Source organism: Brevibacillus sp. NPDC058079 (assembly GCF_042885155.1).
Taxonomy (GTDB): Bacteria; Bacillota; Bacilli; order Brevibacillales; family Brevibacillaceae; genus Brevibacillus.
Genome location: NZ_JBHVSO010000003.1, coordinates 519,043 through 576,713 on the forward strand (window position 1 = coordinate 519,043; position 57,671 = coordinate 576,713).

The following is a 57,671-nucleotide window of genomic DNA, read 5'->3' on the forward strand; positions in this document are numbered from 1 at the left end:
GCCTCTGCCTTGCCCCAACGAATGTTTTCCATCACCGTGCCTGTAAACAGCATCGTTTTTTGCGGTACGATCGCCATTTTTTCACGTAATCGCTTGGGTTCGATGTCTCGTACATCCATGCCATCGACCCGAATCGTGCCTTCCGTTACATCATAAAACCGTGGAATCAAGCCAACCAAACTGCTTTTCCCAGCGCCTGTCGACCCGATAATCCCGACGGTCTCCCCAGGCAGACAAGTAAACGAAATCTGCTTGAGTACTGGCTGACCGCCACCTCCGTCATACGAGAAGCTGACCTGTTCGAAGTCGATGCGTCCCTTTTTGCCTGGAAGCTCGTGAGGTTGTTCCTCTTTCCAGCTCATTTGGTTTTCTTCAGCAAATACTTCTCCGATGCGTCCTGCCGATGCTTTGGCTCGCACAAACATGTTAAATACCAAGGAAATCATCATGAGTGAAAACAAAATTTGCGTCATGTAGTTCGTAAACGCGATAATATGACCGACTTCGATGCTACCTTGTTCTACGCCAAGCCCCCCAAGCCAGAGGACCGCGACAATTCCGAGGTTCATCGTCAGCATGATCGCGGGACTGAAGATAGACATTACCCGCGTAGCCGATACCGATTTGGATTGCAGCTCTTCGTTTGCCCGTGTAAATTTGCCACGTTCAAAATCAAAACGATTGAACGCCTTAACGACTCGTACGCCAGATAAATACTCACGCATCGCACCGTTCACTCTGTCGAGCGCCTGCTGTACTTTCAGAAAGAACGGGAAACCGATTTTCATGTTCATGAGAATAAATAGGCCCACAATGGGCACAACGATTGCGAGAATCACAGCTAAATTCACGTTCAATTGGGTTGCCATAAACAACCCGCCGATGCACATCAACGGCGCTTTGACGAATATTCGCATCATGCCGTTTACAAACATCTGTACTTGATTGACGTCATTGGTCAGACGTGTCACGAGCGAGGCTCTGTCGAACTTGTTCAAGTTTTCAAAGGATAAGGACTGCACTTTTGAAAACAAATCTGCGCGCAACTGCGCACCAAAGTTTTGCGAGACATATGTTGCCAGCACATTGCGGATCGATGCCGCTACTGCCCCCACCGCCGTAACGAGCAGCATCAGCCCGCCTGTCTTTAGCACGTAATCCATATCCCGGTTTGCTACACCCGTATCGATAATGTGAGACAGGATTGTGGGCTGCAAAAGATCACATACCGCCTCCAAAGCTAAGAAAAGCATGGAAATCCCCGCGACTACGCCGTATTTTTTTATGTATGTTGTATAGAAGCGCATCCGTTCACCCCATCTTTGTTTCTACGTACAAGATAACGCTTAGCTAGCGAAATGTCACGAGTGATTGTCAAAATGAAAGTGTGGAGGCTTACAGGTTTTTCCTAGCATCGTCGTCGAAATCATAGGCGATCAATTTTTGCTCGAATGGGAGATGAAAGGATGGCTCAATCACTGTTAAAAGGCATGGAAGGGGTTTTTATACCTGTGACGGACCCGGGTGCGTCTGCAAGATGGTATGAAGAAAAGCTTGGGTGCAGACCTTTGTTTATGGAAGAGGAGGCCGTCACGATGCGGATTTCCGATGAATCAAGCACCGTGATCTGTCTCGTTCGCGTTGAGAACCATCAGCCGATGACATTTCCGGAAAATCGTTTTGGTGTCGGTAAATACTATAATTTTCTACCCGCGGACATTGAGGCAGCACATCAACTGTTAACAGAGCGTGGAGTAAGGGTAACCCCGATTGATGAATTTGGGTCTACGAAGGTGCTGACGTTTTTGGACCCAGACGGGAATCCGCTGGGGATGTGTCAGTATTGATAAAAAGGGCAAAAAGCTGGAATCACCATTTCGATCCCATGCTTTTTGCCCTCAGTTCGTATACTCCGTCTTTTATTCCTGTGGAACAGCGCCTTGATCCATATGCAAGAACTCCCACAGATGTCCGTCCAAATCTTGAAAGCTCCAGCTGTACATGAAGCCGTGGTCAACCGGGTCTTTCGATGGTGTTGCGCCCGCAGCCAATGCTTTGCTTACGATCTCATCGACTTGCGCTCTGCTGTCCGCAGACAACGCGACAATGACCTCGGTGCTTCTCGTTGCATCCGTCAGCTCTTTTTTCGTAAACGTTTGGAAAAACTCTTCGACGAGCAGCATGGCAAAAATGTTTTCGCCGATCACTAGGCATGCTGCATTTTGATCCGTAAATTGCGGGTTAAATTCATAGCCGATTGCTGTAAAAAAGTCTATGGATTTGTTGAGGTCCTTCACCGGTAAATTGACGAAAATTTGTTTGGATTGCAAAGCCATGTGTACTTCCTCCTCGGGTTTGTTTTTCCTTGATGTCTCTATCCTAGCATTTCTGATTGCCCGAGGCTTCTTCTGGATTGCTATTTTGCCACGAAGGTATGTGGCTTCCCTATTGAGTTTCTATGCCGATGGACACTCAGAATGAGACCGAGGACAGCGAAATGAGCTAAAGCAGTTCCTATTCTGCTATAGCTGAGAAAAGGAATTTCAAGTTGTGCGATTGGCACCATGCCTGTTGACATCAGCAGAGGCCATAAGAAGTACACCGAGAATAAAGGAACGATGCTGATTATGAGATGCTTGCCATATGGCTCGTCCACTTCCTTGACGACCCGAACCAGTCTCATCATAAACAGGGTAACGGCTAACAAGATCAAGAGTCCAGCAATCCAGCCATAGCTATAGATTAAATACGTGAACTTGAAATCGGAGTCTATTTGAGGGAATTGTAAAGACGCACCGAAGCCCTTTCCCCAAAAACCTGCCGAGCGAATCGTATCTATCGCTAAGAGATAAAAATAACCGCCTCCTTCAGGATCTTTCATCGGTTGCATCCAGTCCAACAACTTATCAAAAGTGTGGTAATCCAATAACAAGGCAGCTAGATAAGCACCAACAGACGTGATGTAAAGGGGGAGCTTTTCTTTCTTAACTGTCTTCGTGTACATCAAGAGTACAACAAAACCAAATAAGTAAAGCTTAAGATTCAAATACTGTTGCGTCATCAGCAAAAATATAGTTGGCAGAAAAACAAACACAATCAGCTTAGAAGCAGTGCTCCGGAAGCGCCACGCCCTCGTAAGGAGCATACCTGCGACGCTGACGAGAAACAAATACATAGAAATCGTTCCAAAATCAGAAATCCCGAAACGATTGAAATGCACAATCACCCTTCCATAAACTGAATATTCATACCAAATAACAAAAAGAAAAACGCCTACAGTCAGCACGTATACATGCAATGAATATGCCAATAGCTTGCGATAGTCTGTAAAAGCCACCACAAGCATCACCCCGATACCCAGTAGGGCTGAAAGCCAATACCTGTCCAGCTTTTCCTCAAAGAAATTGACCGGAGTTCCATACATCGTAAACAGACCAACAGCCAGAAAAGCCATCACATACACTAGAATTCTCCACTCCACTCTGGGCTTATAAATCTGATGCAGCTGCTTCCCAACCGCAGCAGAATCCCCCATTTGCAAAATGGCTTGCCTTACCGCTTCTTCCTCTCGTGTCCCCTCTTCCATCTGCTCATCCATCAAATCTAACAGGTGACTTTCCAGCTCATCCCGAATTCTGCGATGCATTTCCGTTACCCGCACATGGCGACATACTTGATCGAGATAGTCTGCAATCAATGGATGTGTATTCGTCTGCTTCATGCTCTTCCCTCTCCCAGCACCCGATCAATCCCATCGCGGAACGTATGCCACTCGAGCTTTTTCTCCTTCAATTGCCCGCGACCTTCTGCCGTAATCCGATAGTATTTGCGTTTTCTTCCATCCTTTTCATCCCAATACGCTTCCACGTAACGCTCTGCTTCTAGCGCATGCAGGATCGGATACAGCGTCCCTTCTTTTAATGTAAACAGACCATTTGACTCCTTCTCGATGGCTTTCGCGATCTCATACCCGTACATTTCCTTTCGATCCAGCATCGTCAAGATCAGGATCACGGTACTGCCTTTTAAAAGCTCCTTATTGATTTTCATAGAACCTCCCGATTTAACCGCATATACCTAGATAAACAATACATCATAAATCTATGTATACAATTCTATCATCCAAATCTTGTAAGATCAACACATGTGTAACATTCAGCTTTCGAGAAACGTCTACCTTCTACAGATAAAAAATGGAAAGAGAAAGTGATTCTACCTATGAAAAAGACCAAATACGTCAACATTCTGTTAGCCCTAAGCCTTACTCTATCAATCGTTCCTTCTGTCGCACATTCCGAAAATGCCATCCGTTCAGACAGACCGGAAACGACAGTACTCAAGTACGTTCCGACAGAAAAAGAGATTCAGGTACCACCTGGACTAACGGAACCATTTTTCGTACCATTTGCAGGATCGAGTCCGAATGATCCCTATTACAAAGAGTTCAAGCAGAAATGGTTCCCTCATTTTGCCCTTGTTTCTCCGACCGGGAAAGTAATCGATCAGCAGGAAGCGTTATTATATCCAGGCTACATCAGTCCATTGCAAGACGGGTATGGCTTTTTTCATATCATTACCCACTTTGGTAACAGCTCGTTTATTATTTTCGATAAACAAGGCAACACACAGGAAATAACCACCTATAACGATTACTTCACGCAAATAGACGGAGAGTGGTTTTTTTATTCTCCCACAAGCTATACCTCTTATCTGTACAATGCTCGTACGAAAACATCCAAACAGATCACGGATGGGGCAATATTCACGATGACAAGTGAGCAAACAGGAGTAACAACTTACGACATTCATCATTACCCTTTTGTCCAATACAACAAAAAGGATGGTATGATTCTCTCCTCCAAATTAGGATTGAAAGACATGAATGGAAAAATACACGCGAAGCCATTTTTTGATGAGTACATGGGTTACAGCGAAGGATTGCATCGAGTGAAAATTAATGGCATGACCCACTTTATTACACACGAAGGAAAAGTCGTGTTGAAACCATCCCGAAATTACAAGGTGGAATCCAACTTCCATTCCGGTGTTTTTATCGTGTCAGGCAAAAAGGACAAGGAAGAATTTTACTTATTGATGAATAAAAAAGGAACATTCGCTTCGAAAAAGTATGCCTTTCTGAAAGAGACGAGTGACGGACAGTTTATTGCGGTGTCGAAAACAAAGGACGGGTATTTCTTCCAGAAAATCAATGCGATGGACAAACCAACCACGACTCTTCCTTACAAGCTGGATAAACCAGAGCAGCTCAAACAATTGAAACAGACTGGAAAGCTCTTTCATACAGACACACAGATCATTGCAGACGTGGCGAACAAGCAACCATTCCCGTTTCCGCTCAAGCTGCTCACGCCTCCTAGAAAGGAAACCGTTTCTATGGAATATACGGTAGGTGGCAAGAAATATATCGGTACGTTTACGCATGATGGGACAAAGATATATGCCCGAGAGCTGAAATAGCTGCAAGGTTAGTTCTGTTCCCTATTCTATAAACGAAAGGACGCTGTTTTATGGAACCAACCATTCTATCCCGCGAGGAAACACATGTAATTGGTATCACCTTTACAGCGAATGTGACAGAAGACTTGGGTAAAAAACTCTCCGCTACTACGACTGAAGCTTTGCGAGCTAGAAAAAATGAGATTCAAAATCAGGTTGGTGAGGGCGAATACCTAATCCAAATCTATCCTGACAAAGATGACTTCGATGCAGTCGTTGATCCTTTTACCACCCTAATTGGCGTCGAAGTTTCCAGCCTCGCCGATATTCCCGAAGGGATGGTCAGTCACACGATTCCTGCGGGGACATTTGCAAAAGTAACCCACAAGGGATCCGAGGAAAGCTTGGGAGAGACGTATGGTTTTCTTTACGGGTCTTGGCTCTGCGAATCGGGATATGAGTATGCCGGGTTTGATTTTGAGTATTGGGACGAGCGCTACAAGCCAGAGCAAGAAGACAATGAGATTGATATTTACGTCCCGCTCTTCAAATAAGAGACATAGCGAAAAACCAGGGAATCCGCTCCCTGGTTTTTCTGTTGTTACGATGTTATTATCTACGCACCCACTCCCCTGTCAGCGCATCCACCATATAAAGTGGGGTATCGTGATAATAAATATGATAGACGAGACGCGGCTCTATTTTCCCTGTAGCCGGATTCTCAATCAGCTTGTAAACCAATCGCAGCGGACGATGGGTGACGTATACGCTAGTCGCGTCTTCCCGTGACATTGCGTTGTTTTTGTCAGGAAGCGGTTTAGACTCCTCGGCATACGGGGGAATGATTCCGATCACCTGTTTCCTGTCCACATCAAAATGAACCGTATACCCCCCCATAATCGGGACTCCCTGATGGGACTTGAAGAATTCATATGTTTCGACGTTGCCTTTTCTTGTGGCAGAGCCGAGCAGAAGTTCTTTGGTGTCTAACGGAAGGTATTTCTGAAATTGCTTAGCTGCTTCTTGAACGTTTTCAAGCTTCGGATGAGAGAGCTTCTCCTCTTTCTCATGGATATTTCCATACCGATAGTCAAGAATATCCCCTGTTTCTGTCACCACGGTCATTTCCATTCTCTGTTTGGTTCGCGTCTCTACTTTGTACGTATGTACGCCCGAGCCTTGATGAACCACGAAGGAAAACGGAGGCTCGAATCCCCACTCCCGAAAAAGTCTATCTGCTTCTTCGATATCAGGAGCTACCAGCTTTACGCCTCCCGGTTTTACCGGAATTGGCGGCATTTCTACGAGACCGTAATCGGGATGATAGCGTTCCGTGGGATAAATTTCTCCTGTGATGGCATCGATATCACCTGAAAATGGAAACTCATATTGCAACCGCCCTTCCCCCTCTGAATACAGGAGCCGGGCGCTTTGCCCAAAAATTTGCTCAGCCTGCTTCACTGGCATTGCCTTTTTGGGATCAGGAAAGACCATGCGTGTCGTATCGTTTGTCTGTATCTCTTTTATATGATGCCTGCCCGCCTTGTCTATCGTAAATGTGTATTGGTCCTCCAGAACCGGAATGTTGTTAACCGTCTTGTTCATCACGACATGACCTGTTTCTGTATTGGACAGCGTGCCGTTTACCGCATATTGACTCGCATCTCGACCTGCCAATTCTTGCAGCAGCTTCTTCGCCTGCTCGTATACAGGATGGGCGGGAAGCTGCGGACTACTTGTTGCCGTCACCTGAGGGTCCACACGTTCGTTTTGCCCCATACCAGCCATGATGTACAGCCCAAAGCCAGAAGCGATCACGACTGCTGTCATACCCGCTTTCAACGGATTCATGAACAGCCGTCTCCTCTTGCCAACCCGAATTGTTTCTTGTTCCAGCACAGTACGTAAACTCTCCACAAACTCCTTACGAGGGGGTGTACTTTTTTGCAGAGTCGCTAACCGTTCCAGCATATCTCGTTCATTTTGCCAATCCACTGTACAACTCCCCCTTCTTCGTATGCGACAGTTTGCCATGCAGCAGCTTCAGTGCCCGGTGCATCGTCGTTTTCACGTTTGATTCTGAACACCCCAGTATTTCGGCTGTCTCTTTGACGCTGTACTCTTTAATGCCACGCAGAATGACAACCATGCGGTAATGCGGTGGCAATCCCTTGATCGCAGTGATCAATTCCTGCTCGTCCTCCCGGCTTTCCGCTTCCTGTGCCGGATTCCCTTCCGAAGCTGGCATCACGACAGACAGCCAGTCCCCTGACAACAGCTTTTGCCACTTGCGTTTTCGATAGTAATTCATCGCTGTATGCTTCGCGATCGCAAACAGCCATGTTTTCACCTCAGATCGCTCTTCAAATCGTTCAAGCGAGCGAATCACTCGCAAAAAAACCTCCTGCGTCAAATCTTCTGCATCATTCTGACTGCCGGCAAAGTACAGCAAAAATTGATACACATCATGATAATGCCGCTCATAGATGGCCATGACCTGATGTTTCATTTCTTCATACAAAAAAGCTCCTCCATTCTCTTGCTGTCGGCTGATCGACTACTTTCCTATAGCGAAAATTTTCTCGGATACCCATTAGTGTCTTGAACAGGAAAAAGGTTACAGCAGAATGTTTGAAAATGTTCAGGAATGCAACAGCGACGAATGGATCGGGTAGCCTATAATTTACATGAGTCCTGCTACTTTCCTGATAACACAAGAAGTAAGAACGGAGTGACCTGTATGTATAAACGGCTACTAGCTATCCCGATTGCCGCTTTGCTCCTCGTCCTTGCAGCCTGCGGCAATGGTGGACAAACGGGCGATTCAGCGGCATCGAAACCAACCAGATCGATCAATTACTTGGGCAATACTTATACAATTCCGGCCAGAACCAAAGATATTGTTTTCGTAGGCTTCCCTGCTTCGTATGAAGATTCTTTCTTGCTGGGAATCCCGCCCGTCGCAGCAACCATGGATAAAAACGGGAAATTTCCGGCGGAATATCAAGCCATGACCAGAAACGCCAAGCATCTCCCTTATAATATTGCAGATAACCTAGGTGAGCTGGTTGCCCTCGAACCTGACGTCATCATGACAACTGACAAGACCTCCAAGGAAGACTTGGCCAAATTGCAAACCACTGCATCCGTCATTCCCGTCTCTACGAACGGAGCTCATTGGCAAGAAAACTTGCGTCTGCTCGCTGATGTTCGTGGAAAAGATGCCAATTTGGATACTTTTGTAGGTAAAGTGAAGCAAAACGCATTGGAACTCCGCGACAAGCTCACTCCACTTCCAGAGAAGAAAGTGCTGACGCTGTGGTTCCAAGAAGGCTCCTTCTACGCCTACCCAAAGGATGAACGGTACAATTACCTGTTATATACGGACTTGGCTCTGCCTGTCCCAGATGTCGTCGCAAATGTGCAGGAGCGTACCGCACTCTCTATGGATGCTTTGGCAAAAGAAGATCCCAACTACTTGTTTGTGATGGTCAACAAAGAAGACCAGCCCGCTTTCAAGCAGTTGCAAGAGCAGCCTGCATGGACAAACCTAAGCGCAGTCAAAGCGGATCAAATGTACATGAATGCAGTTGAACCAGGATTAGCTGGTGGCACGGCCTACAGCAACCAATCGTTTTTAAATGCGATTCGAAAACAGATGCTAAAGATGAGTGAATAAAAAGATGGGCTTTGCTCATACTATATTCATCGAGCTCGGTGGTGTATTTTCAATCAGGCTGTAGTCCTTTACGGAGGCGATGTGCCATGGATGATTTACACGATCACCTAGTGAGTAAGGGAAACCGTACACTGCTTTAAGCTTCTAACTTCATACTGGAGGTAGATGCGTCGCACGTGATGATCGGTAACACCTCAAAACTAACGAGCTCGATATATGCCGTCTCCTTTATGGAGGCGGTTTTATTCTTTTAAACACCACCCTTTGTCGGGGTGTAGTGGTGAGGAGGAAACAGGAGAAAACGCTCAGCTTCTTGTCCCACCCCCAGGGAAGCGTAAGCTGCCCGGCTCCATGAAAAAAAGCGAAACCCGCGTCCAAAGTCGTCCATTCAGGATGTGTCTCAGAGGTGGACGCTAAAAGCTTGTTTCTCTTTTTTTCATGGAGCCTCGGTCGGTGTACCAAAGATCTTCGCTTTTTTCTCCTGTTTCCTCTACGAGCTTTCCGTGTTAGACGGGTATTTAAAGCCTTAAAAGATGGAAGAATGTGTTCAATTACGAAAGAGAAGAATATTTCCAGACGTAGCGACTTGTGGAGTCCTACCGAGCGGAGAAGGGATTAGCGGGCAACAGAAACGCAACCGTGCCCGCGCTACGAAGCGGCTACCACTTTTGCGTTTCCCCGCTAATCCCTTCGGAGCGGACAGTCTTAACCCCCAGCAGGACGGAGCCTGGAGCCTAGACTGGAAATATTCTTCTCTCCCCCGCAGCCACATACATAAGAACCTCAAGTTGTTGCTGTAGTGCTGAGGAGGAAACAGGAGAAAACGCTCAGCTTCTTGGGCCACCCGCTGAGGGATTCACTGCCCGGCTCCATGAAAAAAAGCGAAACCCGCGTCCAAAGTCGTCCATTCAAGAGGTGTCTCAGAGGTGGACGCTAAAAGCTTGTTTCTCTTTTTTTCATTGCGCCTCGGTTGGTGTCCCAAAGATCTTCGCTTATTTCTCCTGTTTCCTCTACGAGCTTTCCGTGTTAAACGAGTTTTAAAAGCCTTAAAAAATGGAAGAATGTGTTCAGTTACGACAGAGAAGAATATTTCCAGACGTAGCGACTTGTGGAGTCCTACCGAGCGGAGAAGGGATTTGCGGGCAACAGAAACGCAACCGTGCCCGCGCGACGAAGCGGCTACCACTTTTGCGTTTCCCCGCGAATCCCTTCGGAGCGGACAATCTTAACTCCCAGCAGGACGGAGCCTGGAGCCTAGACTGGAAATATTCTTCTCTTCACCACAGCCAATACGCAGCCACATAAAAAAACAATAAATTTGGTTAATGTGTTCAAATCTATCGCGATTTTCACGACTAAGTTGTGTAACAAAAACAGGTCAGAAGAAGCCGTTAATAGATTGATTCGAAGAAATCGGAATTTCGCCGTTGATTTCTTCATCTTGTTTAAATTCGTATTAATTGGAGTCTTGTGGTTTTTTGAAATCAAAATTATGTATATTACTGCCTTTGTGATTTATCTCCTTATCATGAACACATTTACTTACTTTTACTACCACGTATGGGAAGCTACTGCGGTTTTAAACCAGTACCTTACGCTGCACAGGGTGAGAAGAAGATTTATTAACCTTGCCTCCTCTTTAATATTTATGGTTTTCACTTACGGATTTTTGTACGCCATTTCATTTGCTGAACATTTTAAATGGGGTGATACTCAAGCAATTCCAACGATTCAAAAAGCAATTTTATTTAGTATTTCAAACTCGTTCAATGGGGGATATACAATTGTTTCTTCAAGTACAGAGTTTGGGGAGTTATTGAAAGCATCGGAGATACTAACTGTATTTATATTCGTTGTCATAATATTGGCTAAATCAATTCCGCAAAGCAACAATAAATGAATAGAGAGGGTCGCCAATGACGTATAAGAATAAAGTATATATATGTTTTGATGCTGATAAGGATATGCACTACTACAATATCATGAGAGCGTGGAAGGAGAATGAAAACATTGATTTCACGTTTGCGAATGCTCATGATCTAACTAATATTAGGCTTTTCGAAGAAGAAAATATCAAGAAGCATTTACGTGAGCGAATGAATAATACGAAGCAACTGATAGTCCTAGTTGGTGAAAGTACACGATATCTATATAAGTACGTTAGGTACGAAATTGAACTTGCCATAGAAAGAGATATTCCAATCATAGCAGTGAACTTAAACAAAAAGAATGGAATGGATGAAGAATACTGTCCTCCCCTCCTTATAGATAAAGGGTTCGTAGTTCATGTTCCATTCAACAAGGATGCTATTCTATCTGCTATGAACTATTGGATTGGCACTAACTACGTGAAGATGAAGCAATCTGGTAAGACTAATCTCTACTGGAGTAAATTCGCTAACATTAAATAGTTCATGTAAACAAAAAGCGTCCCTCGGAGGGACGCTTTTTACTCTAGATTGTCGATATTTCGTTTAAGTCCCTCTAGTGATGTATTCAATCATAAGTGTCCGTTCATAGAATTGTGTATGTGGTGATCTAGTAATTCGACAATACAATCGTACCCTTAACGGTGGCTGATGCTGTCGATGTTGCCGCCCGTCCAAGCGTAGCAAGGGCAAGGGCAAGGGCTTTAAGGAATCAATGTGCATTGGCACGGCTTACCCTTCTGGATAACCTTCAACCAACTCAAATATTTATCGGTTTCCATGGGAACGATTTACAGGCAAAATTTCCCAGTATCAGCTTTGGGTAAATTCAAGAGTTAGTCAACGAAGAATGATATTACATCGTGTGAGGTGACGTATGCCTCTGTATCGTTATGAGTTTGCGTAACTCCTCAACGCTAATCAAAGGCTTCCTATGTATCATTCTGTGGCAGTTGCTACACAACATCGCAATATCTTCAACCTTCGTCTTCTCCCCTTCTGTCATCTCAGAAACAAGTCTTTTGTGATGACCTTCAATAAAGTCTATCCCTCTTTCACCATATATGTGTTTGAAATCAGCATCACAGGCTTCACAATACAATCGTCCCTGTCTACTGATAAACAATCTCTTGGCCTCCTTGATTAACTTAGGATTCCGTTCGCGTTTCTTATGAAGCAAAAATGCAATTTTCCCTTCGGGATACTCTTTACCCTCGTAAGTTTGAACATCCCCTACAGAATCTTCATCTTGATACTCACTAACTCTGATTCCAGTCAGTGATGAGATAATTGGCAAGTATAAATTACGATCTGATGGATGCTCAACACATTCTTGCTCAATCAAATCAATAGCTTCAGATATTGAAATCCCCTTAAAAAGACCCTTAAAGGCATTTTTCAAACCAAGATGATGAAGTATTCCCATTGCTTGATAACCACGACTCCACTCGGGATCAAGTTGTAGGGTATGTTCATCAATCCATCGATGAGTGTTTCCGTTGACTATGTACTCGTATATCACTTCGTTTCTTAGCTGCTCGTTGTACGATAAGAACTCCCTATTGCGGGATACTGGGTCTGGAAGCGGGATTTCTCTATTACCGTAAGAATTGCTAGGTACGTTGATATTCCATAGTTGTAAAAGTTCGTCTGCTTGCGCATTTGAAAGCAAGTAATTTGTGTTATTGCTCATTTTGAGGATTAACAGATCAGACAATACAGGATTCTTCTTCAAAAATTCTCTACTGAGATGATTACCTTCAAGTGCCAATTCCTCTACGTCCATTGGGACTCTGGGCAGAACTTCATTGGCATCGCTTGGAGTTACCCAATACTCAGAAGTAACGTCTTTTCTGGAAACAGGCAAGCCTGTAACGGTCGCTCTAGCAATTACACCACCATAACCCGTTTTACCAGCTTCAGAACGCCAAATATAGACTGTGTCCCCGACTTGTACATCTTTTACATAATGTTCCTGCCTGATCGACCAAACAATGTCTTGATTTTCACGTAAGTAGTCATCAACTTTGAAACGATTTGGATTACCCTGAAAAATCCATGTAGTCATATTGGTTCACCTATTTCTCGATTATGTTCAAGAAAATGATTAATTCGCTGGTGCATTAATCCATTTCCTTTACATCCTTTTAGAGGAAACTTCAGAATATGCCTTGAATCAAACACCTTTTCAACGACATTAGCGTAATCCTTACCTGCAAGCACAGTAATTTCATTAAAGCTGAACAAGTCTGTCTGTTCAGCTTGTGCAATAAACTCATCAACAGATATAACTTCTTTAGACTTTTTCTTGAAGGTAACATCATATTGATGACTAACGAGGTCGGACGGGAACAAAAAGCCGTGCTTTGCGGAAAGAATCACCCAGTTCTCAAAAAACGTTTCTGCGTATCTTTGACACGCTTTATGGAAACCGCCTGTGTATACATTTCTTGCTTCAACAGCACCAATATCAGGATGATTATGCCATATTTTTTTTGAACCACAGGGGATAATGCACAATCTCTTCATTTTCGGTTGACTCCTTCGTCATTAAGAAGAGTTTCTGGAAAGACTTCGCTTGCTAAACCGATCAGCAGATACTCAAGAAAAGTCAACGAGGTCTGACCAAACTCTTTCCAAACTCCTGTCCAATTCTTTGACCATGGAGAAATCCAGAAATAGATTGGTTGTCTAAGCATGGGGCTATCTGTTTGAATGGTTTCGAACAACCTTTTAGCCCACTTTTCGTATTTCCTAGTTCTCTTTTCTTCTTGATGACCTGGACAAACAACGGCACTAAGATCTCCAATATGATATGCGTAGTTATACCCCCAACGACAAAACTTCGCGTTATCTCCCTTAATGTTCTCGGATAAGTTACCTCCCTTTTTTCCATATTTCTCAGCCTTGCCAATGTACAGAGGGATAACTTCGTTGTCTACTTTCCAGAACATCATGTATATCAGTCCATCATAGCGATCTGTACTTCTTTGATAATCATTAACTACAATGCCAGACTGTTGTTTTACCAAAGATTCCATCTCATCACTACGTTTGAGCATTAAGCGTTCACTTGCCCCATATGGAAAAACATCAACATTAACACCGTCGATTGTTTGAAAAAGTGGAACACCTTTGCTTATCACTTGATACTCCTCACAAAAGTCATTCCACATTTTAAGTTTGTTGTCCATTATGTTCATAAACCTCGCTCTCAAACTCGTCAATTCAATTTTATCCCAATTAATGCAAAAGAGCGACAGTTTAAGAACTGTCCACTTTCCTTCAGAGAATCGGTTTGTTAGGTGTGATTGCGCTTAAGATCGATCAACATATTAAGCGCATCTAGCTTTGGTTGTGGACAAAAAATACGTAACTATAGATGCCTTAAGCACTTCTAGGTATGAAACGATTTTCAGAGAGCATTCTGAACAAGTCATAAATAGCCTTTGCCAATCGCGGCAAGGGTTATTTGCATTTCAAAAAATTCAATTATCTAGGGGATGGTCGATGTGACAAAGTTTGTGGGCAATGAAAATCAACAAGAGGAAATTTGGAAAGATGTTTTGGATTATGAAGGACTGTATCAGGTAAGTAGTTACGGTAAGATCAATAGTTTAGCCAATGGTTTTACTCGTAAAGAAAAAACTATACAAACGTATCTCAATCGAGAGGGCTATATAGTTGGTTCCTCTTTAACATATTTTGATAATTTAATACTAGATCCATTGAGAAAAGCAATGTTCTTTCAATATTTAAGTTGAGGGTAATATTTCTTTTTTTGGCATAAAGCAAGAACAATTCATCTACATGTAGTTGCTGTAGTGCTTTGAGGAAACAGGAGAAAACGCTCAGCTTCTTGTCCCATCCGCTGGAGGATTGACTGCCCGACTCCATGCAAAAAGCGAAACCGCGTCCAAAGTGGTCCTTTCAGGATGCCTTTTCAGAGGTGGACGCTTAAGGGCGTGTTTCGCTTTTTGCATTCCGCCTCGGTCGGTGTCCCAAAGATCTTCGCTGTTTTCTCCTGTTTCCTCTACGAGCTTTCAGTGTTAGACGGGTTTTAAATGCCTTAAAAGCTTGAAGAATCGCATCAGTTCCGACAGAGAAGAATATTTCCAGACGTAGCGACTTGTGGAGTCCTACCCAGCGGAGAAGGGATTTGCGGGCAAAAGAAACGCAACGTGCCCACGCGACGAAGCGGCTACCACTTTTGCGTTTCCCCGCGAATCCCTTCGGAGCGGACAGTCTTAACCCCCAGCAGGACGGAGCCTGGAGCCTAGACTGGAAATATTCTTCTCTTCACCGCAGCCAATACGCAGCACATAAAAAAGACCCTTGTCCTAAAACAAAGGTCTTCTCCATTGAAAACATTATTCACCTAAATCAACGTTATGGTACACCTGCTGCACATCGTCCAAGTCTTCCAAAGCATCGATCAGCTTTTCGAATTGGGCTTGTACATCTTCTGTTAGCGTGACTTCGTTTTGTGGCAGCATCGTCAGTTCAGCTACGGTAAACTCTGTGACGCCGCCATTTTTGAGTGCTTCTTGTACAGAGTGGAACTGTTCTGCATCTGCGTAAACAATGACAGCACCGTCTTCATCCAAAATGTCGCGCACGTCTACATCCGCTTCCATCAAGAGTTCCAGCACTTCATCAGAGGATTTGCCTTCAAAGCCAAATACCGCTGTTGGGTCAAACATGTAAGCAACCGAACCGGATACGCCCATGTTACCGCCATTTTTGTTGAAAGCGGCACGCACTTCAGGAGCCGTGCGGTTTACGTTGTTGGTCAGTGCATCCACGATGATCATAGAACCGTTTGGCCCGAAGCCTTCATAGCGCAGATCGCTAAATGTTTCATCAGAGCCGCCCTTTGCTTTATCAATCGCGCGGTCGATAATCGCTTTCGGTACGCTGTACGTTTTAGCACGCTCCAGGACGACCTTCAGAGCACGGTTGGACTCTGGGTCCGGCTCGCCTTGCTTTGCCGCCACGTAAATTTCCTTCCCGAACTTCGCATAAATACGACTGGTGCTCGCGTCTTTCGATGCTTTCTTCTCTTTAATATTGTTCCACTTACGACCCATAATCCCACTCTCTTTCAATATGACAGATTCAAAATATAAAAACTCCGGATTCCTTTTACACACTAGCCTATTATACCTCAATCCTATGAAATATGTTAAGCGGTGGAAGAATTTAAAAGCACAGCCCCTTAAATAGGAGAGCTGTGCTTTGGTTTCAAAATCTTACTTCTTGGTCAATCCCTCATAGATCGTCTTGATATTCCATTCCATCATTTTGATGTACGTATCGCCATCTTCTCCCGGCTTTCCGAGAGAGTCCGTAAATACTTTCCCGACAATCGGTACACCCGTTTCATTCGATACCATCTCCATGCTGCGCGGATCGATACTCGTCTCTACGAACAGAGCCGGGATTTTTTTCGCACGGATCGTATCAACCACCTGTGTGACCTGCTCTGGCGTTCCTTGGTTCTCCGAGTTGATTTCCCAAATGTATGCCGCATCAAAATCGTACGCTTCGCTGAAATATTTGAACGCTCCCTCGCTCGTCACAAGCAAACGCTGTTCTTTCGGAATCTGGTTGTATTGCTTAACCGCTTCCTCGTGCAGAGCAGTCAGCTGTTCGATGTACTTCTTGGCGTTTTGCTCATACGTTTCCTTGTGTGCTGGGTCCACCTTGATCAAGGCATTTTTTGCATTCTCCGCATACTTGATGCCATTGCGTACATCCAGCCAAGCGTGCGGGTCTTCTTCGCTCTCTTTGCCTTTCGTCGTCAAATGCTTGGCCGCTACGCCCTCACTGAGTCGGAACACGGGTGCATCCGGACCAGATTTGCCCGCTGTGGTCATGAGATTATTAAACCAAGAGTTACCCGCCTCCAGATTCAAGCCGTTGTAGAAAACCGCGTCTGCATCCGTCGTTTTTTGCACGTCAGCAGGCAATGGATCATATTCATGTGGATTGGAGCCAATCGGAGCAAGACTATGGATCTCTACCCGATCTCCCCCAACGTTTTTCACGATGTCATACAGGATGGAATACGTGGTCACGACCTGCAGCTTGTCACCATCTGACTTCGTGGGCTCGTTCGCACTTTGCGGAGCACCACACCCTGCCATTAATACGGTTGATACTAAAAAAACGAAAAACAGATTCCACTTCTTCATGACGATATTCTCCTTTACTTTGAGAGCTCGACTCGTTTTTGTCGCGCTCGGATTGATTTCCATACCACCCCGTGTTTTCGGGAGAAGAGAAAGGCCAGGAAGAATAACACGGTTGCAACCACGACAATCGTGGCACCAGAGGCCAAATTATAGGTAAAGCTAAAATAAAGGCCAATAACCGCCGACAGCATTCCAAACCCGCCAGCCAAAAAGATCATGATCGACAAACGGTCCGTCAAAAGATAGGCAGTAGCAGCCGGTGTAATCAGCATGGCCACGACTAATACGATTCCTACGGTTTGCAAGGAAGCGACAGTTACCATCGTCAGCAAGGTCATCAGCAAGTAATGAATGAGGTTGTTACGCAAGCCGTAAGCAGCCGCAATGGTCGGATCGAACGAAGTCAGTAACAGTTCTTTGAAAAAAGCGTAGACTGTCACGATGACGATGACCCCGATGCCAACCGTCACCCACATGTCTGACGAACGCACAGCCAATACATTCCCGAACAAAATGTGATACAAATCGGTACTGCTTTTCAACATCGTAACCATGATGATCCCGATCGCAAAGGCGGACGTGAACAAAATTCCAATCGCCGTATCGTTCTTGATGCGGCTATTTTGGCTCACGTAGCCAATTCCAACAGCGGTGAGTACACCCGTTAAAACAGCGCCCACGAAGAAATTGATTCCAAAAGCATAGGAGAGGGCCACCCCAGGTAAAACAGCGTGTGAGATGGCATCCCCCATCAAGGACATTCCCCGCAAGATGATAAAGCTACCGATGACGCCGCAGATTAACCCAACCACTACAGATGTAAACAATGCTTTTTGCAAAAACTCATACTGTCCAATTGCCATCAAGAAATCCATTATGCAAGCACCTCGGTCTTTTCGAGAAATGGGAGTTGATAGGAATATGCTCTCGACATGACTTCTCGATTCAGCACTTCATCGACCGTCCCGTACTTGATCAATTCTTTGTTCATTAGAAGAAGCTGATCAAAATACGCATATGCTTTGGACAAGTCATGATGGACGACGACAATCGTTTTGTCCTCAAACTGCAGCTCTTTCAAGATGCGAATGATTGTATCCTCGCTCGCCACATCAATTCCCACAAACGGCTCGTCCAGAAGCAGCAGCTCTGGTTTTTGCGCAAGTGCCCTTGCCAGGAAGACACGCTGTTGCTGCCCGCCGGAGAGCTCCCCAATCTGCCTGTCGCGGAAATCCTCTAGCCCTACTTTTCTCAGACATTCCAGCGCCCACGCTTTTTCCTTTTTTTTCGGAAATTTGAACAGTCCGACACTTGGGTATGTCCCGATCAGCACTGTATCCATGACGGTGATCGGAAATGTCCAATCAATCATGCTCCGCTGTGGTACATAGGCAATTTTCTTCCGGAATTCATTTGTCTCTTTCCCAAAAATCCACACATTCCCCTTATCTCTCGGAATGAGGTCCAAGAGCGCTTTGATCAGGGTTGACTTCCCTGCCCCATTTGGACCGATGATTCCAACCATGCTCCCTAGTTCAACATCAAACGAAACATTCCGAACAACTTCATTCCCAAAGTAAGAGACATGCAGGTCCCTTACAGCGATAGCAGAATCCATGATTTTTTCCCTCCAAATAATAGCCCGTTATATGATCCCGCCAAAAAAACGATGGTGAAACGGGTAATTCCTTTATGCACATATGCCTTAACACAAAAATGTAGTCTTGTACCAATAATATTCGCCCGAACAAACTAATGTGCATTCGTATAAAAAAGTTTCCCTAATGCAAAATTAAATGATTTCCATTATCATGTCAATATATTCTTTTTTCTGAAATACAAAAAAAGTGCAGCTTTTGTTTTAAAAAGCCAACACTCCCAAAATGTTCCTATTTCGTTCATAATTAAAAGCTTTTTTTCTATAAAAATAAATAAACATATGTGAAACAACTATAGTTATGTTAATATGAACATTATCTGTTTGATAAAAATCTAAAAATTAAAAACTAACTAAAAATAGAGCGAGGTGGATCGTATGCAGGATCAAAAATTGGAGAGAGGTCTAAAAAATAGACACGTACAACTCATCGCGATCGGTGGAGCAATCGGAACAGGATTATTTTTGGGCGCAGGAAAATCGATTCATTTGGCCGGCCCATCCATCTTATTTGCTTACTTGATTACGGGAATCATCTGCTTTTTAATCATGCGCTCACTCGGGGAGCTCCTCTTGAGCAATTTGGACTACCATTCTTTTGTGGATTTCGTCAAAGACTATTTGGGGAATATGGCCGCATTTGTCACGGGCTGGACTTACTGGTTTTGCTGGATTTCGATCGCCATGGCTGACCTGACAGCGGTTGGTCTGTATACGCAATACTGGTTTCCGGAAATACCGCAGTGGATGCCAGGCTTAATTGCCCTCGTGATTTTGTTAATCATGAACCTAGCTACGGTGAAGCTTTTTGGAGAAATGGAATTTTGGTTCGCTCTCGTAAAGGTCATCGCGATTCTCGCCCTGATTTTTGTCGGCATCTTCATGATCATCAAGGGCTTTTCTACGAATGCAGGTGCGTCCAGCTTCACGAATCTCTGGAGTCATGGCGGTATGTTCCCGAACGGCTTCAATGGGTTCCTTCTCTCCTTCCAGATGGTCGTGTTCGCATTTGTTGGGATTGAGCTCGTCGGTTTGACAGCCGGTGAAACAGAAGATCCAAAACGAGTCATTCCAAAAGCGATTAACCAAATCCCGATTCGGATTTTGATTTTCTATGTTGGCGCACTTATCGTCATCATGAGCATTTATCCTTGGAATGCGATCAACCCGTTGGAGAGTCCATTCGTGCAGGTCTTCGCAGCGATTGGCATTGCAGCCGCTGCCGGTATCGTCAACTTCGTGGTACTGACATCCGCCGCTTCCGCATGTAATAGCGCCATTTTTAGTACAAGCCGGATGGTTTACTCCCTTGCCAAAGAAAAGAATGCACCTGTGCCTCTTACCAAACTGACTGCCAACAAGGTCCCGGCAAATGCACTACTCTTTTCGACGGTTGTTATCCTTATCGCAGTTGTATTGAATTACGTCATGCCAGAAGGCGTCTTTACATTGATCACAAGCGTGTCGACCGTTTGCTTTATCTTTATTTGGGGAATCACCGTCATCTGTCATTTGAAATATCGCAAAACGAGACCAGATTTAGCAAAAGCGAATACATTTAAAATGCCGCTCTATCCTTTTGCCAACTACCTGATCCTAGCATTCCTTGCCTTCATTCTAGTCGTCCTTGCACTCGCGGAAGATACACGAGTCGCCTTGTTCATCACACCTGTATGGTTTATTCTGCTCGTCGTGATTTACAAACTGCGGAAAACGAAGACAAATGAAATAGAGGTAGCAGAACACTAAGCAGCGCCTCCTGTTTTCACTTTCAACATCGGTGAAAATGGGAGGTGTTTTATTTTGATCACAAGACCCTTTTTGCACTTGAGATCGTACATAAACGGAAAATAGGAGACGAAGCCTCTTTTTCAAATTTTTTATAAAAGAAAACTAGCTTCCTTCCGCTTCGATGTGTACTATATGTAAAAAACCAAATCCAGCATGAGGTGATAGTAAACATGACACAGCAGCATTCGTCCTTTGCAAGACCTCCACTCGCAGATTGCATTCCTGATCTCGTTGCCTTTTCCAGAGGGGAGAAAAAAGCGACTCTCTTCATCCATAACGGCACTCTCGTCAATGTTCTCTCCGGTGAAATCTTGCCGAATATGTCCGTGGCTGTCGTTGGCACTCGTATCGCCTATGTCGGTCCTTTTGTGGAAGGGATGACGGATGAATCCACCAAGATCATCGATGCCAAAGGAAAGTATATGGCACCAGGACTGTTGGACGGGCACTGTCATATCGAAAGCAGCATGCTGTCCGTGACGCAGTTCGCCAATGCGGTACTGCCGCTCGGAACGACAGGCGGCTTTTTCGATGCGCATGAGATCTCAAATGTTCTCGGTCTACCTGGTTTGCGCATCATGCTGGATGAGGCGAGACAAACACCGATGGCTGCTTACATGCAGGTCGCTTCCTGCGTCCCTTCAACGGATGCTTCTTTTGAAACGGCTGGGGCAGAATTCGGACCAGCGGAGGTCGCGGAAGCATTGAGCTGGGGACCAGATATGATCGCACTGGGAGAAGTCATGAATTTCCCTGGTGTCGTATACGGAGACCCGAAAATGATTGGAGAGATTCAAGCGACACTGCGGGCAGGAAAAGTAGTGGATGGTCACTATACATGGCCTTCAAGTGATCCGCGTCTGGCTGCTTACGCTGCTGCGGGTGTAACCGGCTGCCATGAATGTGTGACCAGCGAAGATGTCGCACAGCGCGTACGCCTCGGCATGTATGCCAAAATGCGCCGCGGCTCTGCGTGGCACGATGTTGCAGCAACGATCAAAGCACACACCGAACAGGGCATTGACTCCCGCCGGATGATGCTCGTGTCCGATGACCGCATCTGTGATTCGTTGAAAGAAGAAGGTCATATGAACTTCATCGTTAGACACGCGATCTCGCAAGGAGTGAAGCCCGTTACTGCCTTCCAGATGGCGACCATCAATACAGCAGAACGATTCGGTGTCGCAAGAGATGTAGGCTCGATCGCACCGGGTATCATCGCCGATATGATTTTGCTCGACGGAAATCTGGCTGATGTGGATGTCGTAATGACGATCGCACGCGGTGAAGTAGTGGCGGAAAACGGTGAGATGACGCTCGAACTTCCTCCGTTCCCTTACCCTGCGTTTGCTGTCAACTCTGTGAAAATCAAGGCTGAGCTCACTCCATCTGACTTCATCATCAAGACCCCTGTTCCGTCTGGGACGATCAAAACGCGCGTGGCAGTTGTCCGCGAAAATCACGTAGAGACGGACGAAGTGTTTGTCGATGTAGCTATCGCAAATGGTGAGCTTCAGGTTACGCCAGAGAGCACGTTGTGCAAAATGGCTATTTTCGAGCGCCATGGGAAAACAGGCGGCTCAGGCATCGGGATTGTCGGCAATGTCGGATTTAACCAGCCAGCAGCGATTGCCATGACTGTCGCCCATGACTGCCATAACGTGCTTGTCATCGGAAACGACGATGAGCGGATGGCACAAGCAGCCAATGCTGTGATCAGCATGCAAGGCGGTATCGCTGTCGTGACTGGAGACGGCGAAATCGTGGAGCTTCCTCTGCGTTTAGCTGGACTGATGTCGACAGAGCCTTATGAAACAGTTGTGCAGCAATCCATGGAGATTAGCCATGCATTGGTGAAAGCGGGCTGCACGATGAACTACGCCTTTATGACATTGTCTTTGCTAGCTCTGGTCGTCATACCGACCTTGCACATATCGGATACGGGCTTGATTCGCATTTCAGATGCGGGATTTGAGCGAGTATCACTGTTTGTGGAATAACGACGACATCCCCTCTTTTGCGAATGTGCAGAAGAGGGTTTTCTCTTTTTCGTTACCCTATTCCTCGACCAACTGAACCACTTTACATAATTGATAGAAATAGAAAACCCCACGCATTTGTACAAGATTCATCTGATCCAGATAACGCAGTGTTTCCAAAGCGATGTTTCGCGCCTCTTTCACATCCTCTTCATTCATGTTCGCGATGGCTTCCTTTAGCTCCACAACCGATAAAGAATAGACAGCAGGTCGCAGCGTACGAAGCAGCATGATTTTGCGGATTTGCGAGCGATTGAAGAGACGGTAGCCATTTTTCTCATCGCGGGAAGTCGTAATGAGTCCAACCTTTTCCCAGTGGCGGATCGTTGAGCTGGGCAGTGAAGTCATGGCTGCTACCTCTTTAATCGTCATCCATTCACTGTTTCCAGCTTCCTCCACCTTAACTGCTCCACCGTCTTCAAGCATCGCCAAGTTTCGTTCGGCTAACTGCTTATCCCTATGTAGATTAGCCTGTACCTCATTCACAAGCCACAGAGCAGCCTGCAACTGTCTATCCTGAATCAGTCGCATGACCTGAGCCGTCACTTCCATTCCAAAGCCAGGAGACATGGCTTGAATACATGTAAAATAAGCGACGTGCTCCTCCGTATACTTCCGGTAGCCGCTCGCAGACCGCGCCACAGGCGGAACCAGCCCATGCGCTTCATAATTGCGCAAGGCGCTCGTGCTCAGCTTTAGCTTACGTGCAATATCAATGGGACGCATGGCAACCAGCCCCCTAACCGATTTTCTTTCATAAAGATTAAAGCTTAGTTGTAAAGTTACTTCAATCTAAATCTGCTTTATTCCTTTTATTTTGGCTAAACCTTTTAATTCGCACCAATGTTGTAAGATGAAAGTGACAAGTGGAAGGAGGCGCATTAACCCATGCACAAAGCTGAATTCGAACGGCAACTGACAACGCTCATTCAAAAAGGCTATCCTGAAATGGCGGGCATGACAGCAGATGAGTTCAGGAAAAATCTGGACCCTCTGCAACCACTGGCAGAAGCTCTCCCCATACAAGAAGACGACCAGCAAGAGGGCCTCGTCCCCTTTGTTCTCGTGGTGAAAGGCGATTGGTTCGACGGAGAAAAAGCGATGCAAGCAATCGAGCGGCAAAAGAAAGCTGGCTTCAGTGTCATGGATGCGGAAGAAATCCGGCGGTTTACACCCATCGAGGGCATCGAGATTCCTACAGGAATGGCTTACCTAATGACCGGAATTGATACAGGAAAAGAGACGTTGAACGTCACTCCGAATGACGCGATGCCCACCCTCTTGGAGCAACAGCGTTCTCCGCTCACGCTGGAAGAAGGGATTGCCCTGATCACTCACTTCCCGGATCAGGTAAAGAAAAACAACGGCTTTTCTCTACTCGGCTCTCGTTGTGGCGACCGACGCGTAACGGCCATGTGGATCAGCGAAAATAAACCGAAGCTAGGCTGGTGCTGGGCCGGCAATCCACATACGTGGCTCGGTTCGGCTTCCTGCCAAGCTCGTTTGGACGAAAAAAAACCTTGAAGCTCATTCAAGGTTTTTTCTTTCTTATTCTTTTTCATTCAACGTAACGCCATTTATTTTCAAATGAGCGCGAAACATTTCCAGCATCGAAGGCATCGCCTCTTTTTCTGGCCAAGAATCCGCCTTCCACAAGCCTGCTTGTTTAAATGCGCGCGGGCAATGAAGGAAGCACTCGTCTACCTTCACGATCACGCCCATGCCGTTTGTTTTACCCTTCCATTCTTGCGCAGCGAGTAGCTCTGCATCTTTCGTAATGCGGGCTGATCCGTTAATTCTCAACACTTCTTCCAGACCAGGAATCAGGAAAATCATACCCACCTGCGGATTGGCGATGATATTCAGCAAAGAGTCGACCCGTCTGTTCCCCATTCGCTCTGGAAAAATAATATGGTGATCATCCAGCACTTTAACGAAGCCCGGCTCGTCGCCTCGCGGGGAAACGTCACATTTGCCTGAAGCATCTGCTGTAGACAAGAAAAACAACGGCGACATAGACACGTAATGAATCACATGCGACTCAACCTGCGCGATGCTTTTTTTCACAACCGCCTCGTGCGGTTCTCCTACCAGACTTTTTAGTTCTTCTGCACTGGTGATGAGATCTTTTACTTCCAACGGATTCCACATAGGTTCTACTCTCCTCTCTCTATGTATATCTTTTCTTCGTCTACCGGTGCTTTGGCTTCTCGGTTACTGATGTAATCTTTGTAAGCAACAATTTTACGTTCCAGCATACCATCCACATTGATTAACGTTTTTATTTGCTGCTCAATATAGTGTTTGTGTTCTTCTAAAAGACTCAATCGAGCTGTGGTAGTATGTTCTCCTTCTAAAAACAGTGAAGCGTACTTCTTGATTTTCGAGATAGGCATTTGCGTTTCTTTTAACTTGATAACAAATCGCAGCCATTGAATATGCGAATCGTTATATCGCCTGTCACCGCTTTCATCGCGATCCGGAATAATTATTTTTTCCTTTTCATAATATCGCAGCGTATGTGTGCTTATCCCTAATAGATGTGCCACTTCACCAATCGTGCGCATGAGAAACCTCCGAATGGATTTTATACCCTTGACTTAGAGTTTACTCTAATCAGTATACTCAATGAAACATTCATTCTCAATTGAAGTTATTGAATAAATTCAGGAGGGATATACATGAAATATACGGTCATTACGGGAGCAAGCTCAGGAATTGGCTTTGAAACCGCTCTGGCATTCGCTGCTCGTGGAAAAAACTTAATTTTAGCAGCTCGTCGAACGGAGGAATTAGAAAAGGTAAAATCAAAAGTGGCTGAAATCAACGCAAAATTGGATGTAGTCATTCGAACAGTTGACTTAAGTGTGAGTGAAAATGTTCATGACTTTTACGACAGTCTAAAGGATTATGAGATTGAGACCTGGATTAACAATGCGGGGTTCGGAAACTTTGCTTCTGTTGGGGAACAAAACTTGAATAAAATTGAGTCCATGCTTCACTTGAATATTGAAGCACTAACGATTCTATCTTCTCGTTATGCTCGTGACTATGCACATGTGCATGGAACGCAAATCATCAATATTTCTTCAGGCGGAGGTTACAGAATCATCGCTAACGCCGTGACCTATTGCGCGACGAAGTTCTATGTTAGTGCCTTTACGGAAGGTCTAGCACAAGAATTGAAGGAGAACGGAGCAGCCATGCAAGCAAAAGTCTTGGCACCTGCTGCGACAGAGACCGAATTTGCGAAGCGTTCCTTTGATATTGATCATTTTGAATATGCTGGTGCACTTCCTAAGTTCCATACAGCTAAGCAAATGGCCGATTTCTTGCTCGATTTATATGACAGTGAGAAGGTCGTTGGAATAGTGAATGGAGCAACATATGAGTTCGAGCTAAGGGATCCAATCTTTACGTATGTGACGAGGTCAAGAAACTAGTTTTTTTATCACTCCGAGACGTTTTTCGCATAAAAAAGAGGATGAGTAAGTCTCATCCCCTTTTTTATGATTACACCATGACTTTGCAAATGTCGTTCGTAAACTCAACCGGGTCTTGAATCGGCAAGCCTTCGATCAAGAGCGCCTGATTGTACAGAAGCGCCGTATACAGATTGACCTTTTCCTTGTCTGTGTCAAAGGCACCCTTCAACGACTGGAACACCGCATGGTTCACATTGATCTCCAGTACCTTGTCTGCCTTGACATTCGAATTGTTTGGCATCGCATTCAAGATTTTTTCCATTTCAATCGTCACTTCACCCTCAGTCGACAAGCAGACAGGGTGTGACTTCAAGCGCTTGGAAGCTTTTACGGCTTTGACTTTTCCTTCGAGCAGCGATGCCATATAGTCGAACAGTTCTTTGTTATTTTCGTTTTCGACTTCGGCTGCTTTTTCTTCTTCGCCTGGCTCGATTCCCAAATCCCCGCTCGATACGGATTTGAATTCCTTTTCCTTGTAGTTCATCATCATTTTGATCGCGAACTCATCGACGTCATCTGTGAAGTACAGGATTTCGTAACCTTTCTCGGATACGAGCTCTGTTTGCGGCAGTTTTTCGATTCGCTCGATCGACTCGCCAGATGCGTAGTAGATGTACTTTTGATTTTCTGGCATTCTCTCTACGTACTCTTCTAGCGTCACCAGCTTTTTCTCTTTGGAAGAGTAGAACATCAACAGGTCTTGCAGTGTTTCTTTATGTGTTCCGTAGTCGCTGTACATGCCGTATTTCAGCTGTCTGCCAAATGAATTGTAGAACAGCTCGTATTTCTCACGCTCTGTTTTCAGCAAGCTTTGCAGCTGGCTTTTGATTTTGCTCGTGATGTTTTTTGCAATCAGCTTCAATTGACGGTCATGCTGCAGCATCTCACGAGAAATGTTGAGCGACAGGCTCTCGGAGTCAACCATCCCTTTGACAAAGCTGAAGTAGTCTGGAAGCAGGTCCGCGCATTTGTTCATAATCAGTACACCGTTCGCATACAGCTCCAGACCTTTTTCGTACTCCTTCGAGTAATAATCAAATGGCATGCTCTCCGGGATGTACAAAATCGCCTGATAAACAACGGCTCCATCTGCACTGATGTGGATGTGCTTGAGCGGCTTGTCGAAGCCGTAATGCTTACTCGCATAAAACTGCTCGTAATCCTCAGTCGTCAGCTCGCTTTTATTTTTTCGCCAAATCGGAACCATGCTATTCACGATTTGTTCTTCCGTCACTTGTTCGTACTCGTTTTCGCTGCCCTCTTTTGGCTTATGCTGCGTAACGTCCATTTTGATCGGGTAACGAATGAAGTCAGAGTACTTTTTGATAATCGCTTTTAAACGGTACTCTTCCAAAAACTCGTCGTAATTCTCTTCTTCTGTATTCTCTTTGATTTCGAGAATGATTTCGGTCCCGACGGAATCTTTGTGATAAGGCTCGATCGTGTAGCCATCCGCCCCGCTGGACTCCCATTTGTACCCCGTGTCGCTGCCCAGTGCTTTACTGATGACCGTAACCTTGTCGGCAACCATGAAGGCCGAGTAGAAACCTACACCGAATTGACCGATGATGTTGTACCCATCCTTCGCGTCGTTTTCTTTTTTGAACGCCAAAGAGCCGCTCTTCGCAATGACACCCAGATTATTTTCCAGTTCATCCTGCGTCATGCCGATCCCAGTATCTGTCAGAGTCAAAGTTCTGGTGTCTTTGTTAACCGCAATTTTGATGAAATAGTTCTCTTTATCGAACACCAATTGATCATCGACGAGCGATTTGTAGTAAATTTTGTCAATCGCGTCACTCGAATTGGAAATCAACTCGCGCAAAAAGATTTCCTTTTGTGTGTAAATAGAATGGATCATCATTTCCAACAGACGTGTAGATTCTGCTTGAAACTGCTTTTTTTCCATGAAATACCCACCCTTCCGGACTTCTTATGTATTCCTTTTCCAATGTTAGCACTCTCACCTCGCGAGTGCTATTCACTATTTTTATAACAGTCTTAGATTTTTCTGTCAATATGAACCAGCTGTTCAAGGATAATAAAGTATTAGACTAACGTATCTTTTTCACTCATCCAGCACTGGAATTGCGTAACGCATCAGAAAAAATGAACTTAATTATTTTGATTTTTTGCTCCCCACTCACATAACTCTTCCAAAACGGGTAATAGTGTTTTCGCTTTATCCGTGAGACTGTACTCGACTTTAGGAGGAACTTGAGGATACTCTTTCCGTTTCACCAAACCATCCGCTTCCAATTCTTTTAGTTGTGAACTTAATGTTTTATAAGTAATAGCTCCTATTTGTCTTTTCAGATCATTGAAGCGAACCGGTTGGTTTTCTGCTAGAAGATAAATAATAACCATTTTCCATTTACCACCGATTACTGACAATGTATAACCAAAAGGTGTATCTTGAATATTTTTAACTTTACCTTTATATTTAGCCATGCTCATATTTACACTATCCTTTCCGGTAGTAGCTATCAATAAAGTGCGTACTGCTTTTTTATTTTTGGTCCGTTTATACTAGCCTTACTTTGAAGCAAAGGAGAGACAAACGTGACTAAAAAAACAATACGCCTGTTAATGCCGCAATGGCAAGGGGGAAATAACCCTAACTACTCTCTTAGAGCCGAGTTGCTTGCGTGGCTAGCTCCGGACAATGATCAACCCCTTATTCATATACCAGTTCGAGCTTATGATGGAACTCCGCTTGAAAACGAGAACGGTACTTATGGGAGAAAACAACTAATTGAACAAGTAGAGGCTGCTCATCATATCATTGATGCTCATAAGCCAGATCGGATTGTGATGTTTGGCGGTGACTGCTTGGTAGAGCAAGCTCCATTTGCGTATTTAAACAAACGATACGGTGGTGAATTAGGTTTAATTTGGATCGATGCTCACAGTGATTTGGTTAGGATTGTTGGGTATGACTACGGACATACATTACCTCTTGGGAATCTTTTGGGAGAAGGAGATGAAGAGGTCGCAAAACATGTGGAAATCCCTCTGAAGCCTGAAAATATCTTTATGGCGGGATTAGAAGCTCCTACAGAGCAAGATTCAGAAATCATTCAAAGGCTAGGTATTAAAACAGCGGGAACGAAAGCGTTGATGAAAAGTACTGAATCTGTAAAAGAGTGGATAAAAGAAAGTGGCATTAAGCACCTGGCTATTCACCTTGATTTAGATGTCCTTGACCCAAAGGCATTCCGCTCTTTATTATTCGCCAACCCTGAAGCACCTTATAATCTTTCTGCTGCGGGAACAATGCAAATACCTCAACTACTTCATCTGATTAAAGAACTATCTGAAGAAACAGATGTAGTTGGATTCGGTATAACCGAGCATATGCCGTGGGATAAGAGCTTGAGAATGAAGATGGATAGAAACAGAAACCCTCGGGTCAATTGCCCAAGGGTCTCCTTTGCTTGCTCCTTATTATTTCACCGGAATATAGCCCGTTTTTTCTACTAATTCTTGTCCCTGTGGCGACAAAATCCATTCGATCAGTTTCTCTGCATTCGGATTGTCCGTCCCAGCTGTCACTGCGTAAAACTCGGCCGCAAACGGATACGCTCTGTTTTTTATCGTTTCCTTATTAGGCGTTACCCCATCAATTGCGAGTAGACGAATGTTTCCGTTTCGCACCATCTCCGTGGCATAATACAAGAACGAGTAACCGATGGCATTCGAATAATTTTTGTAGTTGGCTGTTTGCTCGATGATTCCACCCATCCCTGTTACCACGTCTTCTTGTGGCGCTGTCATGAGCTCTCTACCTCCCATGATCTTCTTCAGCATTGTCTGACTCCCGCTATTTTCTGGTCGCTGAAAGGCACGAATGAACTCATATCCGCCCCCGACTTCTTCCCAAGTAATGATGTCTCCCGCATAGATGTCGCGAATCTGCTGGGTAGTGAGTCCCTGAACGAGACTCTCTGCATTGACAAAAAAGACAAAGGCTTCCCTTCCGATTGGTGTCAGTTTCAGCTCTACACCTTTTTCTTTTGCGGATAGGAGCTGTTCTTCAGAAGGACCTGCTGCAAAGATGACATCGACTTTGCCATCCAGCAAGTTTTCGTACGCATTTGGCGTCTTGCTTACCATGACTTCGCTGTCGTAAAGGTCGTAAACTTTCTCGGGATAAACAGCCTGCACAAAGGAAGCGTAAAGAGGATACAAGGCGGTCGCCCCATCTATTTTGGGCAGATCAGACTGTAACGACAGTGTCGCTGGTTGATCCAGTTTTTGAATTTTAGAGTCTGCACCAAACGGTTTATACTGTTCCAGATCGACCTCCGCCTCACTGACCACAGGAATGCTGTTATGGTAATAGCTGCTGATCTCATATCCTGCAACTGGCAGCGTACAAAAGAGAAAATAGACAAAGAGGGCTCGATTCCATAAGCGACTCTTTTGTGGGGCGAAGATTTGGCCGATGATGTAGATGATAAAAACGACCGTCGTGACAGCGACAAGAAGGGAATACACTCTTCCCTGTGCGTTCAGGGCAGTCATCACAACCGCCACGATTCCTATCACAGTGATGATCGCACCCAAAACGATACAGCCGAAGACTTTTCCTACCAATTCTTTGTTCATTCCTTCTCCTCCCAGTTCTCCTACCGTTATTATAAATGATTGGAAGAAATCAGGAAGGAGAAGCATACCAAACGAGCCAATTCACTCAGCACCTAACCATTCCTTGTAATCTTTTGCCCATTTTTGCAAGTCATTGATGAACAGGCTCGCGTGATATCCATCACAAACCGCATGATGGACTTGTAAAGAAACAGGCAATAACGTTTTGCCTTCTTGCTCGAAATACTTTCCACTTGTAATGATTGGCAGCAAATACCTCCCATCTCCCGAAATATTCAGATTAAACCCACTGAAGCTAACCCAGGGAATACACGAGACAGGGAAGGTATACGGCGGTTCCAGTTCTTTCGCCACAAGACCTTTGTTGTTCCCGTACTGTTTCATATCCGCTACGTAATTTTGATAAAACACATGGAACTCGTCAGCGAATTCCGTCCACATCGTAGAAAAAGTTTGATCATCCTGATGAAAAAAAGTATAGCTGGGTATCATACTCTCCCAATAGCCCAACTCGCCATCTGTATGAAAGGAAGTCCGAAATTCGCGATGCGCATTGACAACGTTCGTCACCATATACAGAAAAGCCGGGTACAGCTTCAACCCCTTTTGCCGTAGAGCGGGGAGCAATTCCGTTATATCAATGTTGGCAGTCATACTGAAGGTGCAATTTACTCGGTTCAGATAATGCTCGAAATAAGACTTTCTGCTCCAATTATCTAGATCGATTCGCTGAAATTTCATTGGATATCCCTCCTAAAATCGAAAACATCATGATTTTAGGAGGTGATTTTGCGTGTCCTTTTCATAACACCATCCCCTTCTCCAATCCTGCCTTACCCCTCCAGCATACCATTTGCAGCTCTTCCTGACATCAGCCTGTGTATAGCCGAAATGTTTAAGCAGAAATAGGGAAGGGAAAAGGAAATCGATGGTAAAGGAGGAACATGATGAAAAATATGATTTTATGCATAGCTCTTTTCGTTTCTATTCTTTTTTCAACTCCCGTGCCTGTACAAGCCAGTCAGTTCAGCGATATCCCGGATGGACATTGGGCTCGGGAATCGGTTGATTTCATGGTGAAAAAAGGAGTATTAAGCGGCTATTCCAATGGAGCCTTCAGGCCGAATGATGCGATTGACAGAACCGAATTAACCGTTATGGTTCATAAGTTGTTTAATAAGCTTCGTCCGAATCTTAACAAAGAATCCTCCGAACAGAAAATACAGAAGTTTGAAGATGTCCCCAAAAACCATTGGGCCTATCAGCCATTGATGGAAATGTACGACGCGAACTCATTTGGTGTTGTAGATTGGGACTACGATAAAGTTTACATCTATCCCGAAAAAAAGGTAACGCGATGGGACACTATGTATATCTTCCAATCATTTTTTGGTCAAGAAATGTATCACAATCCCGAAGAAATCATCCTGATAACACTCATGGATATTGAGGATATTTCTGTACAATTTTTTGATGTGAATCGGTATTTAATGTCAAGCTCTCCAGTTATCATTTCTTCTGATTACATTGCTAATGATGAATATTCGATTCACTACGGTTACCTGAATACTGGCGAAATTGTATTTGCCAATGGTAACATTGACGCTACAAAAGCTTCTGCACTTGCATGGCTAGTGGACAACGGAATCATGAGTACGTGGAAAAACAAATTGGAAGTTCACGATCCACTCACACGTGCGGAGGCAGTGGTGATGCTGCACCGTACTTACAACGTCTTATTAGCGGACGGTTCTCTCTCAACTTATACGAGTAAATAACCCTCGCCCAAACTCTCATTTTGAAAAAGGAGCCCCATTTGGAAGGCTCCTTTTCACCAATTTCCCCTTACTCCATCTGCATTTTGCTCATATCCATATACAGCACATTCCACCGATGACCATCCAAATCAACGAAGCCCGTCTCGTACATCCCCGGTTCACTAAAAACAGCGCACCCAGCCTTTAGCCTTTACCACCTGACACACCAATAGATGATAAAAACGACCGCCGTGACAGCCACAAGAAGAGTACCGCTCATTCAAGAGGCAAAGTGATTTTAAATAGAGTCGTAAACTGTTGATTCCTCTCCAAATGAATCGTCCCCTGATGTAACGTAATAATTTTTTTACAAATGGCTAGACCGAGTCCGGTGCTATCTTTCACAGGATTACTCCCTTTTATGAACTCTTCAAAAATGTGTTCCCTAACATTCTCTTGAACACCTGTACCGTTATCACCCAACCACAGAACAACGCCGGTCTCTATTTTCTCGCATGAAACGAATAGCTTCGTTCCCGGCGGATTATGTTTTAGCGAGTTACCGATCAAATTCGTAATAACGCGGTTCATATGCATTTTGTCGAACATGACAAACAGCGGCTCCTCTGGAATTTTCACTTCCAACTGAAATCCCCTATCTTCTATTTCCGGATAAAATTCCGCAACAAGCTGCATAAACCACTTACTAATATTCACCTTTTCTTGATTCAGTCTCACGTTCTGGTCTTCCAGCTTTGCCAGTTCGAACAAATCTTGAATCAAATGAGCCATATAAGACGATTTGTCGTTAATATATTGAACATACTGACGCCTTTGCTCTTCTTCTAGCTCCGGCCTATCCAGCAACAACTGAGAATACCCGAATACAGAGGTAATCGGTGTTTTCAGATCATGAGACAGATGCAACAGCATGTTTCTTTTGTTGTTTGCTACCGCTTCTTTCTCTGCAGAGGTCTGCTGTAGTCGTTCTGCCATTCCGTTAAATGCTTCTCGGATTTCTGCAAATTCCATTTCAGCCGAAAATGTAAGTCGCTTCTGATAATTGAAGCCTTCCATCTCTTTAATGCCCTCTACAATTTGCTGGAGAGGCTTCTTCATTTGCAAGACGGAGTACCGGGTGTAGAAATAAAGGGCGATGAACAACAGAACGACAAACAACGCTATTAAGATTCCAAGCGCCAATGATATATTTTCCAACCGCTCAGGAATTTTCCATAACAGAACATAGTTTTCACCCTCTGGCCCTTGCGCTCGATAGGCATGGTAGAAAATTGAATCATCATTTCGCAGTATGTCCACTTTAGCGTACAGCATTCCATCGCTATATGTCATGATATTGTCTTCCTTGTTGCCTTTTACATAGATGACTGTCCCCGATTCATCCACGATCTCGAACCAGCCGCCGTACTCGTCTAACAACCGACCATCAATCTTTTCAAAAGGGTACTGGTATATTTTACTGCCGTCCACTCGGGTCAAATCAGGCGATTTATCAAAATAGTTGTCCATCAACAGGTCTGTCCCCAAAAGAGCAATCATAATCGTGCATAAGAACAAACCGCTTATCACAACATAGTGCCGAAAAAACAGTTGTTTTAACGGCCGCTTGTCGGGGATGCTCTCATTTTTTTTCAAAACGGTAGCCTAACCCCCTGATCGTAATAAGATAAACTGGCTTTCTTGGGTTATCCTCAATCTTCTCCCTGAGTTTGCTGATATAGACCATAATGAGGTTTTCATCCCCTATGTATTCCTGCCCCCAAACATGCTCGTAAATGGATGCTTTTGTAAAAACTCTCCCCGCATGCTTCATCAGTAAAGACAAAATCTTGAACTCGTACGATGTCACTTCTTTCTGCTGTCCATTTTTGTACAGCTTACAGCTCACCAAATCGAGCATGACATCGCCAATTTGTATGATTTCATGGTTCTGCTTTTCACCTTTAGAAAATACATCCATTCTTCTGAATAACGCTTGAACTCTGCTGACGACTTCTATGGGGTTAAAAGGCTTCCCCACATAGTCGTCAGCGCCAAGCTGCAGTCCAATAATTTTATCCATATCGTCCGATTTCGCGGACAGGAACAAAAACGGAACTTCGGAAATATGTCGCATCTTTTTTAATAACTCGTATCCATCCATCATCGGCATCATAATATCTGCAATAACCAGATCGATTTGCACGCTTGAGAATACAGCCAGCGCATCAACCCCATTACCTGCTTCATAAGTAGCAAACCCGTAATTTTTCAAATAAATACTGAGTAGTTCACGAATTTGTGCTTCATCGTCGATGATCAGTATCGTTTTGATTGTACTTCCCTCCATCGCCTCATGTCGCAACGAAGCACAAACAAGAAGTCACGGCTTGTTGTACACTAAAATAATTGGTCTGCGAACCGAGATAGTAACGCAGCCGCTTCTTTCCTTACCATCAGTTGCTCTGATTTATAATCGACATTGCCATCTCTGCCTTTCACCACTTCTGGTCCGTATAATCCTTTTGCCACTACGAAATGGACTCCCTCTAAAGCCCAAGCATCTGTCCTACCACTCAACTTGGCTTTTTTCGGCTCTGCATGAAGATAGCCAAATGCCATGCGCCATACGATGGTTGCTGCTTCTTGACGCGTCAATGGCTCGTTCGGATAAAATTTGCCATCAGCAGATGCTTTTAGTAAACCTAACTCGTAAGCTGCTTGAATTTCCCGCGCATACTTGTTACCTGAAAGATCCGTGTAAATCGGTTTATGCTTTGATGGGGCAATGCCACTCCACTTGATGAACCAGCCAACAAACTCTCCTTTTGTTATCTGTTGTTCGGGCGAAAAGCGATTGTCACCTTCCATATCAGCAAAGACACCGATCTGTCTCAGGTGATAAATATAGGACGCATATGGATGGTCATTCTCCACATCCTGATAACGTTGCGGCTCAGGCATTTTTTCTGCCCAACTATCTGATTTTAACTCGTAATAGAAAGCCTGCACATCTCCGTGATCGTTCAGCTTAAAACCAGCTTTACTACCTTGTTCGTCCTGGAATAAGAGTGGCTCCACTTCATATAGGACATGTTCTCCCAGCGGGTCTTTTACAATAAGTTTGCCGCCTTCAGCACGTATACGAGTCGTCCACATCCGGTTTCGCAAATCGCTGTATGTCCCTTCAAACTTCGTGAGTTCTTGTTTCGCTAACTCAAACGATCCTCTTTTCTGCTCATTTTTCGGGTAGTAATGATCCATAAACGCTTCAATCAGAGGCATACGAATTTCGAAGTCCTTATTGACTGTAACAAATACTCCCACTTTTTCTTCCGGGATCAACCACATCCCGGTATGGTATCCTTGTAAATCCCCTGCTTTTTCAATAACATAATGTCCATTGTAATTTTGCTGGTTGGCATATTCGAAACCAAGCGCCATGTTATTCAGCTTTGGATGCACGGAAAGATGAGGTCTCTGCATTTCTGCCGCCGTTTCTTCTTCCATAATCGTCGCATTCCCAAGCTTTCCTTTATTGAGATGAGCAATCATGAATTTAGCCATATCAGAACCAGTTGAGAGCATTCCACCATCAGGAAGCTCAGTTGGTACCGTTGCATAAGTCGGAATCGGCTGTCCGATAAGATTATAAGGTACAGCCAACTCTTTGACTATTGAGGGTGTAAGTCGAAAATCACTATTTTCCATGCCAAGTGGCTTAAAGATGCGTTCCTGCACGTATTCACCAAATGGTTTTCCTGCTACTTGTTCTACAACATAACCTTGAATGATGAAGCCGAGGTTGTCATATCTGTAAAACTCTCCTGGCTTGCGAATGACATTTGGGAGATTGTCCATAACGTATTTCTTTAAAGAAACCTCCCGTTTCAAGTCGGTTGTTGAAGAGTCAGAAGTGTCTCCAAAGTCAAATCCAGTGGCGTTCATTAACAGATGTTTCATTGTAAGAGGAGTGCCTGTCTTATTCGGAATCAGGGCACCCCCCATATATGCGGATACATCTTTGTTCAAATCTATTTTTCCTTGCTCCGCCAATTGCATAACGGCTGTAGCTGTAATAACCTTGGATACTGACGCTACACGGAATACAGTCCGATCAGGATCGACCGGAATCTTCTTCTCTACATCCGCATATCCATACCCTTTTTTAAAAAGGACCTTGTCTCCTTTTACAACTACAAACGTAGCTCCTGCCATGTTGTTCTTAATTTCTGACTGGTTAAAAAATTCATCTGCAAATTGCTCTACCTCTCTCGGATCATCCGGCCCAGATACAGAAGATGCGAACACTTTGGTTGGAGAAACACCTCCGCTTACAAGGCTGACGCTCATAGTAGTTACAAGTACAGTCGCCATTAATGTCTGTAACTTCGAAAACATTTTCATAAGATTGCTCCTCTTCTTTACCCTTATTTCCTTCTCTAGAAGAGTAAACAATCAGTCTTAATCGTATTTCTATACAACCTTAATAGAACATGAATTTTTTGCTTGTTCATGCAAAAATCCCTGATTTCTCAGGGGCACGATTCTCTATTCTTGTTGATATCAGTCTCATCTCCATATACAGTACATTCCACCGATGACCATCCAAATCAGCGAAGCCTGCCCCGTACATCCCTGGACCGTGTTCCCGTGGCTCACTGAAAACAGTGCCCCTTGTCTCTTTCACCTGATTCACCAATTCATCCCCTTCTCCATTCCTGCCTTACCCCTCCAGCATACTATTTGCATCTCTTCCTGACATCAGCCTGTGGATAGCTGCAATGTTTAAGCAGAAATAGGGAAGGGATGGTAAAGGTGGAACATGATGAAAAATATCATTTTATGCGTAGCTCTTATCGTTTCTATTCTTTTTTCAACTCCCGTGCCTGTACAAGCCAGTCAGTTCAGCGATATCCCTAATGGGCATTGGGCGCGGGAATCGGTTGATTTCATGGTGAAAAAAGGTGTATTAAACGGCTATTCTAATGGAGCCTTCAGACCGAATGAGGCGATTGACAGAGCCGAGCTCACTGTTATGGTTCATAAGCTGTTTACTAAGCTTCGTCCGAATCTTAACAAAGAATTCTCCGGGCAGAAAATACAGAAGTTTGAAGATGTCCCCAAAAACCATTGGGCCTATCAGCCATTGATGGAAATGTACAACGCAAACTCATTTGGTGTTGTTCATTGGGACTGGGACAAAGTTTACATCTATCCCGAAAAAAAAGTAACACGTTGGGAAGCTATATACTTCTTCCAAACATTTTTCTATCAAAAGATGTATGAAATGCCCGACGATCAAGTTTTGCAAATCCTTGCTCGAATTGACGACATTACCGTACAGTCGGTCGATTCACCTAACTATCGATCACCTTATCCTGGTTCAGCTCCTTTTCCTGACGACGAATACACAATTAGCTACGGTCACCTCGACAATGGAGAAATAACTTTCGCCAACGGTGACATTGACGCATTAAAAGCTTATGCACTCGCATGGCTGGTGGGCAACGACATCATGAGTACGTGGGGAAACGAATTGGAAATACACGATCCACTCACACGAGCAGAGGCAGTGGTGATGCTGCACCGCACTTACAACGTCTTGTTAGCGGACGGTTCTCTCTCAACTTATACGAGTAAATGATCCTCGCTCAAACTCTCATTTTGAAAAAGGAGCCCTCCCATTCGGAAGGCTCCTTTCTCAGCAATTACCTCTATACTCCATCTACTTTACTCATATCCATATACAGCACATTCCACCGATGACCATCCAAATCAGCGAAGCCCGCCCCGTACATTCCCGGACCATGCTCCCGCGACTCACTGAAAACAGTGCCTCCAGCGGCTACCACCCGCCCCACCACTTCATCCACTTCTTCCCTGCTCTCAGCATCGATCGAAAACAACACTTCCGTTCCGCGCTTCGTATCTGCCAGCTCATTTTGGGTAAACGATTGGAAGGTAGCTTCCGGGAAAAGCATCACCAGGAGGTTTTTCTCACCAATCAACAGGCCCGCTACATCTTTGCTGTTCTCATGGCGAGGATGAAAAGAGAATCCGAGTGCGGCAAAAAACGTTTTGGACTTTTCGAGGTCCTTGACAGGCAAATTGATCCAAAGCTCTTTTGTCATGGGAATTTCTCCTTTGCGTTTTGGTTGGATGATGCTTGTTATTCTCCTTTAAGAATAGCAGAATCATGCTCGAAGGCTTCTTCCCGATTGCTATTATTAGTCAAACCGTTCATTCGTATTATCCGATATTGACACTCGGAATTAGAACCGATAAAGTATTGGATAAACTTGGTTGTAAAAGCGCAAAAATTCAAAAAATATTAACGAGGTGGGCACATGGCAAACGATTTGATTCAAGCAATTACCCTGTTAAAACAAAAAGAATGGGTCGATCTCACGCACACATTCGGTCCAGAATCTCCTCACTTCCACGCCTTTGACGCCGCCGAATTCCAAACGCTGTTCACACATGACGACGGCTTCTTTGCCCAACGCTTCTCTTTTCCTGGACAGTACGGTACGCACTTGGATGCACCGATTCACTTCGTGCGCAACAAGCGTTACTTGGACGAGATCGAGCTGAAGGAGCTCGTATTGCCGCTCGTCGTCATCGACAAATCAAAAGAAGCCGAAGCCAACAACGACTATTCGCTTTCCGTGGAAGACATTCTGCATTTTGAAACCGGGCATGGTCAAATCGAGAGCGGTTCCTTTGTCGCCTTGCGCACAGATTGGAGCAAGCGCTGGCCAGATGTGGATGCCTTCAACAATAAGGATTCAGATGGCAATAATCACGCTCCTGGCTGGTCTTTGGAGGCTTTAAAATTTTTGTTCGTGGAAAGACAAATCAAAGCAGTCGGTCACGAAACCTTTGATACAGATGCGACGATCGATTACCGGAAAAACGGAGCGCTTTTGGGTGAATATTTCGTGCTCGATCAAGACACCTATCAAGTAGAACTGCTCAAAAATCTCGATAAGCTTCCAGCAAAAGGTGCTGTCATTGTAAATATTACACCGAAGCCTGAAAAAGCCTCCGGGTTTCCTGTACGTTCGTTTGCGATTTTGCCTTAAAACCAAAGCCGAGGAAACGTCAGGTATCATCACCGATCACCTGTCTTCCACTCGGCTTTTCTTCTGAAATTGCCCTATGTTTCCAACGAGGATTTACGGATAACCGCTACACTGGACTCCCTTACAATCAGCCGCGGCTCGAACTGTACGCGTTCGTACGCCCCTGCCCCTTGCTCTCGAATCCGTTTCAGCAAAAGCTCAGTCGCCAGCCGTGCCACCTCTTCCCCCATGATCGAAACAGAACTGATCTGCGGAGTCGTAATCGTCGTCCACACATTGTTGTCAATTCCCACGATCGCGACATCTTCTGGCACGCGGACTCCCAGCTCCTTGAACCGATTCACGATCCCGATTGCCACCATGTCATTGACCGCATAGATAGCATCTGGCATGTTTTTTAGGCTATAAAAGTAATCAGCAGCACGAAGGCCCGTCTCAAACGAGAAGTCCTCACCAAAATACACCAGCGAAGGATCGACGTGCTGAAGCGACGCCTCATAGGCAAAATACCGCTCCTCGATCTTGTCCTTCGGCGCGCCTGCGTAAGCGATTCGCGTACGGCCAATTTTGATTAGATGCTCCATGACGAGTCGACCTTCTTGACGGGCCATGCTGACCACATCTGCTTTCACATTGTCCTCGAGCTTTTTTCCATAGTTAATAATCGAAACCGGAACACTCGCTTTGTTAATCATCTGGACCAACGTCTTTGGATAGGCGAGCGGCATGATAATCAGCCCGTCTACATGCAGCTTTTTGACCTCACGCACAGTCTCAAGCTCCATTCGGGCATTTCCTGCTGTATTAATTTGTACGACACGGTAGCCATGCTGCTTGGCCGCTTGCTCGACTGACCAGGCGATATCTGGAATAATTGCATTTCGAATGTCAGGAACAGCCAGTGCGATTTGATAGGTTTGGCGCACCTTTAGACTTTGTGCAGAAGTGTTCGGAATAAAGCCCAGCTCGTCGATCACCTGCAAAATCAATGCTTTCGTCTTCGGACTGATCCCCGCGCTGTCATTAATGGCTCTCGATACTGTTGCGATTCCTACGCCAGCCTTCTTCGCAACGTCTTCTATTGTCACTTTATTTTTTGTATCCAACGCCTTGCTTTCCTTTCCATATCGGAATCGTTTTCTATGTTTCCGAGCTAAAATGTGTTTTCCTACCGCTATTATAGCATACACAAAACCACTGGTAACGAGGCGTGAACAAAACATAGCAGACAACTTCGCACCTGTTGCACAACACGTATACATCTTCTGAACTTAGCGAAAATCAACATCCTCTCCTCAACCAATTGCACACCACCCCAAACTCTTGCCTAGGAAATCAAATTGACAAGATGCCAAAGTTATGACATATTATTTCCGGAAACGTTTCCTATTTTTCTTGCTGAATTTCATATAGAATCCAATTCGAACGAGGAGATGGCAGATATGAAAGCATTACGTTGGCACGGTTTGAAAGACCTCCGTTTGGAAACCATTTCGGAACCGATTGCGTCCAAAGGTAAAGTGAAAATCAGAGTCGAGTGGTGCGGTATTTGCGGAAGCGACTTGCACGAATACGTGGCTGGCCCGATCTTCATCCCACAGGGAGCTGAACATCCACTTACAGGCGAAAAAGCCCCGATCGTAATGGGGCATGAATTTTCCGGACAAGTAGTGGAAATCGGGGAAGGCGTGAACACCATCAAGGTTGGGGATCGCGTCGTTGTCGAGCCGGTTTTCGCTTGCGGAACATGCGCTGCGTGCAGACAAGGCAAATACAATCTTTGTGAAAAAATGGGCTTCCTCGGTTTGGCTGGCGGTGGTGGCGGCTTCTCGGAATACGTGGCTTGCGATGAGCACATGGTCCACAAAATCCCAGACAGTCTCTCTTATGAGCAAGGCGCTCTTGTCGAGCCATCTGCCGTAGCCCTTTACGCAGTACGTTCGAGTCAGTTGAAAGCCGGCGACAAAGCTGTCGTATTCGGCGCTGGTCCTATTGGCTTGCTTGTCATTGAAGCACTGAAAGCAGCTGGTGCGGCTGAGATTTATGCAGTGGAGCTGTCCCCTGAACGTAAAAACAAGGCAGCTGAGCTGGGCGCCATCGTCATCGATCCGAAAGAATACGACGTAGTCCAGGAAATTCACAACCGGACAAACGGCGGCGCAGATATCGCCTTTGAAGTCACAGGCGTGCCTCCTGTCCTCACGCAAGCCATCGAATCTACCAAAATCGCTGGACAAATCATGATCGTCAGCATCTTCGAAAGAGAAGCGTCAATCAAACCGAACCACATCGTCATGAAAGAACGCAACATGACAGGCATCATCGGCTACCGCGACGTATTCCCTGCTGTCATCAGCCTGATGGAAAAGGGCTTCTTCCCAGCGGACAAGCTGGTCACCCAGCGAATCAAGCTCGACGACATTGTGGAGCATGGGTTTGAAGCACTGCTAAAAGAGAAAAACCAGGTGAAAATTCTCGTTAGCCCGAGAGCATAAGCGTAAACGATTCCATAAATATTGTGCTGTTTCCTTCCACAGAAGGAAATACGCCATTCCGCTACTAAAAAACGGAGAGAAAGCAGGGTTGCTTCCTGCTTTCCACTCCGTTTTTTCTCGTTACCCTCTTCGATTTTTAACCTTGGGGTACTTCCAACAAGATAATTATATAAAGTACTGTTAACTTTTTTAATGAAAATCTCGGAACTGTAATATTTGATTTACTTCACCAATTTGTGGGTTCTACCATTCTTCTCTATCATGATTTTCCATATAAAATTGTTCAACAACACTGACAATCATAGTTAGCTAATTATTTATACAACAATAAAGAAATTCCATCCTATTAATAATGCAAATAATAAAGTTAACAAAGTAATTGTAAGAAAATAAAATACTTTACGTTTTTTAGAACTTACTATTTTTCTCATATATTTGATAGAGAAGAAGGCTGCAATAACTGTACATACGAGTAAAGGATAATTCAGTAAAAGATGAGGTTTGACCTCCGCAAAGGTACGGAATTTATTCATCATAATTCTAGTAATACATATTAGATTGTTTAAAAAAGTTATTGTGCCACATAATATTAACATTGAATAGTAGAAATTAAATCTTTTATCTTCTAATTCTAATTGTTTCTTTCTATTTTTAAATTTAAGAATGAGTAAAATCAGTGGTGCAATTAAGAAATACAGAGTTGTACTTAATAATACTAAAACACTAGCAATTAAAACTGGGATTGTTCTATCAGGTGGTAGTTCAGATAAATCCATACCATGTCCTACAATTATCTGTTTCACTTTGCCTTCTTCCATTTTGAATTGTAAAATGGGGTACGCATTTCTAAAAACAGGGAAATTTTCTTTAACAAGTTCATAATAATATGGTTTCGTCTGTACATAAGTACCTTTATATTGCCCTAAACTCATTGTGATTTCATTTTTGTTCGTTGCACTAACAGTATATAAATTTTGATAATTTGCAAATTCTAAAAAATTTCCCTCTTGCCGTTGAAATGGAACATATTTTCCATCTACTTCATTTGAAGAAGGTAGTTTTAGATAAGGAACTTTACTCTCTGTATGCTTTTTACCAATTAACAATTCTTGTACTCCAAATAGAATGTCCATTTCAGCACTTGCATTTGTAAGGATTACAATTCCAAATCTTTCTTCAGGTACTATCGCAAATTGACTTGAAAATGTTGCAGTATTACCTCCATGACCAATAGTACGGTATTCTCCCACATATTCAAAAAAACCATGTGCCGTTCCAACCATTTCTCCATCTAAACTGTAACTTGGTGAAAACATAGTTTTTAATGTGTCTGAATTATCAAATAGTGGTGGCTTTTGACTTTTTTCTGGAGTTATTGCAATTGCATATTTTGCCAAATCTTCTACCGTACCGTTTATAGAACCTGCTGGATAATGAGAAACATATGACCAATTACCAAGTATGAAACCTCCTTCTGGATTTGGTAAATATCCCTTTGCTTTTGTTTCTAAAAGTTTTTTATTATCATCAAATGTTGTATTTCCCGTTGTATTATTCATCTCAAGTACATTAAATAAATGTTCCCGTTCATAATCATGAAATGGCTGTTTACTTATACATTCCACTACATAACCAGCAAGAGATGCTCCATAGTTACTATACGAACTAGCTGTTCCCACTTTATAATACTGTTTAGATTTATCAAGTAGTAATGCTTCTTCAAGAGGGAATAATCCATCCTTTGAAAAAGCAATTGTATTAAAGGCGTAGTCTCCAAATCCAGCAGCATGATTCATAAGATCTCTCATTGTAACAGTTTGTTGGAAATTAAGTTTTTTTGCAAAGTCAGAAGGTAGATATGTTTTAATATCCTCATCTAAATCAAGTTTACCTTGTTCAACTAATTGCATTGCAGATGTCCAAGTGAATAATTTACTTATGGATCCCCATTCAAAAACTGTCTTTGATGGATCAACTGAAATTTGCTTTTCAACATCCGCATATCCATAGCCTTTTGAGAGAATAATTTGACCATCTTTCACAACTGCAATTGCAGCCCCTGGTGTTGTTTTGTCTAAATACTTCGATACATATTGATCTATCTTTTCTTCCATCTCATTCAATGGAATACCCGAAGGTGTTTCCCCGTTAATTTTCTTTAATTCCGCTGCAAAACTAAGTTTTGTACTTAGTCCAAAAACTGTAAAAAACATAATAATACTAACTGTTAATATCAATCCTATTCTTTTTATCATTTTCGTATCCCCTCTTATAAAAGTATTAGTCTTAGATTAACGCCCTTAGAGAAAAGCTATAAAATCAATATCTTTAAGAGCATTTAACTCTGCTTAACCAAACTTTATTATCGTTATCGATAATGATAAAATAAAAGTTGAATGATTGCAATAATTATTCTCATTATTTATAATAGGAATGAAAAATTGGATGAATAAGAGGGGATATTATGGTCAATAAAGTTGATGTTTTAATGCATCCCGTTAGAATGAAAATTTGCCAATCATTAATGAGAAATAAAGAAAATGGATTAACACCTTTAGAAATGGTCAAAATCATTAAAGATGTACCTCAAGCAACTCTATATAGACAGTTACAAATTATGATGGATTCTGGAATTATTCACGTTATTAAAGAAAAAAAAGTGAAATCAGTTTCTGAAAAATATTATGCTTTAAAAGAAGATGAGGCTAGAATCGATGCGGAGGAATGGAAAAAAGTATCGCAACAGCAGAAACTTGATTATGTTACTTACTACCAATTATCTCTTTTGTATCAATATCAAAGTTATCTTAAAAAATTAGAAGAGCAAAACACTTCAGAGGATAGTGCTACTTTTTCTTTAGCCGCGTTAACGTTAGATGATGAAAAATTCAAGCAATTCCAAAATGAATTAAACGAATTAATTAATAAATACTACCATAATACAAGTGAAAATAATGCAGAAGATACTCCAGTTCGAACAGTTGCTATTACAATTATTCCAGATGCTTAAGAGACAATAATGCCTCTTAAGCATCTAGCATTGCACCTTAGTATTCTACGTTCTTCTTCAGCTAACCTGCCCCGTTACTTTAAGTACAAAACTTCACAATCTCTTCTAAAATCTAACATAAATATCCAGTTTTCATTAAAGTGTTATTCAATTAAATGGCCCTTTAGTTGAATAAGGAGGGAACGATGTTCCCTTAGATTTTTTTATAAACCTCTGCATAAGCAAATTTTAACTGCTCACGTAGTTCTTTATTTTCTTCATCCAATTTCTTAATTTTACGTTTTAAAGATACTATAATTGCATCTTTATTATTCTCATCCATCTCACGTTTTATCTGCTTTGGAGTTGAAACTTGGGCTTGCTGCTCTCGTAACGATTCAATTCGTTCTCGTATTTCTGGTACCCCACCTTGCTGTCTGGTTGGAACCAGCGCGATCTCACGAATGTTTTCTTGCCCGCAATCGAGCTGATATTTATAATCGTACGCGTCTTGCACTCGTATGCTTCAAAATCGCTTCGATGACGACATCCCAATCCCCATGTGGAAGCTCATGCCCTGTCCCTTCCAACGTGAGCAAGACTGCTCCCGGAATGGTGTTTGCAAGATGCAATGCATGCGCGAAAGGAATGAGCAAGTCTTCTGTACCGTGAATCACGAGAGCTGGTACAGCGATTTCCCCTGTCCGCATCAGGTACGTTTCACCGGTCGTCACGAAGGCGTGGTTGTTCTTACTCGCATAATGGTTGCTTCTGGCGATATCTATTTGGGCCAATTCACGAACGCGCGCCTCGTCAAAAGGATGCTTGGAACCGATCAAAACCTTCGAACTCGCCACGGCAACCTCTAAAACCTCTTGTTCATCCTCCCAATTGATTTCCCTCATATTGCTGAAAAACTCCATCAGCTTCTCATCGATTGGAGGTAGGTCAGGAGCAAAATTGGACGTTGCGTGCAATGTGATCGTGCGAACTCTTTCGGGATGTCGCAATGCAATGATTTGCGTCAACATTCCGCCCATCGACATACCAACGATGTGCGCCTGCTGTACGCCGAATGCATCTAGGACGTGAACAGCGTCATCCGCCATATCTTCAAATGTATAGCCAGGTTGGCCAACCTCGTAGGTCGTGGAACGTCCGACATCCCGATTATCAAAACGAATAACAAAGCGTCCAGCGTCGGCTATTCGCTGACAAAATTCTTCCTCCCACCAAAGCATGGACATCTGGGCTCCCATAATCAGCAAAATCGCCGGATCTGTGGGCTTCCCAAAGCTTTCCGCACATATTTCCACACCGTTCACTTTTAATATCTGTTCTGCCATTGTAAGTTTTCCTCCTCAACGAACTGAAATAAAAAAACACAGGCTAGGCTGCCTGTGCTTACGTCATCGAAAAAGGAAGAAGAAACGAAAACCATGAACATCAGATACCAGCATCTGATGGTACAGGATTGGTTCCATTCTCTTCGCAGATCATACAAATAGAGGAGGTCATCACGCTTGCCTTCCTCACTCCATTTGCCCATGATTCAATTGGGTTACCGTAGCGGCAATCCATTTTCCGATTCGTATGCACACAACATAGCCTTTTCACGCTATTTCATCGATTGTGTTGTGCGAATAAAGTATCGAAAAATTAATTTGCCACACGTAACCCTCCGTTCCTAATAAGTTGTGCCCATCCTACCACATGCTTTTTCATCTGTCAACGATTGGCAGTTTCAATGGTTGTTCGTATCCCTGGCTCCGCAAAAATCGTCTCAACGTCTCGGGTAAGCCTCAGCTCGACAACTTGATCACATGCCAGCTTGGAAAGAATCTGGTCATGCGTGATCATGACGACCGTTTTGCCTGCTTCGGCCAGCTTTTTCACCCATGCTGCTACCTTCAGCACTCCATCGCCGTCAAGTCCACTTGTCGGTTCATCCAGCACTATCAGTTCTGCCTCGGAGCAATAAGCGGCTGCCATCGTAACCCGCTGCTTCTCTCCACCAGATAATGACGCAGGATGCCGATCGCGAAGCTCACGCAAACCGAAAGCATCCATCGCTTCATACGCCTTTGCGCGGAGCTCTTCATTCAAGACTTTTCCCAAAACGATTTCGTTTCCGACACTGTCTGCGTAGAGCTGATAGTCCGCATCCTGCATCACCAAATAACTCACAGCTCGTCTTTTGCTGGCAGAAAGTGAACGACCTTGGCGGACAATCGTTCCTTTTCGCTCACGAAGAAGACCGCATAAAATTTTGCATAGCGTCGTCTTGCCCGTACCGTTCTCGCCAGTCAACGCTGTTACGCTCCCCTGCGGAAGCGAGATGTTGATATCGGTGATTCCGTCGTTTTTCTTTTTATAAAAATAGCTAAGCTCTCTTCCTTCCACCATGAATTCGGGCATCTCTGGCTGCTCATGTTGCTTCGCTGTCTCGGGAAGCGTCATGTCAGGATGACGCAAACCGTACATACGCACATCATCATGAGATAGCTGGCAGAACTCGTCCTTCGTCCACGTGTGTGCGATTTTGCCATTTTCCATGCAGACAAACAAATCGACAACGGGTAGAAAAGGAGCGAGCCGATGCTCGCTGATGAGCAAGCTGGTACCGTTTTGCTTGAGCTTGCTTATGATTTCAATCAGGTTTTGCGTAGAGGAAGCGTCCAGATTCGCAGTAGGCTCATCCAGCAAGAGAAGTGGCGGTGTCAAAACGGATGCGGCCGCTATAGCCACCCGTTGCTTTTGCCCGCTGGACAGCTTATGTAAAGAGCTATCGAGCAGGTGGGAAATCTCGAGCTGGCTCGCCTGTCTCTCCATCCGGCTTCGAATCTCGTCTGGTGCCATGCCGATGTTTTCTGCGGAAAACGCCAGCTCATCCCGGACGGTTTCCATAAAAAATTGGCTGCGGGGGTCTTGAAACACGACGCCCATTAGCCGGGTACGTTCCTCTGGCAGCATGCTCGCCGGACTTTTGCCACCCACGCTTACTTCACCCGTGAGGCGTCCGGCATAAAAATTCGGTGCGAGACCATTGACCAGCCTCATAATCGTACTCTTGCCGCAGCCAGACCGCCCACATAGCACGACACACTGTCCGGCTTTTACAGATAAGCTGATATTTTTCACGCCAGTCTCAGTGTCATGTCCCCCATCTTCCTGTCCATAATGAAACGTGACATCGTTCAGCTCAATCACGAAATCATCCCTCCCGTCCAATAAATTAACGACCCTATCAGCGCATACACCCCGATGACGATGCCATCCGTGATCTTGAAGCCAACCGGATAGATAGAGGTCCGCGCATTTGTGCACTCGATACCGCGGAGCTCAGCAGACGACGCCAGTTCTGAAGACAGCTTCAGGCAACGGACGACCAACGGCATAAAAAAACATTCGTAGGCCATGGCCGGATGCTTCAGTACGCTGTACCAATGTGGAAAAATCCCTCTGGCGCGGATTCCGTCACGAATCGCTTTCATTTCCAAAAGGACCACGGGGAAAAATCGGATCAAAATGCAAATCATCACCAAAATCGTTTTGGGGACATACATCTTCTCAAAGGCACTCATGATACTACCAGGTGGCGTATAGATCAGAACCGTGCCGATCATGATGACCGGCATCATCCTCACCATCGTGTAAACAATGAGCTTCATCGTTCCCAACGACAACGCATTCGGCATGAAAAACACAAAAGTCATGCACACACAATAGAACACGACCAGTTGAAACGCCTTTCTGGACAGGTAATTCCATACCAAGTACACTACACTTAGTGCCACCAGTAAGTGCACCTGTATATCATCACGAACGGTCATGGTCAAGATACTCGCTATTACCAGCACCAACAGATGCGTTCTGGGACCGAGACGTCTCGTACGCGCTGTTTCTTTTTCATTAGCTTCTTCCATCCGACAAACACCCCTACAACCAAGATCACACACAACCTTATAAAGGGAGACAGCCTCCCTTACAAATCGTAATGATAATGATGATCATAACCTCTAGCAATACGACAGGTAGACATACGTCTTTTCGTAGTATGTTTTCGTCCGATCACGGCATGGGTGGTGACAATAATGAAAGATATTTTGACGGAACTACATACGCCGTGTTTAATGCAATGCGGCTTTCATCCTGACGATGACCACGGTCCATACAACCGCGAGGGTACTTGCTTTTCTGTTTTACCAGAGAAAGGTCAGGGGCGTTACTGGACTTATACGCGCGACAACCTGTTTTCGATTTCGATCCAAGATTTCGTCTTTTACGAGGATTTGTTTCTGGAGTTCCAGCAGCCCAAGTATCTGAGCTTCAATTATTACGATTCCGTCTCTGGAGAGGAATTCAACCCATATAAACGATTGTCAAGCGGTTGCATCCGCGTCCATATCGGCTATAACAATTTGTATCGGGCCAGCTATCGCAAAAACATTCCCATTCGCTCGACAGCTATTGAAATCATGCCGGAGTATTACGAGGATTATTTGAAAAGCAAATATCCAGTAGAGTATAAGGACCTGCGCTCGTCCTTTATTACTGTAGATGGGATGACGAATTTCGCGGAGCTTGTTTTCTTGCTCCGACAGATACGGAATTTTCGGGGAACGGGAATTGCCGCAAAGCTGTACTACGAGGGAAAAGTCGCAGAAGCAGTATCGCTAATTGTGGAGAAGGCCAAAGCACATAAAAAAACGCATCCATCCAAAAGCATATCCCGACAGGATATGGACGGCCTGACAGCTGTTACAGCCTACATTGACGATCACTTCTCCTCCGAAATACACTTGGAGCACCTCGCCCGGATCGCCTGCATGGGACTCACCAAGCTAAAATACACCTTTAAGCAAGCGAACCAATGCACCATTACCGAATATATCCAAAACAAGCGAATGAATCACGCTGAGCAACTGCTCACGAGCACCGATTTACACATCAATCAGATTGCGTATATCGTAGGCTATCACAACTCCAGTCGCTTCTCCCAGCTGTTTCGCAAAAGCACCGGGCTGTTGCCCAACGAATACCGAAGATTCACGGTTACAACCAAATAGGATCATGGAAAAAGCTGTAGCCAATGATGTGGCTACAGCTTCTTTTGTGTTTATCATTTTTCTTCTTTGGCAGCGAAAAGTAATTTTCGCACACGATCATCTCGCAGCCACAACCCGCCCCACATCAAAATCGCGAGGTAGACAGCAAACAGCGTATGGGAAAAGAGTGGCGCATCTACACGGATCTGGGTAGCGATGACCCCACCGAAAAATCCGGTCAGCAGAAGCGCACCCAAAACTGCTGTTCGGGGAATGGCATACAGCACCGTTGATACAAGGGCGAGAATTCCAATTAAGCCAATGTGATGCTCCGCATAGCCAAGTACGAGCGTTCCCTCTACGACAGGAGCCGGCTGGATGAGTTTGAATACACCGTCAAAAAGCATAAAAAGAATGACAAGTCCGCTCATCATCCGTGCAATCCACAGACGTGTTTTGGAAATTTGACTCCGCATGGGGGTCCCACCTTTCATTTTTTTCCTAAGCAGATCGTAGCACAATCAAAGCGGCGACATTTCTTCTGTATTGCTCTTTTGGGGAACTGTCTTTTTTTAAAAACGAAAAAAACCTTCTCAAATGAGAAGGTTCTGAATTCGAATCCAAGATTAAACGGGAAGCGTAACTCTGTAACCTGGTTGATTCTTTGGATGGTTTTGATTCACGAACACACCACGGTCATTTTTCAACACGATTACTTCAAAGAATGGACGGAAACGATCTTCCGAAATACCAAATGCAGTCAAGAACTTGCCAAACAGCTCTTGCTCTTCACGCTCAGGTTGGCCATCTGCCAGGGAGGAATCGATCAGGTTAACCAGGATGCACATTTTTTGAGCATCTGTGAGCAATGGAGTTACTTCGTTCAGGAATTTCTCGATGGAGTTATTGCGTGTATATTTCATTGCGTTATCGAGCAACTGTCTGTTATTAGCACCTACACCAATCACGCCGTTGCTTTCTTCACCGCCCAATACAGCGAGTAATTGACCGATTTCCTCGTGGTCCATTTCTCCATCCGATTTCATCATGTAGAGCAAGGAACATGCGAATCCAAAATGAGGGGTCATTTCTTCCCCTTTGTCTGTCTTAAACATATCAAACAAGCCCACGCAAAATACCTCCTATGTATGCCAAGATAGTATAATTTTACTATCAACTGGAGAATGTTAGCAACAGTTGTCCGGGTAAGCAATTTTTCGGTAAACAAAAAAGAAGTGCCAGCCTGCGCGCCGACACTTCCTATTCTAGCTCTTATTGCAATTGTTGGACGTTATAGCCCTTGGCTTTCAAATGATCGATAACCATGCCCTTCATTGAAAAGTGGGCAGCACCGACCACGACAAAAGAAGTAGTTTCCCCTTCTTTCTCCAACACTTCTGCGAGTTTAATAGCCATGTTTTTGTCTCGCTCACCGAGCAGACGCTGATTCACTTCGCCTTCACCGAAATCGCCATGCTCTGTCATGATCTTGGTAAAGCCCTCCAGATCGCCTTCTACCCATTCTGTTTGCATGTTTTTTAGCATGTCTGCGTTTTCTTGAAGCCCTTTTTCGGTCAAAGCAACATCCAACATGATATTCAATTCCTTCTCCTGTTGCTCTGCCGGAACGCCAGAGAGCAAATCTGCTTGCAGCTTGATGCCTTCCAGCTCATTGATCGGCTTCTCATCCAGCATCGCCTTTGTCAGGAAGTACCTGTCGATACCGGAAAGCATACTGAACTGAAGGTCTGTATCGGTGTCTACATAGCCCAGCGATGGCACAGACAAGGAAATGGCAAAAGGCTTGTAGGCATCAAAGGAATTGGCTGGCAGCTCCAGCTTTGAGAGCAGTTTTTGCAGCTTTTGATATGTCTCAGCAGATACATGATCCTTTAGTGTCTTGCCATCTGTATAGACCATTTTTTGCGTGAGATAATCACTGTCCCCATTAATAATGTCTGCCTCAACCCACAGTTCGTCTGACTCTTCATACGCTTCCCGGATGTCTTTTTGCATCGGGTACATATCGGGGATTCCCACATGAATCGAGCCGAGCAAGTACATGGTGTTTTTATCGTTGGTCACTTTCCACATCAGACCTTCGGCACCAGCACCAACCGTATCGTATGCAAACTCAACCAGTCTGCTTGCCATCACTGTTGCTTGCTCCACCGTGCTTGGCTGTTTCAGCTCAAGACCAGCGCTCGTCCCTTTTACCAGGCCCTTTTTCTTCATGTAGTCAATCGGGCTCTCCCCGTTCATTTCGAATGCTGCTGGCAATTCGTAGTTTGCCAGTATGTTGTACAAAGCAGTCGTGACCGCTTCCTTCGTCATGACCTTATCCTTTGCAAGCGGCAAAGTCGCATTCTTTTTCTTCAATCCCAGACGGTCCAGTTTTTTCGCTGTACCTTCCAGCAAGATAGTGAACTTCTCAGCAGAAATGGCTTGTTGAAAAGAGGCATCCTCATACCACGCCAGTGGAAAAATCCCGTATTTTTCCCCTTCGTTCAACGTGGTGACAGACCAAGGGCTGATAACAGGAGCTACGGGTGTCTGCCCGTGCACAGGCAACACATATCCCAGCAATAGCGCCAAGCTGAGGGCACCTGTTCCCGCCCAACGAGTCAGCTTGCTCCAGCGTTTGTTTAGTTTCATCAAACTTTCTCCTCTCGATTCTAAGCTGTTTGTTTCACAATGGTAGATTATACCACAATAATCTGGAAGAGATAACCGAATGATAGAAAAGAATAGGAAATGCGACCATTTTCACTATACATAAAAAGCATCGACATTGATCGTCGACGCTTTCGCAATGAATCAGCAAGTTATCGATTCGGTTTGGTCAAATACAGACGCATCGTCAACGGAGCAAATATGCCAATGAGCAGCAGACATAATCCGATCCCTACCATCAGATCAGACAGATTTGCTGTTCCGCCCATCAATCCTCGAACCGTCCCTACCGCGATACTGATCGGGTTTAGATTGACGATTGTCCCCATCCATTTGGGCATGGTAGAAGAATCTACGAAGATCGTGCTGGCAAAAAGCAACGGGTACACCAAAAACATACTTGAACCCGATACCGTCTCCGGTCGCTTTGCCAAAATACCGATCATGGAAAAAATCCAGCTCACACTAAAGGCGAAGAAAATGATATACAAAATAGCGAGTACCGCACCGACTATACCCCCTTCTGGACGAAACCCAAGCAGCATTCCTGTACCAAAGGCGACGAGTATCGCAATCGTATAACGTAGGCCATCTGTCAGTAATGGGCCTATGACAGACGCTGGCTGCCAAAAGGGCATGGTACGAAAACGGTTATACACCCCCTTCGCAATATCCTGGCAGATGGTTGTCCCGCTATAAACCGTCATTGGAATGATCGTCAACACAAGCACACCTGGCAGAAAAAACTGGAGATACGATGCCGTAGAACCAGCGATGGCTCCACCGAACAAATACGTAAAAATAAGCAACGTCATCACAGGTGAGAGGATAGCATCCATACAAAATGTGAAAAGGTTGTTCTGTGTGTTTTGCCATGTGCGCCACATAAAGATGCGGATCGCCGCAAAGGTACCGAGCGTATGACTTGCGTTCATGAGATGGCCTCCTTCTTTTTGCCATGAGTCAGGGCCAAAAACACTTCTTCCAGACTCGGGTCACTCAGGGAAAAATGCTCGATGGAAACATCATTAGCCAGAAGCAACCCGATTGCTTGGTTTGCCAGACTCGCTTCTTTTACCGGGATTCTTAAAAAATACGGGTCATCTTGATCTGGATAAATCGGCAACCGAAGATGTTCTTCCAAAAGACGGCTTATCCGTTCCTTGTTCAGATGTTCGGTCAATCGAACCGTCAACGTCTTTCCTCCCACCGAGGCTTTTAACTGCTCAGGCGTCCCTTCTGCAATCATCGTTCCTTTATCGATCACCGCGATCCGGTCTGCTAGTTGATCGGCTTCTTCGAGATATTGGGTCGTTACTAGCACAGTGGTGCCTGATTTCAAAAGCGTACGGACGACTTCCCATACTTGTTGCCGACTTTGCGGGTCGAGACCCGTAGTAGGCTCATCCAGAAAAATAAGCTCCGGCTGTGTGAGGACGCTAGCGGCGATATCTAATCGTCGCCGCATCCCGCCAGAATAGTTTTCTACCGTACGATCCCTAGCATCTAAAAGCCCAAAGGTATGAAGCAGCTCGCTTGCTTTTGTACGGGCCTCCCTCGCAGAGTAGCCAAACAATCTGCCAATCAGGATCAAGTTTTGCAATCCGGTTAATCCTTCATCCAGGGCAGCAAACTGTCCCGTCAGGCTTATTTTCTTGCGCACAGCCTGCGCGTTTTTTACGATATCGCAGCCGGCTACCAACGCTGTTCCTCCATCTGGGGCAAGGAGCGTGGAAAGAATATGGATCGTTGTCGTTTTTCCAGCGCCATTCGGGCCGAGCAAAGCGAATAGCTCCCCTTTTTTTACATGCAAGTCAATTCCTTTGACCACCTCATGATCCCCAAACGATTTCCTGAGATTTGTGACTTCAATGGCATATGACATGGCGGCCACTCCTTATCCAAAATAGTGTTTATGTTCGGATGCCCATTCGGCAAACGTTCTTGCAGGCTTTCCCGTCACTTGCTCGACCGTAGACAAGACTGTGTAGCCCACTTCAGGTGGATTTTTGCCCATGGCTACGAAAAAGTCGATATCTCCCTCTTCGTACCCCTGATCTCTCCAATTCTGTCGCGCCTGCTCCTCCGTAAGCTCTTCAAACCGAATTTCTCTCTCCAATATTTTCGAAATTATCTGAACTGACTCAATGCGCGTAATCGCCTCTGGTCCCGTAAGATAATAACTTTGCCCATGGTGTCCCGGTTCAAGCAATGCCACCACAGAAACACTCGCGATATCTGCTTCGTGTACTTTCGCGCTCAAAGCATTGCCAAAAGGCTCCCGCACGACTCCCTCCAAACGAATCGATTCCTGCCAATCGATAATCGCATTGGACATGAATTCCACAGGCTTTAGGAGAGTCCATTCCATCCCACTGTTTGCCAGTGCTTCTTCCACAGGTCCTTCCGTGTCGCTCACCAATACGGATACGCGTTTCACACCAGCTCTTTCCGCCATTTCGACTACCTTCGGATCGGTTTGAAAGGTGTAGCTAGATGCAATTAAGTGCAGAGCCGTTACACCTTGCAGCGCCGCTTCCAAGCTCTCCGGTATAGCTAGGTCCCCTGCCACAACCTCTACTCCCGCTGGCTGGTCGGCTTTTTCCGGATTACGCGAAATGGCACGCACCTTGACTCCTTTTTTCAAAAGCTGATCCACCACATGTCTCCCTACCGTACCTGTTGCACCCGTTACTAAAATCGTCATGTTGTACATCCTCCTCAAATTATTGGTAGCGTTGCTGAATCTCTTTGATCTCTTTCAATACGTCTTCCTTTAAGTCGTCAGGGGAAATAATCTCCACCTTTGCTCCATAACTTAATACGACGGAAATCGCGTAGTCTCGTTTATAAAAAACTTTGTGCAAATCGATATGCGTACCGTGATGCGTGCATTCTCCCGGGAATTGCTCCAACACACGCAGCTCTACGGACGGATCAAAACGGAGATGCGCGAGTGTCCCGTCAAAGTCTTGCGTTTCTTCTTCGTCCTGGCTTGTCTGATCTGTTCTTGGTTGAAAAATGACTTCTGTCACCTCAGGCGCGGTAATCCTGGAAAGGCGAAAGATTCGATTAGCCTGACGCAACAAGCAGTAGGCCTGAAGATACCACGCTCCACGCTCCCAAAATAGACGGAGCGGCTCTACTCGTCTTTCTGAGACCATACCTGATGCACTCATGTACGAGAAGGTCGTGACTCGATTTTGCTGGATCGCCTCTGAAAGCGGGTGAATGGCGGCCTTCTCATCTTCTACCGTACTCAGGTTAAAAATGATCGCTTCGTTATTTCCCCCATTCAGTAGAGCAGGCTGCAGGCTGCCCAGCTTCTGAACAAGTGTCGTATATTTTCCTCCGATAGCTCCTTCCGTGCTTTTTAAGAGATGGTATATGACCGAAAAGTCTTTCACAGAGAAGTGCTGCTTCGTTAGGAAGAAACCTTCCATCAGCTCGAATCCACCATCTGCTCCCGTAAATGAAACGACGGGAATGCCAGCTTGATTCATTAACTCAACATCACGATAAATCGTTCGAACAGAGACCTCAAATCTGGCTGCAAGCTCTGTTGCTGTCACCCGTTTTTTCGTCATCAACTCTATTGTGATGGCAAGTAATCGATCCAACTTCATCTGTTTACACTCCTCATGTTCATCACCTATTCGGTAACTGTCCTCATCATAATGCACGAATCCTGACATCATGTTTGTCAGGATTAAAAAAACTCACCCTCTTATTTTACAGGAGGGTGAGTCCTTTTTCGAAATCGTTACTTTATGGATGCTTCTTCAATTTCTTTATACGCCCAATGACCAGGTACGACGTCCGGCCATCTTTGCGGGCTAGCTTGGTTCTCTGGCACGCGATTCAGCACGCGATTGAGAATCGTTACGGCTTCAGCACGAGTCAGCGCTTTCTCTGGCTGGAAGGTGCCGTCGGGATAACCTGTCATGTAGCCTTTTGCAACAACCGCTGCAATGATTGGAGATGACCAGTGATCTCCCCTCACATCAAAAAAGGCAGTGCCCCCTCCCGCACCTTGCAAGGCCTTATACTTATAGATAACCGCGGCTATTTCCGCTCGGGTAATGTTGGCCGATGGGCGGAATGTGCCATCTGAGTAGCCGCTCATCATACCCGCTGCACTTGCTTGATGAATCGGATTTACTGCCCAGTAGTTGTCGGCTACATCGAAGAACCTTCCTTTATTCGCAGAAGACTGGCTCACCATTTCAGCGTTCAGTAAAATGGCAGCCATCTCCGCACGTGTCACCGTGCGATCCGGTTGAAACGTTCCGTCAGGATAGCCATTGATATAGCCACGTTGGCTCTTACTTTTCTTATTGGTTACAGGGCGTTCTTCTTTCTTATCTGTAGAGCTGCCTCCAGTGAAAAAGCTGTTTGTCGGTGTGGTATAGGAATCTTTTTTACGGTCTTTGTCTCGATCCCGGTCTCTGTCTCGATCATCGTCATCCTCTAGATTTCTCCATGCCTTCTTCAAATCGTACAGGGCGTCGTCTACCTCCGACTGTCTGGCATGTGGATCGTTGATGACATCCCATGCATGTTCGAGTGCATCTTCCAAATCACGCCAGCTTGATCTGGTGTAGTCGTCTTCATCCAAGTCTTTGTCCTCGATCTCTTCCACTTTGGCTCTCAATTCTCTTTTATAAACCGCGTCATCTTGTCTCTTCAAATCTTGTCTCGCTTTGATCAGTTTCTCAAGGGCAACATCTACGACAATTTGGCTCGCATGCGAATCATCCAGCACAAAGTAAGCATT

55 protein-coding genes and 2 pseudogenes (2 of these 57 only partly in view) are annotated in these 57,671 nt (G+C 44.7%); 17 read left to right on the forward strand and 40 right to left on the reverse strand.

The window, feature by feature from the left end; all coding sequences use genetic code 11:
* Positions 1–1,307, reverse strand: the 5' portion of a protein-coding gene (locus tag ACFVS2_RS12590; RefSeq protein WP_390234283.1) for an ABC transporter ATP-binding protein. The gene continues 424 nt to the left of window position 1, outside the view; 1,307 of the gene's 1,731 nt are visible here — the first part of the coding sequence; it begins with the start codon at positions 1,305–1,307; the stop codon falls past the left edge of the window.
* Between the two features lie 159 nt (positions 1,308–1,466).
* Between ACFVS2_RS12590 and ACFVS2_RS12595 the strand changes: the two genes are divergently transcribed.
* On the forward strand, positions 1,467–1,847 hold the full coding sequence (locus tag ACFVS2_RS12595) for a VOC family protein (protein WP_390234286.1): 381 nt from the start codon (positions 1,467–1,469) through the stop codon (positions 1,845–1,847).
* A 72-nt stretch (positions 1,848–1,919) separates the two neighbouring features.
* Here the strand turns inward: ACFVS2_RS12595 and ACFVS2_RS12600 are convergent, their stop codons facing one another.
* The 3 genes from ACFVS2_RS12600 to ACFVS2_RS12610 all read right to left on the reverse strand — a co-directional run bounded on the left by ACFVS2_RS12600 (position 1,920) and on the right by ACFVS2_RS12610 (position 4,050).
* Complete coding sequence (locus tag ACFVS2_RS12600) at positions 1,920–2,336, reverse strand: VOC family protein (RefSeq protein ID WP_390234289.1); 417 nt, start codon at positions 2,334–2,336, stop codon at positions 1,920–1,922.
* A gap of 80 nt (positions 2,337–2,416) precedes the next feature.
* Complete coding sequence (locus ACFVS2_RS12605; RefSeq protein ID WP_390234292.1) at positions 2,417–3,721, reverse strand: FtsW/RodA/SpoVE family cell cycle protein; 1,305 nt, start codon at positions 3,719–3,721, stop codon at positions 2,417–2,419.
* Positions 3,718–4,050, reverse strand: coding sequence for a PadR family transcriptional regulator (locus ACFVS2_RS12610; protein ID WP_048031793.1), 333 nt, complete (start codon positions 4,048–4,050; stop codon positions 3,718–3,720). Before ACFVS2_RS12610 ends, ACFVS2_RS12605 begins: the two co-directional genes overlap by 4 nt.
* A gap of 168 nt (positions 4,051–4,218) precedes the next feature.
* Here ACFVS2_RS12610 and ACFVS2_RS12615 point away from each other — a divergent pair, with 168 nt between their 5' ends.
* Positions 4,219–5,478 (forward strand): hypothetical protein, encoded by a 1,260-nt coding sequence (locus ACFVS2_RS12615; RefSeq protein WP_390234295.1) that lies wholly within the window; start codon positions 4,219–4,221, stop codon positions 5,476–5,478.
* 50 nt (positions 5,479–5,528) lie between these two features.
* The gene (locus ACFVS2_RS12620; protein ID WP_390234297.1) at positions 5,529–6,011 is read left to right on the forward strand and encodes a GyrI-like domain-containing protein; all 483 of its coding nucleotides are present in this window, start codon (positions 5,529–5,531) and stop codon (positions 6,009–6,011) included.
* A 58-nt stretch (positions 6,012–6,069) separates the two neighbouring features.
* On the opposite strand, the gene ACFVS2_RS12625 is transcribed toward ACFVS2_RS12620, so the two are convergent.
* Both ACFVS2_RS12625 and ACFVS2_RS12630 read right to left on the reverse strand, forming a co-directional pair.
* Positions 6,070–7,452, reverse strand: coding sequence for a hypothetical protein (locus ACFVS2_RS12625; protein ID WP_390234300.1), 1,383 nt, complete (start codon positions 7,450–7,452; stop codon positions 6,070–6,072).
* Positions 7,436–7,978, reverse strand: coding sequence for an RNA polymerase sigma factor (locus tag ACFVS2_RS12630; RefSeq protein ID WP_390234302.1), 543 nt, complete (start codon positions 7,976–7,978; stop codon positions 7,436–7,438). Before ACFVS2_RS12630 ends, ACFVS2_RS12625 begins: the two co-directional genes overlap by 17 nt.
* Positions 7,979–8,197: 219 nt before the next feature.
* On the opposite strand from ACFVS2_RS12630, the gene ACFVS2_RS12635 reads away from it, so the two are divergent.
* Positions 8,198–9,136 carry an ABC transporter substrate-binding protein gene (locus ACFVS2_RS12635; RefSeq protein ID WP_390234305.1) on the forward strand — a complete coding sequence of 313 codons (939 nt, stop codon included), beginning with the start codon at positions 8,198–8,200 and terminating at the stop codon, positions 9,134–9,136.
* 1,916 nt (positions 9,137–11,052) lie between these two features.
* Complete coding sequence (locus tag ACFVS2_RS12640) at positions 11,053–11,547, forward strand: TIR domain-containing protein (RefSeq protein ID WP_390234307.1); 495 nt, start codon at positions 11,053–11,055, stop codon at positions 11,545–11,547.
* A 373-nt stretch (positions 11,548–11,920) separates the two neighbouring features.
* Here ACFVS2_RS12640 and ACFVS2_RS12645 read toward each other — a convergent pair whose 3' ends face one another.
* The 3 genes from ACFVS2_RS12645 to ACFVS2_RS12655 are packed head-to-tail and all read right to left on the reverse strand — an operon-like array spanning position 11,921 to position 14,258.
* On the reverse strand, positions 11,921–13,132 hold the full coding sequence (locus ACFVS2_RS12645) for an EVE domain-containing protein (protein WP_390234309.1): 1,212 nt from the start codon (positions 13,130–13,132) through the stop codon (positions 11,921–11,923).
* Positions 13,129–13,593 (reverse strand): DUF6884 domain-containing protein, encoded by a 465-nt coding sequence (locus tag ACFVS2_RS12650; protein WP_390234312.1) that lies wholly within the window; start codon positions 13,591–13,593, stop codon positions 13,129–13,131. Before ACFVS2_RS12650 ends, ACFVS2_RS12645 begins: the two co-directional genes overlap by 4 nt.
* Complete coding sequence (locus ACFVS2_RS12655) at positions 13,590–14,258, reverse strand: hypothetical protein (RefSeq protein WP_390234314.1); 669 nt, start codon at positions 14,256–14,258, stop codon at positions 13,590–13,592. Before ACFVS2_RS12655 ends, ACFVS2_RS12650 begins: the two co-directional genes overlap by 4 nt.
* A gap of 318 nt (positions 14,259–14,576) precedes the next feature.
* Between ACFVS2_RS12655 and ACFVS2_RS12660 the strand changes: the two genes are divergently transcribed.
* Entirely contained in the window at positions 14,577–14,828 is a 252-nt protein-coding gene (locus tag ACFVS2_RS12660) for an NUMOD4 domain-containing protein (RefSeq protein WP_390234316.1), read from the forward strand.
* Positions 14,829–15,434: 606 nt separating this feature from the next.
* On the opposite strand, the gene ACFVS2_RS12665 is transcribed toward ACFVS2_RS12660, so the two are convergent.
* From ACFVS2_RS12665 to ACFVS2_RS12680, 4 genes are all read right to left on the reverse strand, one after another.
* The gene (locus ACFVS2_RS12665) at positions 15,435–16,154 is read right to left on the reverse strand and encodes a YebC/PmpR family DNA-binding transcriptional regulator (RefSeq protein WP_173621438.1); all 720 of its coding nucleotides are present in this window, start codon (positions 16,152–16,154) and stop codon (positions 15,435–15,437) included.
* A 162-nt stretch (positions 16,155–16,316) separates the two neighbouring features.
* A complete protein-coding gene (locus ACFVS2_RS12670) occupies positions 16,317–17,261 on the reverse strand; it encodes a metal ABC transporter substrate-binding protein (protein ID WP_390234320.1) in 945 nt (314 codons plus the stop codon).
* A 14-nt stretch (positions 17,262–17,275) separates the two neighbouring features.
* The gene (locus ACFVS2_RS12675; protein WP_390234322.1) at positions 17,276–18,136 is read right to left on the reverse strand and encodes an iron chelate uptake ABC transporter family permease subunit; all 861 of its coding nucleotides are present in this window, start codon (positions 18,134–18,136) and stop codon (positions 17,276–17,278) included.
* A complete protein-coding gene (locus ACFVS2_RS12680; RefSeq protein WP_390234325.1) occupies positions 18,136–18,879 on the reverse strand; it encodes a metal ABC transporter ATP-binding protein in 744 nt (247 codons plus the stop codon). Before ACFVS2_RS12680 ends, ACFVS2_RS12675 begins: the two co-directional genes overlap by 1 nt.
* A 417-nt stretch (positions 18,880–19,296) precedes the next feature.
* On the opposite strand from ACFVS2_RS12680, the gene ACFVS2_RS12685 reads away from it, so the two are divergent.
* Together ACFVS2_RS12685 and ACFVS2_RS12690 are read left to right on the forward strand one after the other, a co-directional pair.
* Positions 19,297–20,667: an amino acid permease gene (locus ACFVS2_RS12685; protein ID WP_390234328.1), complete on the forward strand. Its 1,371-nt coding sequence runs from the start codon at positions 19,297–19,299 to the stop codon at positions 20,665–20,667.
* Between the two features lie 212 nt (positions 20,668–20,879).
* Positions 20,880–22,709 carry an adenine deaminase gene (locus ACFVS2_RS12690; protein ID WP_390234331.1) on the forward strand — a complete coding sequence of 610 codons (1,830 nt, stop codon included), beginning with the start codon at positions 20,880–20,882 and terminating at the stop codon, positions 22,707–22,709.
* A gap of 57 nt (positions 22,710–22,766) precedes the next feature.
* Here ACFVS2_RS12690 and ACFVS2_RS12695 read toward each other — a convergent pair whose 3' ends face one another.
* Positions 22,767–23,474, reverse strand: coding sequence for a MerR family transcriptional regulator (locus ACFVS2_RS12695; RefSeq protein WP_390234334.1), 708 nt, complete (start codon positions 23,472–23,474; stop codon positions 22,767–22,769).
* Between the two features lie 162 nt (positions 23,475–23,636).
* On the opposite strand from ACFVS2_RS12695, the gene ACFVS2_RS12700 reads away from it, so the two are divergent.
* On the forward strand, positions 23,637–24,272 hold the full coding sequence (locus tag ACFVS2_RS12700; protein ID WP_390234336.1) for a DUF5701 family protein: 636 nt from the start codon (positions 23,637–23,639) through the stop codon (positions 24,270–24,272).
* Between the two features lie 24 nt (positions 24,273–24,296).
* On the opposite strand, the gene ACFVS2_RS12705 is transcribed toward ACFVS2_RS12700, so the two are convergent.
* Both ACFVS2_RS12705 and ACFVS2_RS12710 read right to left on the reverse strand, forming a co-directional pair.
* Positions 24,297–24,899, reverse strand: coding sequence for an MSMEG_1061 family FMN-dependent PPOX-type flavoprotein (locus ACFVS2_RS12705; protein ID WP_390234339.1), 603 nt, complete (start codon positions 24,897–24,899; stop codon positions 24,297–24,299).
* A gap of 5 nt (positions 24,900–24,904) precedes the next feature.
* Positions 24,905–25,315 carry a MerR family transcriptional regulator gene (locus tag ACFVS2_RS12710; RefSeq protein ID WP_390234342.1) on the reverse strand — a complete coding sequence of 137 codons (411 nt, stop codon included), beginning with the start codon at positions 25,313–25,315 and terminating at the stop codon, positions 24,905–24,907.
* A 114-nt stretch (positions 25,316–25,429) separates the two neighbouring features.
* Here ACFVS2_RS12710 and ACFVS2_RS12715 point away from each other — a divergent pair, with 114 nt between their 5' ends.
* On the forward strand, positions 25,430–26,191 hold the full coding sequence (locus ACFVS2_RS12715; RefSeq protein ID WP_390234344.1) for an SDR family NAD(P)-dependent oxidoreductase: 762 nt from the start codon (positions 25,430–25,432) through the stop codon (positions 26,189–26,191).
* 70 nt (positions 26,192–26,261) lie between these two features.
* Here ACFVS2_RS12715 and htpG read toward each other — a convergent pair whose 3' ends face one another.
* Positions 26,262–28,142, reverse strand: a complete 1,881-nt coding sequence (htpG, locus tag ACFVS2_RS12720; protein ID WP_390234347.1) for a molecular chaperone HtpG — start codon at positions 28,140–28,142, stop codon at positions 26,262–26,264.
* 206 nt (positions 28,143–28,348) lie between these two features.
* Positions 28,349–28,690 carry a winged helix-turn-helix transcriptional regulator gene (locus tag ACFVS2_RS12725; protein WP_390234350.1) on the reverse strand — a complete coding sequence of 114 codons (342 nt, stop codon included), beginning with the start codon at positions 28,688–28,690 and terminating at the stop codon, positions 28,349–28,351.
* Positions 28,691–28,795: 105 nt separating this feature from the next.
* On the opposite strand from ACFVS2_RS12725, the gene ACFVS2_RS12730 reads away from it, so the two are divergent.
* On the forward strand, positions 28,796–29,716 hold the full coding sequence (locus ACFVS2_RS12730; RefSeq protein WP_390234352.1) for an arginase family protein: 921 nt from the start codon (positions 28,796–28,798) through the stop codon (positions 29,714–29,716).
* Here ACFVS2_RS12730 and ACFVS2_RS12735 read toward each other — a convergent pair.
* Positions 29,681–30,844 carry a PstS family phosphate ABC transporter substrate-binding protein gene (locus ACFVS2_RS12735; protein WP_390234354.1) on the reverse strand — a complete coding sequence of 388 codons (1,164 nt, stop codon included), beginning with the start codon at positions 30,842–30,844 and terminating at the stop codon, positions 29,681–29,683. The genes ACFVS2_RS12730 and ACFVS2_RS12735 overlap by 36 nt on opposite strands.
* An 81-nt stretch (positions 30,845–30,925) precedes the next feature.
* Positions 30,926–31,585: a type A chloramphenicol O-acetyltransferase gene (gene catA, locus ACFVS2_RS12740; protein WP_390234356.1), complete on the reverse strand. Its 660-nt coding sequence runs from the start codon at positions 31,583–31,585 to the stop codon at positions 30,926–30,928.
* 206 nt (positions 31,586–31,791) lie between these two features.
* Here catA and ACFVS2_RS12745 point away from each other — a divergent pair, with 206 nt between their 5' ends.
* Positions 31,792–32,622 carry an S-layer homology domain-containing protein gene (locus ACFVS2_RS12745; RefSeq protein ID WP_390234359.1) on the forward strand — a complete coding sequence of 277 codons (831 nt, stop codon included), beginning with the start codon at positions 31,792–31,794 and terminating at the stop codon, positions 32,620–32,622.
* Positions 32,623–32,689: 67 nt separating this feature from the next.
* On the opposite strand, the pseudogene ACFVS2_RS12750 reads toward ACFVS2_RS12745, so the two are convergent.
* The 5 genes and pseudogenes from ACFVS2_RS12750 to ACFVS2_RS12770 form a co-directional block, all read right to left on the reverse strand.
* A pseudogene (locus tag ACFVS2_RS12750) lies at positions 32,690–32,806 on the reverse strand (VOC family protein); the annotation flags it as partial.
* A gap of 71 nt (positions 32,807–32,877) precedes the next feature.
* Positions 32,878–34,257 carry a HAMP domain-containing sensor histidine kinase gene (locus tag ACFVS2_RS12755; protein WP_390234361.1) on the reverse strand — a complete coding sequence of 460 codons (1,380 nt, stop codon included), beginning with the start codon at positions 34,255–34,257 and terminating at the stop codon, positions 32,878–32,880.
* Positions 34,244–34,951, reverse strand: coding sequence for a response regulator transcription factor (locus tag ACFVS2_RS12760; RefSeq protein ID WP_390234364.1), 708 nt, complete (start codon positions 34,949–34,951; stop codon positions 34,244–34,246). The genes ACFVS2_RS12755 and ACFVS2_RS12760 overlap by 14 nt, the downstream gene beginning before the upstream one ends.
* A 50-nt stretch (positions 34,952–35,001) precedes the next feature.
* Positions 35,002–37,008: a serine hydrolase domain-containing protein gene (locus ACFVS2_RS12765; protein WP_390234366.1), complete on the reverse strand. Its 2,007-nt coding sequence runs from the start codon at positions 37,006–37,008 to the stop codon at positions 35,002–35,004.
* Positions 37,009–37,114: 106 nt separating this feature from the next.
* Positions 37,115–37,309: pseudogene (locus ACFVS2_RS12770) on the reverse strand (VOC family protein); the annotation flags it as partial.
* Between the two features lie 120 nt (positions 37,310–37,429).
* Between ACFVS2_RS12770 and ACFVS2_RS12775 the strand changes: the two are divergent.
* Entirely contained in the window at positions 37,430–38,248 is an 819-nt protein-coding gene (locus tag ACFVS2_RS12775) for an S-layer homology domain-containing protein (protein ID WP_390234367.1), read from the forward strand.
* 70 nt (positions 38,249–38,318) lie between these two features.
* Here ACFVS2_RS12775 and ACFVS2_RS12780 read toward each other — a convergent pair whose 3' ends face one another.
* Positions 38,319–38,735 carry a VOC family protein gene (locus tag ACFVS2_RS12780; RefSeq protein WP_390234368.1) on the reverse strand — a complete coding sequence of 139 codons (417 nt, stop codon included), beginning with the start codon at positions 38,733–38,735 and terminating at the stop codon, positions 38,319–38,321.
* 216 nt (positions 38,736–38,951) lie between these two features.
* Between ACFVS2_RS12780 and ACFVS2_RS12785 the strand changes: the two genes are divergently transcribed.
* A complete protein-coding gene (locus tag ACFVS2_RS12785; RefSeq protein ID WP_390234369.1) occupies positions 38,952–39,689 on the forward strand; it encodes a cyclase family protein in 738 nt (245 codons plus the stop codon).
* Positions 39,690–39,763: 74 nt separating this feature from the next.
* Here ACFVS2_RS12785 and ACFVS2_RS12790 read toward each other — a convergent pair whose 3' ends face one another.
* Positions 39,764–40,795, reverse strand: a complete 1,032-nt coding sequence (locus tag ACFVS2_RS12790; protein ID WP_390234371.1) for a LacI family DNA-binding transcriptional regulator — start codon at positions 40,793–40,795, stop codon at positions 39,764–39,766.
* 336 nt (positions 40,796–41,131) lie between these two features.
* Here ACFVS2_RS12790 and ACFVS2_RS12795 point away from each other — a divergent pair, with 336 nt between their 5' ends.
* Positions 41,132–42,184, forward strand: coding sequence for a 2,3-butanediol dehydrogenase (locus tag ACFVS2_RS12795; RefSeq protein WP_007723812.1), 1,053 nt, complete (start codon positions 41,132–41,134; stop codon positions 42,182–42,184).
* Positions 42,185–42,501: 317 nt separating this feature from the next.
* On the opposite strand, the gene ACFVS2_RS12800 is transcribed toward ACFVS2_RS12795, so the two are convergent.
* Positions 42,502–44,439, reverse strand: a complete 1,938-nt coding sequence (locus tag ACFVS2_RS12800; protein WP_390234373.1) for a serine hydrolase domain-containing protein — start codon at positions 44,437–44,439, stop codon at positions 42,502–42,504.
* A gap of 209 nt (positions 44,440–44,648) precedes the next feature.
* Here ACFVS2_RS12800 and ACFVS2_RS12805 point away from each other — a divergent pair, with 209 nt between their 5' ends.
* Positions 44,649–45,194, forward strand: coding sequence for a helix-turn-helix domain-containing protein (locus tag ACFVS2_RS12805; RefSeq protein WP_390234375.1), 546 nt, complete (start codon positions 44,649–44,651; stop codon positions 45,192–45,194).
* A 193-nt stretch (positions 45,195–45,387) separates the two neighbouring features.
* Here the strand turns inward: ACFVS2_RS12805 and ACFVS2_RS12810 are convergent, their stop codons facing one another.
* The 4 genes from ACFVS2_RS12810 to ACFVS2_RS12825 all read right to left on the reverse strand — a co-directional run bounded on the left by ACFVS2_RS12810 (position 45,388) and on the right by ACFVS2_RS12825 (position 49,099).
* Positions 45,388–45,639: a transposase gene (locus ACFVS2_RS12810; protein ID WP_173620153.1), complete on the reverse strand. Its 252-nt coding sequence runs from the start codon at positions 45,637–45,639 to the stop codon at positions 45,388–45,390.
* A 28-nt stretch (positions 45,640–45,667) separates the two neighbouring features.
* Positions 45,668–46,519 carry a BRB family alpha/beta fold macrolide esterase gene (gene mleBRB / locus ACFVS2_RS12815; RefSeq protein ID WP_390234377.1) on the reverse strand — a complete coding sequence of 284 codons (852 nt, stop codon included), beginning with the start codon at positions 46,517–46,519 and terminating at the stop codon, positions 45,668–45,670.
* A gap of 382 nt (positions 46,520–46,901) precedes the next feature.
* A complete protein-coding gene (locus ACFVS2_RS12820) occupies positions 46,902–48,383 on the reverse strand; it encodes an ABC transporter ATP-binding protein (RefSeq protein ID WP_390234379.1) in 1,482 nt (493 codons plus the stop codon).
* Entirely contained in the window at positions 48,380–49,099 is a 720-nt protein-coding gene (locus tag ACFVS2_RS12825) for an energy-coupling factor transporter transmembrane component T (RefSeq protein ID WP_390234381.1), read from the reverse strand. The genes ACFVS2_RS12820 and ACFVS2_RS12825 overlap by 4 nt, the downstream gene beginning before the upstream one ends.
* Before the next feature lie 168 nt (positions 49,100–49,267).
* Between ACFVS2_RS12825 and ACFVS2_RS12830 the strand changes: the two genes are divergently transcribed.
* Positions 49,268–50,242, forward strand: coding sequence for a helix-turn-helix domain-containing protein (locus ACFVS2_RS12830; protein WP_390234383.1), 975 nt, complete (start codon positions 49,268–49,270; stop codon positions 50,240–50,242).
* A 53-nt stretch (positions 50,243–50,295) separates the two neighbouring features.
* On the opposite strand, the gene ACFVS2_RS12835 is transcribed toward ACFVS2_RS12830, so the two are convergent.
* The 8 genes from ACFVS2_RS12835 to ACFVS2_RS12870 form a co-directional block, all read right to left on the reverse strand.
* The gene (locus ACFVS2_RS12835) at positions 50,296–50,697 is read right to left on the reverse strand and encodes a DoxX family protein (RefSeq protein WP_390234385.1); all 402 of its coding nucleotides are present in this window, start codon (positions 50,695–50,697) and stop codon (positions 50,296–50,298) included.
* A 150-nt stretch (positions 50,698–50,847) separates the two neighbouring features.
* A complete protein-coding gene (locus ACFVS2_RS12840) occupies positions 50,848–51,351 on the reverse strand; it encodes a tellurite resistance TerB family protein (RefSeq protein WP_007723788.1) in 504 nt (167 codons plus the stop codon).
* Positions 51,352–51,493: 142 nt separating this feature from the next.
* A complete protein-coding gene (locus ACFVS2_RS12845; protein WP_390234388.1) occupies positions 51,494–52,876 on the reverse strand; it encodes a TraB/GumN family protein in 1,383 nt (460 codons plus the stop codon).
* Between the two features lie 170 nt (positions 52,877–53,046).
* Complete coding sequence (locus ACFVS2_RS12850) at positions 53,047–53,829, reverse strand: ABC transporter permease (protein ID WP_390234391.1); 783 nt, start codon at positions 53,827–53,829, stop codon at positions 53,047–53,049.
* Complete coding sequence (locus ACFVS2_RS12855) at positions 53,826–54,779, reverse strand: ATP-binding cassette domain-containing protein (RefSeq protein ID WP_390234394.1); 954 nt, start codon at positions 54,777–54,779, stop codon at positions 53,826–53,828. The genes ACFVS2_RS12850 and ACFVS2_RS12855 overlap by 4 nt, the downstream gene beginning before the upstream one ends.
* 12 nt (positions 54,780–54,791) lie before the next feature.
* Positions 54,792–55,601, reverse strand: a complete 810-nt coding sequence (locus tag ACFVS2_RS12860; protein WP_390234396.1) for an SDR family NAD(P)-dependent oxidoreductase — start codon at positions 55,599–55,601, stop codon at positions 54,792–54,794.
* Between the two features lie 19 nt (positions 55,602–55,620).
* Entirely contained in the window at positions 55,621–56,520 is a 900-nt protein-coding gene (locus ACFVS2_RS12865; RefSeq protein ID WP_390234399.1) for a helix-turn-helix transcriptional regulator, read from the reverse strand.
* A 137-nt stretch (positions 56,521–56,657) separates the two neighbouring features.
* Positions 56,658–57,671: the 3' portion of an S-layer homology domain-containing protein gene (locus ACFVS2_RS12870; RefSeq protein ID WP_390234402.1), read on the reverse strand. 459 nt of this gene lie beyond the right edge of the window; 1,014 of the gene's 1,473 nt are visible here — the last part of the coding sequence; its start codon lies off the right edge, out of view; it ends in the stop codon at positions 56,658–56,660.

Coding starts and splice junctions, on each gene's coding strand:
- ACFVS2_RS12650 (WP_390234312.1), bottom strand. CDS start 13,593: ATGAAGAGATTGTGCATTATCCCCTGTGGTTCAAAAAAAATATGGCAT.
- ACFVS2_RS12805 (WP_390234375.1), top strand. CDS start 44,649: ATGGTCAATAAAGTTGATGTTTTAATGCATCCCGTTAGAATGAAAATT.
- ACFVS2_RS12605 (WP_390234292.1), bottom strand. CDS start 3,721: ATGAAGCAGACGAATACACATCCATTGATTGCAGACTATCTCGATCAA.
- catA (WP_390234356.1), bottom strand. CDS start 31,585: ATGAAATTTCAGCGAATCGATCTAGATAATTGGAGCAGAAAGTCTTAT.
- ACFVS2_RS12705 (WP_390234339.1), bottom strand. CDS start 24,899: ATGTGGAATCCGTTGGAAGTAAAAGATCTCATCACCAGTGCAGAAGAA.
- ACFVS2_RS12715 (WP_390234344.1), top strand. CDS start 25,430: ATGAAATATACGGTCATTACGGGAGCAAGCTCAGGAATTGGCTTTGAA.
- ACFVS2_RS12850 (WP_390234391.1), bottom strand. CDS start 53,829: ATGAACGCAAGTCATACGCTCGGTACCTTTGCGGCGATCCGCATCTTT.
- ACFVS2_RS12800 (WP_390234373.1), bottom strand. CDS start 44,439: ATGATAAAAAGAATAGGATTGATATTAACAGTTAGTATTATTATGTTT.
- ACFVS2_RS12765 (WP_390234366.1), bottom strand. CDS start 37,008: ATGAAAATGTTTTCGAAGTTACAGACATTAATGGCGACTGTACTTGTA.
- ACFVS2_RS12615 (WP_390234295.1), top strand. CDS start 4,219: ATGAAAAAGACCAAATACGTCAACATTCTGTTAGCCCTAAGCCTTACT.
- ACFVS2_RS12835 (WP_390234385.1), bottom strand. CDS start 50,697: ATGCGGAGTCAAATTTCCAAAACACGTCTGTGGATTGCACGGATGATG.
- ACFVS2_RS12865 (WP_390234399.1), bottom strand. CDS start 56,520: ATGAAGTTGGATCGATTACTTGCCATCACAATAGAGTTGATGACGAAA.
- ACFVS2_RS12695 (WP_390234334.1), bottom strand. CDS start 23,474: ATGCGTCCCATTGATATTGCACGTAAGCTAAAGCTGAGCACGAGCGCC.
- ACFVS2_RS12640 (WP_390234307.1), top strand. CDS start 11,053: ATGACGTATAAGAATAAAGTATATATATGTTTTGATGCTGATAAGGAT.
- ACFVS2_RS12735 (WP_390234354.1), bottom strand. CDS start 30,844: ATGAACAAAGAATTGGTAGGAAAAGTCTTCGGCTGTATCGTTTTGGGT.
- ACFVS2_RS12785 (WP_390234369.1), top strand. CDS start 38,952: ATGGCAAACGATTTGATTCAAGCAATTACCCTGTTAAAACAAAAAGAA.
- ACFVS2_RS12780 (WP_390234368.1), bottom strand. CDS start 38,735: ATGACAAAAGAGCTTTGGATCAATTTGCCTGTCAAGGACCTCGAAAAG.
- ACFVS2_RS12620 (WP_390234297.1), top strand. CDS start 5,529: ATGGAACCAACCATTCTATCCCGCGAGGAAACACATGTAATTGGTATC.
- ACFVS2_RS12680 (WP_390234325.1), bottom strand. CDS start 18,879: ATGGATTCTGCTATCGCTGTAAGGGACCTGCATGTCTCTTACTTTGGG.
- ACFVS2_RS12645 (WP_390234309.1), bottom strand. CDS start 13,132: ATGACTACATGGATTTTTCAGGGTAATCCAAATCGTTTCAAAGTTGAT.
- ACFVS2_RS12855 (WP_390234394.1), bottom strand. CDS start 54,779: ATGTCATATGCCATTGAAGTCACAAATCTCAGGAAATCGTTTGGGGAT.
- ACFVS2_RS12795 (WP_007723812.1), top strand. CDS start 41,132: ATGAAAGCATTACGTTGGCACGGTTTGAAAGACCTCCGTTTGGAAACC.
- ACFVS2_RS12745 (WP_390234359.1), top strand. CDS start 31,792: ATGAAAAATATGATTTTATGCATAGCTCTTTTCGTTTCTATTCTTTTT.
- mleBRB (WP_390234377.1), bottom strand. CDS start 46,519: ATGGCAGAACAGATATTAAAAGTGAACGGTGTGGAAATATGTGCGGAA.
- ACFVS2_RS12725 (WP_390234350.1), bottom strand. CDS start 28,690: ATGAGCATGGCTAAATATAAAGGTAAAGTTAAAAATATTCAAGATACA.
- ACFVS2_RS12775 (WP_390234367.1), top strand. CDS start 37,430: ATGAAAAATATCATTTTATGCGTAGCTCTTATCGTTTCTATTCTTTTT.
- ACFVS2_RS12825 (WP_390234381.1), bottom strand. CDS start 49,099: ATGGAAGAAGCTAATGAAAAAGAAACAGCGCGTACGAGACGTCTCGGT.
- ACFVS2_RS12860 (WP_390234396.1), bottom strand. CDS start 55,601: ATGACGATTTTAGTAACGGGTGCAACAGGTACGGTAGGGAGACATGTG.
- ACFVS2_RS12760 (WP_390234364.1), bottom strand. CDS start 34,951: ATGGAGGGAAGTACAATCAAAACGATACTGATCATCGACGATGAAGCA.
- ACFVS2_RS12635 (WP_390234305.1), top strand. CDS start 8,198: ATGTATAAACGGCTACTAGCTATCCCGATTGCCGCTTTGCTCCTCGTC.
- ACFVS2_RS12665 (WP_173621438.1), bottom strand. CDS start 16,154: ATGGGTCGTAAGTGGAACAATATTAAAGAGAAGAAAGCATCGAAAGAC.
- htpG (WP_390234347.1), bottom strand. CDS start 28,142: ATGGAAAAAAAGCAGTTTCAAGCAGAATCTACACGTCTGTTGGAAATG.
- ACFVS2_RS12845 (WP_390234388.1), bottom strand. CDS start 52,876: ATGAAACTAAACAAACGCTGGAGCAAGCTGACTCGTTGGGCGGGAACA.
- ACFVS2_RS12600 (WP_390234289.1), bottom strand. CDS start 2,336: ATGGCTTTGCAATCCAAACAAATTTTCGTCAATTTACCGGTGAAGGAC.
- ACFVS2_RS12830 (WP_390234383.1), top strand. CDS start 49,268: ATGAAAGATATTTTGACGGAACTACATACGCCGTGTTTAATGCAATGC.
- ACFVS2_RS12655 (WP_390234314.1), bottom strand. CDS start 14,258: ATGGACAACAAACTTAAAATGTGGAATGACTTTTGTGAGGAGTATCAA.
- ACFVS2_RS12670 (WP_390234320.1), bottom strand. CDS start 17,261: ATGAAGAAGTGGAATCTGTTTTTCGTTTTTTTAGTATCAACCGTATTA.
- ACFVS2_RS12595 (WP_390234286.1), top strand. CDS start 1,467: ATGGCTCAATCACTGTTAAAAGGCATGGAAGGGGTTTTTATACCTGTG.
- ACFVS2_RS12675 (WP_390234322.1), bottom strand. CDS start 18,136: ATGGATTTCTTGATGGCAATTGGACAGTATGAGTTTTTGCAAAAAGCA.
- ACFVS2_RS12700 (WP_390234336.1), top strand. CDS start 23,637: ATGCACAAAGCTGAATTCGAACGGCAACTGACAACGCTCATTCAAAAA.
- ACFVS2_RS12690 (WP_390234331.1), top strand. CDS start 20,880: ATGACACAGCAGCATTCGTCCTTTGCAAGACCTCCACTCGCAGATTGC.
- ACFVS2_RS12710 (WP_390234342.1), bottom strand. CDS start 25,315: ATGCGCACGATTGGTGAAGTGGCACATCTATTAGGGATAAGCACACAT.
- ACFVS2_RS12685 (WP_390234328.1), top strand. CDS start 19,297: ATGCAGGATCAAAAATTGGAGAGAGGTCTAAAAAATAGACACGTACAA.
- ACFVS2_RS12610 (WP_048031793.1), bottom strand. CDS start 4,050: ATGAAAATCAATAAGGAGCTTTTAAAAGGCAGTACCGTGATCCTGATC.